The 56833-nt window shown below is 64.9% G+C and carries 56 protein-coding genes, 1 pseudogene and 1 riboswitch (1 of these 58 only partly in view); of the genes and pseudogenes, 36 read left to right on the forward strand and 21 right to left on the reverse strand.

Annotated elements, in window-relative coordinates; genetic code table 11:
• Nucleotides 1-114: 114 nt before the first annotated feature.
• On the forward strand, nt 115-1293 hold the full coding sequence (locus tag AADZ55_RS12315; protein ID WP_085327422.1) for an LLM class flavin-dependent oxidoreductase: 1179 nt from the start codon (nt 115-117) through the stop codon (nt 1291-1293).
• Between the two features lie 17 nt (nt 1294-1310).
• Here AADZ55_RS12315 and AADZ55_RS12320 read toward each other — a convergent pair whose 3' ends face one another.
• Together AADZ55_RS12320 and AADZ55_RS12325 are read right to left on the reverse strand one after the other, a co-directional pair.
• Nucleotides 1311-1778, reverse strand: a complete 468-nt coding sequence (locus tag AADZ55_RS12320) for an SRPBCC family protein (protein WP_085327423.1) — start codon at nt 1776-1778, stop codon at nt 1311-1313.
• An 82-nt stretch (nt 1779-1860) separates the two neighbouring features.
• The gene (locus AADZ55_RS12325) at nt 1861-3147 is read right to left on the reverse strand and encodes a haloacid dehalogenase-like hydrolase (RefSeq protein WP_085327424.1); all 1287 of its coding nucleotides are present in this window, start codon (nt 3145-3147) and stop codon (nt 1861-1863) included.
• A 305-nt stretch (nt 3148-3452) separates the two neighbouring features.
• On the opposite strand from AADZ55_RS12325, the gene AADZ55_RS12330 reads away from it, so the two are divergent.
• From AADZ55_RS12330 to AADZ55_RS12355, 6 genes are all read left to right on the forward strand, one after another.
• Complete coding sequence (locus AADZ55_RS12330) at nt 3453-4586, forward strand: serine hydrolase domain-containing protein (RefSeq protein ID WP_085327425.1); 1134 nt, start codon at nt 3453-3455, stop codon at nt 4584-4586.
• A 50-nt stretch (nt 4587-4636) separates the two neighbouring features.
• Nucleotides 4637-5914, forward strand: coding sequence for a lipase LipD (gene lipD / locus AADZ55_RS12335; RefSeq protein ID WP_207569172.1), 1278 nt, complete (start codon nt 4637-4639; stop codon nt 5912-5914).
• A 58-nt stretch (nt 5915-5972) separates the two neighbouring features.
• Nucleotides 5973-6150: riboswitch (cobalamin riboswitch) on the forward strand.
• 36 nt (nt 6151-6186) lie between these two features.
• On the forward strand, nt 6187-6327 hold the full coding sequence (locus tag AADZ55_RS12340) for a hypothetical protein (protein WP_165759465.1): 141 nt from the start codon (nt 6187-6189) through the stop codon (nt 6325-6327).
• Nucleotides 6324-8102 carry a PPE family protein gene (locus AADZ55_RS12345; protein WP_341286190.1) on the forward strand — a complete coding sequence of 593 codons (1779 nt, stop codon included), beginning with the start codon at nt 6324-6326 and terminating at the stop codon, nt 8100-8102. The genes AADZ55_RS12340 and AADZ55_RS12345 overlap by 4 nt, the downstream gene beginning before the upstream one ends.
• 138 nt (nt 8103-8240) lie before the next feature.
• Entirely contained in the window at nt 8241-9716 is a 1476-nt protein-coding gene (locus AADZ55_RS12350; protein ID WP_085326764.1) for a cobyric acid synthase, read from the forward strand.
• Between the two features lie 43 nt (nt 9717-9759).
• Nucleotides 9760-10284 carry a bifunctional adenosylcobinamide kinase/adenosylcobinamide-phosphate guanylyltransferase gene (locus tag AADZ55_RS12355; RefSeq protein WP_085326765.1) on the forward strand — a complete coding sequence of 175 codons (525 nt, stop codon included), beginning with the start codon at nt 9760-9762 and terminating at the stop codon, nt 10282-10284.
• Between the two features lie 10 nt (nt 10285-10294).
• Here the strand turns inward: AADZ55_RS12355 and AADZ55_RS12360 are convergent, their stop codons facing one another.
• A complete protein-coding gene (locus AADZ55_RS12360; RefSeq protein ID WP_085326766.1) occupies nt 10295-11029 on the reverse strand; it encodes a maleylpyruvate isomerase family mycothiol-dependent enzyme in 735 nt (244 codons plus the stop codon).
• Between the two features lie 3 nt (nt 11030-11032).
• Nucleotides 11033-11413 (reverse strand): hypothetical protein, encoded by a 381-nt coding sequence (locus AADZ55_RS12365; RefSeq protein WP_085326767.1) that lies wholly within the window; start codon nt 11411-11413, stop codon nt 11033-11035.
• Nucleotides 11414-11568: 155 nt separating this feature from the next.
• On the opposite strand from AADZ55_RS12365, the gene AADZ55_RS12370 reads away from it, so the two are divergent.
• Nucleotides 11569-13431 (forward strand): fatty acyl-AMP ligase, encoded by a 1863-nt coding sequence (locus AADZ55_RS12370; protein ID WP_085326768.1) that lies wholly within the window; start codon nt 11569-11571, stop codon nt 13429-13431.
• Between the two features lie 7 nt (nt 13432-13438).
• Here AADZ55_RS12370 and AADZ55_RS12375 read toward each other — a convergent pair whose 3' ends face one another.
• Nucleotides 13439-13918 (reverse strand): MPT63 family protein, encoded by a 480-nt coding sequence (locus AADZ55_RS12375; protein WP_085326769.1) that lies wholly within the window; start codon nt 13916-13918, stop codon nt 13439-13441.
• Nucleotides 13919-14090: 172 nt separating this feature from the next.
• Here AADZ55_RS12375 and AADZ55_RS12380 point away from each other — a divergent pair, with 172 nt between their 5' ends.
• Nucleotides 14091-14864, forward strand: a complete 774-nt coding sequence (locus AADZ55_RS12380) for a YqjF family protein (protein ID WP_085326808.1) — start codon at nt 14091-14093, stop codon at nt 14862-14864.
• A gap of 3 nt (nt 14865-14867) precedes the next feature.
• On the opposite strand, the gene AADZ55_RS12385 is transcribed toward AADZ55_RS12380, so the two are convergent.
• Nucleotides 14868-15638, reverse strand: a complete 771-nt coding sequence (locus AADZ55_RS12385) for an SDR family oxidoreductase (protein WP_085326770.1) — start codon at nt 15636-15638, stop codon at nt 14868-14870.
• 175 nt (nt 15639-15813) lie between these two features.
• Here AADZ55_RS12385 and AADZ55_RS12390 point away from each other — a divergent pair, with 175 nt between their 5' ends.
• Together AADZ55_RS12390 and AADZ55_RS12395 are read left to right on the forward strand one after the other, a co-directional pair.
• The gene (locus AADZ55_RS12390) at nt 15814-16683 is read left to right on the forward strand and encodes an alpha/beta fold hydrolase (RefSeq protein WP_085326771.1); all 870 of its coding nucleotides are present in this window, start codon (nt 15814-15816) and stop codon (nt 16681-16683) included.
• A 26-nt stretch (nt 16684-16709) separates the two neighbouring features.
• Entirely contained in the window at nt 16710-17537 is an 828-nt protein-coding gene (locus AADZ55_RS12395) for an isocitrate lyase/PEP mutase family protein (protein WP_207569140.1), read from the forward strand.
• Here AADZ55_RS12395 and AADZ55_RS12400 read toward each other — a convergent pair.
• Both AADZ55_RS12400 and AADZ55_RS12405 read right to left on the reverse strand, forming a co-directional pair.
• The gene (locus tag AADZ55_RS12400; RefSeq protein ID WP_085326772.1) at nt 17534-18268 is read right to left on the reverse strand and encodes a DJ-1/PfpI family protein; all 735 of its coding nucleotides are present in this window, start codon (nt 18266-18268) and stop codon (nt 17534-17536) included. The genes AADZ55_RS12395 and AADZ55_RS12400 overlap by 4 nt on opposite strands.
• Before the next feature lie 17 nt (nt 18269-18285).
• Nucleotides 18286-19236 carry a GlxA family transcriptional regulator gene (locus AADZ55_RS12405; protein ID WP_119185059.1) on the reverse strand — a complete coding sequence of 317 codons (951 nt, stop codon included), beginning with the start codon at nt 19234-19236 and terminating at the stop codon, nt 18286-18288.
• A 117-nt stretch (nt 19237-19353) separates the two neighbouring features.
• Here AADZ55_RS12405 and tpx point away from each other — a divergent pair, with 117 nt between their 5' ends.
• A complete protein-coding gene (gene tpx, locus AADZ55_RS12410) occupies nt 19354-19851 on the forward strand; it encodes a thiol peroxidase (protein ID WP_085326773.1) in 498 nt (165 codons plus the stop codon).
• A gap of 32 nt (nt 19852-19883) precedes the next feature.
• Here the strand turns inward: tpx and AADZ55_RS12415 are convergent, their stop codons facing one another.
• Genes AADZ55_RS12415 through AADZ55_RS12425 form a run of 3 tightly spaced genes read right to left on the reverse strand, consistent with a single transcriptional unit; the run spans nt 19884 to nt 23190 of the window.
• Entirely contained in the window at nt 19884-20981 is a 1098-nt protein-coding gene (locus tag AADZ55_RS12415) for an acyl-CoA dehydrogenase family protein (RefSeq protein WP_085326774.1), read from the reverse strand.
• Between the two features lie 19 nt (nt 20982-21000).
• Nucleotides 21001-22212 carry an acyl-CoA dehydrogenase gene (locus AADZ55_RS12420; protein WP_085326775.1) on the reverse strand — a complete coding sequence of 404 codons (1212 nt, stop codon included), beginning with the start codon at nt 22210-22212 and terminating at the stop codon, nt 21001-21003.
• A gap of 15 nt (nt 22213-22227) precedes the next feature.
• Complete coding sequence (locus AADZ55_RS12425) at nt 22228-23190, reverse strand: enoyl-CoA hydratase (RefSeq protein ID WP_085326776.1); 963 nt, start codon at nt 23188-23190, stop codon at nt 22228-22230.
• Between the two features lie 226 nt (nt 23191-23416).
• On the opposite strand from AADZ55_RS12425, the gene AADZ55_RS12430 reads away from it, so the two are divergent.
• The 7 genes and pseudogenes from AADZ55_RS12430 to AADZ55_RS12460 form a co-directional block, all read left to right on the forward strand.
• Nucleotides 23417-24535, forward strand: coding sequence for an LLM class flavin-dependent oxidoreductase (locus tag AADZ55_RS12430; protein WP_085326777.1), 1119 nt, complete (start codon nt 23417-23419; stop codon nt 24533-24535).
• A 33-nt stretch (nt 24536-24568) separates the two neighbouring features.
• Complete coding sequence (locus AADZ55_RS12435; protein WP_085326778.1) at nt 24569-27088, forward strand: FAD-binding oxidoreductase; 2520 nt, start codon at nt 24569-24571, stop codon at nt 27086-27088.
• 11 nt (nt 27089-27099) lie between these two features.
• Nucleotides 27100-28158: an alpha/beta fold hydrolase gene (locus AADZ55_RS12440; RefSeq protein WP_085326779.1), complete on the forward strand. Its 1059-nt coding sequence runs from the start codon at nt 27100-27102 to the stop codon at nt 28156-28158.
• Entirely contained in the window at nt 28155-28676 is a 522-nt protein-coding gene (locus AADZ55_RS12445) for a flavin reductase family protein (protein WP_085326780.1), read from the forward strand. The genes AADZ55_RS12440 and AADZ55_RS12445 overlap by 4 nt, the downstream gene beginning before the upstream one ends.
• Entirely contained in the window at nt 28673-29746 is a 1074-nt protein-coding gene (locus AADZ55_RS12450; RefSeq protein ID WP_085326810.1) for a 3,4-dihydroxy-2-butanone-4-phosphate synthase, read from the forward strand. Before AADZ55_RS12445 ends, AADZ55_RS12450 begins: the two co-directional genes overlap by 4 nt.
• Nucleotides 29747-29751: 5 nt before the next feature.
• On the forward strand, nt 29752-30522 hold the full coding sequence (locus tag AADZ55_RS12455) for an SDR family oxidoreductase (RefSeq protein WP_085326781.1): 771 nt from the start codon (nt 29752-29754) through the stop codon (nt 30520-30522).
• A gap of 213 nt (nt 30523-30735) precedes the next feature.
• Nucleotides 30736-30873: pseudogene (locus AADZ55_RS12460) on the forward strand (transposase); the annotation flags it as partial.
• Nucleotides 30874-30971: 98 nt separating this feature from the next.
• On the opposite strand, the gene AADZ55_RS12465 reads toward AADZ55_RS12460, so the two are convergent.
• Entirely contained in the window at nt 30972-31760 is a 789-nt protein-coding gene (locus AADZ55_RS12465; RefSeq protein WP_242670288.1) for an HNH endonuclease family protein, read from the reverse strand.
• A gap of 693 nt (nt 31761-32453) precedes the next feature.
• Here AADZ55_RS12465 and AADZ55_RS12470 point away from each other — a divergent pair.
• Complete coding sequence (locus tag AADZ55_RS12470; protein WP_423202397.1) at nt 32454-33602, forward strand: IS256 family transposase; 1149 nt, start codon at nt 32454-32456, stop codon at nt 33600-33602.
• Nucleotides 33603-33934: 332 nt separating this feature from the next.
• Here the strand turns inward: AADZ55_RS12470 and AADZ55_RS12475 are convergent, their stop codons facing one another.
• The 3 genes from AADZ55_RS12475 to AADZ55_RS12485 form a co-directional block, all read right to left on the reverse strand.
• Nucleotides 33935-35137, reverse strand: a complete 1203-nt coding sequence (locus AADZ55_RS12475; protein ID WP_085326784.1) for a TetR/AcrR family transcriptional regulator — start codon at nt 35135-35137, stop codon at nt 33935-33937.
• A 55-nt stretch (nt 35138-35192) separates the two neighbouring features.
• Nucleotides 35193-35585 carry a limonene-1,2-epoxide hydrolase family protein gene (locus AADZ55_RS12480; RefSeq protein WP_085326785.1) on the reverse strand — a complete coding sequence of 131 codons (393 nt, stop codon included), beginning with the start codon at nt 35583-35585 and terminating at the stop codon, nt 35193-35195.
• Nucleotides 35586-35805: 220 nt separating this feature from the next.
• Nucleotides 35806-36990, reverse strand: coding sequence for a LuxR C-terminal-related transcriptional regulator (locus AADZ55_RS12485; protein ID WP_085326811.1), 1185 nt, complete (start codon nt 36988-36990; stop codon nt 35806-35808).
• 128 nt (nt 36991-37118) lie between these two features.
• Between AADZ55_RS12485 and AADZ55_RS12490 the strand changes: the two genes are divergently transcribed.
• The 14 genes from AADZ55_RS12490 (at nt 37119) to AADZ55_RS12555 (ending at nt 50182) form a co-directional block, all read left to right on the forward strand.
• Nucleotides 37119-38366, forward strand: coding sequence for a cytochrome P450 (locus AADZ55_RS12490; protein ID WP_085326786.1), 1248 nt, complete (start codon nt 37119-37121; stop codon nt 38364-38366).
• Nucleotides 38363-38773: a nuclear transport factor 2 family protein gene (locus tag AADZ55_RS12495; protein ID WP_085326787.1), complete on the forward strand. Its 411-nt coding sequence runs from the start codon at nt 38363-38365 to the stop codon at nt 38771-38773. Before AADZ55_RS12490 ends, AADZ55_RS12495 begins: the two co-directional genes overlap by 4 nt.
• A gap of 19 nt (nt 38774-38792) precedes the next feature.
• Complete coding sequence (locus tag AADZ55_RS12500) at nt 38793-39005, forward strand: ferredoxin (RefSeq protein ID WP_085326788.1); 213 nt, start codon at nt 38793-38795, stop codon at nt 39003-39005.
• A 255-nt stretch (nt 39006-39260) separates the two neighbouring features.
• Nucleotides 39261-40046, forward strand: a complete 786-nt coding sequence (locus AADZ55_RS12505; protein WP_085326812.1) for an MlaE family ABC transporter permease — start codon at nt 39261-39263, stop codon at nt 40044-40046.
• A gap of 18 nt (nt 40047-40064) precedes the next feature.
• The gene (locus tag AADZ55_RS12510) at nt 40065-40874 is read left to right on the forward strand and encodes an ABC transporter permease (protein WP_085326813.1); all 810 of its coding nucleotides are present in this window, start codon (nt 40065-40067) and stop codon (nt 40872-40874) included.
• Between the two features lie 4 nt (nt 40875-40878).
• Entirely contained in the window at nt 40879-42225 is a 1347-nt protein-coding gene (locus AADZ55_RS12515; RefSeq protein ID WP_085326790.1) for an MCE family protein, read from the forward strand.
• Nucleotides 42226-42255: 30 nt separating this feature from the next.
• Complete coding sequence (locus AADZ55_RS12520) at nt 42256-43284, forward strand: virulence factor Mce family protein (RefSeq protein ID WP_085326791.1); 1029 nt, start codon at nt 42256-42258, stop codon at nt 43282-43284.
• A complete protein-coding gene (locus AADZ55_RS12525) occupies nt 43281-44513 on the forward strand; it encodes a virulence factor Mce family protein (RefSeq protein ID WP_085326792.1) in 1233 nt (410 codons plus the stop codon). The genes AADZ55_RS12520 and AADZ55_RS12525 overlap by 4 nt, the downstream gene beginning before the upstream one ends.
• Complete coding sequence (locus AADZ55_RS12530; RefSeq protein WP_085326793.1) at nt 44510-45793, forward strand: virulence factor Mce family protein; 1284 nt, start codon at nt 44510-44512, stop codon at nt 45791-45793. The genes AADZ55_RS12525 and AADZ55_RS12530 overlap by 4 nt, the downstream gene beginning before the upstream one ends.
• Nucleotides 45793-46968 (forward strand): virulence factor Mce family protein, encoded by a 1176-nt coding sequence (locus tag AADZ55_RS12535; RefSeq protein ID WP_423202309.1) that lies wholly within the window; start codon nt 45793-45795, stop codon nt 46966-46968. The genes AADZ55_RS12530 and AADZ55_RS12535 overlap by 1 nt, the downstream gene beginning before the upstream one ends.
• A complete protein-coding gene (locus tag AADZ55_RS12540) occupies nt 46969-48417 on the forward strand; it encodes an MCE family protein (protein WP_085326794.1) in 1449 nt (482 codons plus the stop codon).
• Nucleotides 48418-48463: 46 nt separating this feature from the next.
• Nucleotides 48464-49030 carry a mammalian cell entry protein gene (locus AADZ55_RS12545; RefSeq protein ID WP_085326795.1) on the forward strand — a complete coding sequence of 189 codons (567 nt, stop codon included), beginning with the start codon at nt 48464-48466 and terminating at the stop codon, nt 49028-49030.
• Nucleotides 49027-49512, forward strand: coding sequence for a hypothetical protein (locus AADZ55_RS12550; protein ID WP_085326796.1), 486 nt, complete (start codon nt 49027-49029; stop codon nt 49510-49512). Before AADZ55_RS12545 ends, AADZ55_RS12550 begins: the two co-directional genes overlap by 4 nt.
• Before the next feature lie 37 nt (nt 49513-49549).
• Complete coding sequence (locus tag AADZ55_RS12555) at nt 49550-50182, forward strand: CAP domain-containing protein (RefSeq protein WP_085326797.1); 633 nt, start codon at nt 49550-49552, stop codon at nt 50180-50182.
• A 35-nt stretch (nt 50183-50217) separates the two neighbouring features.
• On the opposite strand, the gene AADZ55_RS12560 is transcribed toward AADZ55_RS12555, so the two are convergent.
• From AADZ55_RS12560 to AADZ55_RS12575, 4 genes are all read right to left on the reverse strand, one after another.
• On the reverse strand, nt 50218-50583 hold the full coding sequence (locus AADZ55_RS12560; protein ID WP_085326798.1) for a DUF732 domain-containing protein: 366 nt from the start codon (nt 50581-50583) through the stop codon (nt 50218-50220).
• 83 nt (nt 50584-50666) lie between these two features.
• Nucleotides 50667-51071 (reverse strand): NYN domain-containing protein, encoded by a 405-nt coding sequence (locus AADZ55_RS12565; protein ID WP_085326799.1) that lies wholly within the window; start codon nt 51069-51071, stop codon nt 50667-50669.
• A 29-nt stretch (nt 51072-51100) separates the two neighbouring features.
• Nucleotides 51101-51379 carry a hypothetical protein gene (locus tag AADZ55_RS12570; protein WP_085326800.1) on the reverse strand — a complete coding sequence of 93 codons (279 nt, stop codon included), beginning with the start codon at nt 51377-51379 and terminating at the stop codon, nt 51101-51103.
• A gap of 130 nt (nt 51380-51509) precedes the next feature.
• Nucleotides 51510-52151 (reverse strand): PE family protein, encoded by a 642-nt coding sequence (locus tag AADZ55_RS12575; protein ID WP_085326801.1) that lies wholly within the window; start codon nt 52149-52151, stop codon nt 51510-51512.
• Nucleotides 52152-52712: 561 nt separating this feature from the next.
• Here AADZ55_RS12575 and AADZ55_RS12580 point away from each other — a divergent pair.
• Both AADZ55_RS12580 and AADZ55_RS12585 read left to right on the forward strand, forming a co-directional pair.
• Nucleotides 52713-53057 carry a PE family protein gene (locus AADZ55_RS12580; protein WP_085326802.1) on the forward strand — a complete coding sequence of 115 codons (345 nt, stop codon included), beginning with the start codon at nt 52713-52715 and terminating at the stop codon, nt 53055-53057.
• Between the two features lie 205 nt (nt 53058-53262).
• A complete protein-coding gene (locus AADZ55_RS12585; RefSeq protein WP_085326803.1) occupies nt 53263-54684 on the forward strand; it encodes a condensation domain-containing protein in 1422 nt (473 codons plus the stop codon).
• Between the two features lie 21 nt (nt 54685-54705).
• Here the strand turns inward: AADZ55_RS12585 and AADZ55_RS12590 are convergent, their stop codons facing one another.
• Nucleotides 54706-55392, reverse strand: coding sequence for a response regulator (locus tag AADZ55_RS12590; RefSeq protein WP_085326804.1), 687 nt, complete (start codon nt 55390-55392; stop codon nt 54706-54708).
• Nucleotides 55374-56833, reverse strand: partial view of a sensor histidine kinase gene (locus AADZ55_RS12595; RefSeq protein WP_207569141.1) — the 3' portion only. 253 nt of this gene lie beyond the right edge of the window; the window shows 1460 of its 1713 coding nt (coding positions 254-1713); the start codon falls outside the window, past its right edge; the stop codon is at nt 55374-55376. The genes AADZ55_RS12590 and AADZ55_RS12595 overlap by 19 nt, the downstream gene beginning before the upstream one ends.

The following is a 56833-nucleotide window of genomic DNA, read 5'->3' on the forward strand; positions in this document are numbered from 1 at the left end:
ACCCAACACCGCCCTGCCACAAGTGAACTCTTGCGCTTGAGCCGCCAAAGCTGCCTACCGGAGGCCGACCGCCGGGGTTATGGTTCGTTCACGCCGATCGCAAGGGAGCCCCCCATGGCCAAGCTGAGGTTCGGATACTTCATCGCCCCATTCCACCGCGCAGGCACCAATCCAACGCTCGCCTTACAGCGTGACCTGGAGTTCATCGAACATCTCGACGCGCTCGGTTTCGACGAAGCGTGGATCGGCGAGCACCACTCAGCGGGCAGCGAGATCATCAGCTCACCAGAGGTCTTCATCGCCGCCGCTGCGGAGCGGACCAAGCGGATACGGCTTGGTACCGGTGTCATCTCGCTCGCCTACCACAACCCGCTCTGGGTCGCCGACCGGTTGATGTTGCTGGATCACCTGACCCATGGTCGCGTAATCGGTGGGGTGGGACCGGGCTCACTACCCACCGACTCGGCGATGATCGGGCTGACTCCCACCGACACTCGCGAACTGCTGGAAACCAACCTCGACATTGTGGTTCGCCTGCTGGCGGGCGAGACCGTCACCGCCAAGACCGCCACGCACCAGCTGTTCGACGCCCGGTTGCAGCTGGCCCCGTACACCGACGCTGGGATCGGTTTGGCGGTCGCCGCGGTCGCCTCCCCGACCGGGGCGCGCCTTGCCGGCAAGCACGGCATCGGCCTGCTATCCATCGGGGCGACGCTGACGATTGAGGGCTTCGATGCCCTCGCCTATCACTGGGGCATCGTCGAAGAGCGCGCAGCGGCCTTCGGGACACGGGTCGACCGCACGAACTGGGCCCTGGTCGGGCCATTCCACATCGCCGAGACCGACGAGCAGGCCCGTGCCGACGTCAAATTCGGCATCGAGGGTTGGTTCCGGTACTTCCAGAAGGTGGCCGCATTCCCGCAGATGACCATGCCGGGGGATCAGCTCGACGAAATGATCGACATCATCAACGACAGCGGTGCCGGCGTGATCGGCACACCGGAGCGGGCCCGGGCGCAGGTGCAGCGGCTGTGGGACCAATCCGGCGGATTCGGCTGCATGCTGCAAATGGGCCACGAGTGGGCCAACCCGGCCGCCACCAGACGATCCGCCGAATTATTCGCCGCCGAAGTGATGCCGCATTTCCAGGGACAGGCGCAACCAACACTCGATGCCGCTGCGCGGGCCAGCGAGGTGCGGGAAGAACTCGCACAGACTCAGCTGCAGGCCATCGACCACATGACCAAGAAGTATCAGGACGAGGCCGGGCCGAAGGAGGGCCAAAGCCGTTGAGCCAAGCGAATGCAACGCTACCGAGCGCTGGCAGACTCGCGCTCGGCAGCCTTGACCAGCCGGCCGGCAAACAACTTGACCGCGCCGCCCAAGGCCGCCCGCATTACCGGGCCCGTCCCGGCGACTCCCTCGACGAACGAACCCGTCCACCGGATATCTGTGCCGCCCAACGCATTTGGCGTGAGAACCACCTCGCCGGTGTAATCCCGGGCGGGCGTCTTGGGGCCAACCAGCTTGTAGACGTGACGACGATCCTGTTCGTACTCAAGGGTCTCCTCCCGTACGAACACGGGCCATATCCCTAGCTTGCGGATCGCCCCGATACCGCCGGGTGCAGGATCACCTTGGCGCACCCAACCCGATTGAACGACGAGCGGCTTCGCCCAGTCCGACCACCGGCCACCGTCCGTCACCAGCCGGAACAACGTCGCGGCAGACGCGCTAGTGGTCTTGGTGACCTCGAACGAAAACCTCCGACCCGACATGCATGACTCCCGATACGACAGCTGAAATGGCCCGAACTAGTGCTGCCGCGTACCCTACCGGTAAGTCCGGACGCCTGATGGCTTAAAAGACCGTGTCGACTTGATCCGGGATTGGGTTGCCGTCGGCGCCCAGTACCGGTCCTTTCGACCCGTCGGGGCTGATGGATGCCTGCCCGCACCGGTATGGCGCGTGCTGGGGCAACGGATCCATGAACATCGGGTTGACCGCCCACTTACCGCCCTTGGTGAAGAGGCCGTCGTAGGCCCGACACATGAGCAAGTCCTTGTTGCGGTTGATCGCGAGCGACGCCGCCGTGGCGTCGCCGACGAACGTGGTGTCGCTGTTCGAGTCGCCCGCCGCGAGGATTTGCCGACGATTCTCCGCTAGCTGATTGAAGGCTTCCGGGCCGCTCACCCCGAAGATGACCTGATTGGCCCAGCATCGTTTGCCGTCGAGGTAGGTAATGACCGAATCTTCGCCGTCGCTTACCCCACCGCAGCCGATCAGGTGAGCGGTTAATTTCCCCGATTGGTCGGCGACGCTGCGGACTCCGACGACATGCCGATCGTCGATACCTACCTCGCCCGCCCACACCTTGACGATCGGCTCGGGTGACGCCGACACCACCCAGGTGTCGATACCGTGCGCCTGCAGCGTCCCGACGAGGTCCTTGATCTGCGGATAGACGCGGATGTAACCGGCTACCTCCTGAGTTCCGACCTGCTGGGTGGCCCCGATTTTGGCGGCAAGGTTCTGTTTCTTGGCATTTTCGGCGAAACCGGCGAGTTCCTCGGCGGTATAGCCTGCCGAGAGCGCGTTGCCCCACGCGTAGGGTCCCTCCATACGGCGCGCGTCATTTCCCGCGAAAGCCGGCTGTCCCGTAGTGGTTTGGCCGTCGAGAAGGGACAGGATCTCGTCCGCGCACAGCGCGTTGGTGCTGGTCGGCAGCGGCTTGCCGGCGGGCACATCCTTGCCGCACGCCGCGCTAAGCGCGTTCGCCGCCGCGTCGGTCAGGTATCGGCCGGCGGTGTGCCAGTCCTGGTCGGCCGGCTGCAGCACCAGATCGTGCGTCAGCATGTAGTAGTTGGTCGCGTACCCGATGTCGTTCTTGACAATGGTGTTGTCCCAGTCAAAGATCGCGACCTTGCGCGTAGCACCGTTCGCAGTGTGGTTGCACCTGCTGTTGGCCTCGATCGCGGCTTGCAAAAACTCACGGACACCGTCGTGCCACGCCAGAGACGCGTCGAGCTGGCGACAACCGGACCTACGATCACCCGACGCTGGGGTAGCGCGTTGGTCGGTCGAGCAGCCGATGACGCAACCAAGCACCGTTGCGGCTGCCAACAGCGAAGGTATGGGGCGCGCCATGTAAGCCCTTCGTCATGCCAACGTGTACCGGCTGAAGGTTGATTGGGAACTGAATGGTTCCGGGCCGAAGTAAACGCTGAGCAAACTCGAGGCCGCCGAAATCTTTCCGGTCCGTTTCTTCACGGAAACCCGCGATCGATTCGAATCTCAAGCGACGCCGCCAGGGCCCGCGCGGTGCTGCCCGGCGATCAGCGCTGGCAGCGTAGTCTGGCCCGCACCGTGGGTGCGACCGAGCCGGTGGCCGTCGACGACGGACGACAGGGCAGCTTGGACCGGACGACCATGCGAAAGATACTGTTGGACAGATGAATTCGACTACAACGGGCTCGAATCGAACTAGCCACAACCGGCAGATGCGGCTGGGACTTCTGGCCGCCGCGCTGCTGCTCGGCTCCTGCACCGGCCAGCACACGACAAGCACACCCGCGACCACCACAGACACCTCCAATATCAAGGCCAGCAGTCAGCGCGTGCTGGACGACGCCATCAATGCTGATGAGCCAGGCTGTTCGGCCGCGGTGGGTGTCGAGGGGAAAGTCGTTTGGACAGGCGTCCGCGGCATTGCGAACCTGGCAACCGGGGCAAAGATCACCACGGACACCGTGTTCGATATCGCCTCGGTGTCCAAGCAGTTCACCGCCACTGCGATCCTGCTGCTCGTCGAGTCGGGAAAGCTGACCCTGGCTGACCCGATATCCCAATACCTACCCGAGCTGCCGCAGTGGGCCCAAACGGTCACCGTCGAGCAGCTGATGCATCAAACCAGCGGCATCCCTGATTACGTCGGATTGCTAGAAGCCGAGGGGTATCAGGTCAGCGACCGCACGACCGAAGCCGAAGCCCTGCAGGCGTTGGCAGCCGCGCCGGAGCTGGGATTGGCCCCTGGCAGCAGGTTCGACTACTCCAACTCCAACTACCTGCTGCTCGGCGAGATTGTCCACCGCGCCTCGGGGCAACCGCTGCCCGAATTCCTGCGCGACGAGATCTTCCAACCGCTGGGTCTGGCCATGGTGGTGGATCCAGTCGGCAAGGTTCCCAACAAAGCCGTGTCGTACGAGAAGGGGGCTGCCGGGAACCGGCCCGAGTACCGGGTGGCCAATCCGGCCTGGGAGCAGATCGGCGACGGTGCCATCCAAACCACACCTAGCCAGCTGGCCCGGTGGGCGGACAACTACCGAACGGGCAAGGTCGGCGGCCCGAAGCTACTCGAGGCCCAACTCGCCGGAGCCGTGGAAACCGAACCTGGTGCCAGCGACCGCTATGGCGCCGGAATCTTCTCCCTGGCCGACGGCACGCTCGACCACGACGGGGCCTGGGCCGGATTCGTCACGGCGTTCCACATCAGCAGTGACCGACGGACGTCGGTGGCCATCAGCTGCAACACCGACAAGCTGGACCCCGAAGCCATGGCCGATGCGCTCGGGCACTTCTGGATGTAGCGGGGCTACCCGGATTGGTCGCCGGTACCCCGGCTGCAATCATTCACGGTATGGCGCGACCGTCTATCCTCACCGCCGACGATGGCCTACCCTCCGGCGTGCAGGGCGCCTGCGACTCACGTTTCGCCGGTGTCATCCGTGCATTCGCTGGGCTGTACCCCGGACGCAAGTTCGGTGGCGGCGCACTGTCGGTCTATGTAGACGGTCGGCAGGTCGTCGATGTCTGGACCGGGTGGTCCGATCGGCGTGGGAAGGTGCCGTGGACCGCCGATACCGGCGCCATGGTGTTCTCCGCGACCAAGGGGTTGGCGGCGACGGTAATTCACAAGTTGGTCGACCGCGGCCTACTGGACTACGACGCACCGGTCGCCGACTACTGGCCCGAGTTCGGAGTCAACGGCAAGTCCGAGATCACCGTCAGCGACGTATTGCGACACCGATCCGGCCTGTCGCATCTCAAAGGCGTGGGCAAGAAGGAAGTGCTCGACCATCTGCTGATGGAGGCGAAACTGGCCGCCGCGCCGCTGGACCGCACGCACGGAAAGATGGCCTATCACGCGGTGACCTACGGATGGCTGTTGTCCGGTCTGGCCCGGGCTGTGACCGGCAAAGATATGCGGGAACTATTCCGCGAAGAGCTCGCACGCCCGCTCGACACCGACGGCATACATCTCGGCCGCCCGCCCGCAGCCGCACCCACCAAGGTGGCACAGACACTGCTACCCCAAACGAACATCCCCACGCCGCTGCTCGACTTCTTGGCACCAAAAGTTGCCGGGTTGTCGTTCTCCGGGCTTCTGGGCTCGATTTACTTCCCTGGCATCCTTTCCATGCTGCAGGGCGATATGCCGTTTCTCGATGGCGAGATTCCCGCCGTCAACGGGGTCGTGACCGCGCGCGCCCTCGCCAAGATGTACGCGGCCATTGCCAACGACGGCGCTATCGACGGAACACGACTACTCTCCTCCGAGCTGGTGCGCGGACTACGGGGGAAATCCGATCTGACCCTGGATCTGAACCTCGGTATCCCCTTCAGTTACCACCATGGCTATCAATCGTCCCCCGTCCCAGGACTTTTGGAGGGATATGGCCACATCGGTCTCGGCGGAACGATCGGCTGGGCTGACCCGGAGACCGGCAGTTCATTCGGATACGTGCACAACCGCCTTCTGACGCTGCTGTTGTTCGACGTCGGCTCGTTCGCGGGGCTGGCTCCGCTGCTGAACAGCGCCGTCACAGCCGCACGTCGAGACGATCCGCTGGAAGTGCCGCATTTCGGTGCGCCTTATAGCGAACCTAGCGAACACGAGCCGGCCGCCGGCGAGTAAGTACGCCTGTTATCGCGCGTGCCTGTGCGATTGCGCTTCCGCTCGACATGCGGGCCGGCACTTTGCGTGCAAAGATTCTCCGCGTAAGGCGATGACGACGCAGGAAGCCGGTGAGAATCCGGCGCGGTCCCGCCACTGTCACCGGGTAGCGACCCTCAAATGCCACGGCCACGGGCTGGAAGGCGAGGCGAGCAACGACCCGGGAGCCAGGAGACTCGCGTCATCGCATCCTGCTCACCCGGGGCGGCGTACCCCGAGAAGGCTGACCTGTCATGACGCTGCGAACCGTATTGGGCGGCCGATCCGCCACCACCCTCATCGAAGCGCTCACCGCGCGGCTGGCGACCGCGCCCGCCGGCACGGCACCGCCACTCACCACGGTGGTGCCGGCAGCGGCGGGCGTCTGCCGATGAGCGCTCCGATCTGGATGGCGTCACCGCCGGAGGTGCACTCGGCGCTGCTGAGCAGCGGCGCGGGCCCGGATGGGTTGCTGGCCGCAGCGGCGGCATGGAGCCTGCTGAGCACCGCCTACACCGAGACTGCCGACGAGCTGGCCGCGCTGCTGGCGGCGGTGCAGGCCGGGACCTGGGACGGCCCTACCGCCCAGATATATGTGGCCGCTCATTTCCCGTATCTGGCGTGGCTGGCGCAGGCCGCCGCTGATAGCGCGGCCATGGCCACCCAACAGGAAACCGCGGCCACCGCCTATACCATCGCGCTGGCGGCCATGCCCACGCTGGCCGAGCTGGCCGACAACCACGCCACCCGCGTGGTGCTGGTGGCGACGAATTTCTTTGGCATCAACACCATCCCGATCGCGCTCAACGAGGCCGACTACGCCCGAATGTGGATTCAGGCGGCCACCGTGATGGGCACCTACCAAGCGGTCTCGACCGCGGCGGTGGCCGCCGCACCCCAGACCACTCCGGCGCCGCAGATCGTGAAAGCCAACACGCTGGCCGCCGATGCCGACGAGCCGGTACCGCCGCCCGGCCAGGAAGACCCGGTCCAGCAATGGTTGCAATGGTTGCAGAAGATCGGGTATACCGCCTTCTACAACAACGTCATCCAACCGTTCATTAACTGGCTGGCGAACATCCCCTTCATACATGCGATATTTTCCGGAATTGATCCGTACCTGCCGTTCCTCGGCAATCCACTTACCTTCCTTAGCCCGGCCAACATTGCGTTTGCCCTCGGCTACCCGATGGACATTGGTTCCTATGTCGCCTATCTGTCACAAACCTTCGCCTTTATCGCGGCGGATCTTGCCGCCGCGTTCGCGACGGGAAATCCTGCGACTATCGCTTTCACCCTGATGTTCACCACCGTCGAAGCCATTGGCACGATCATCACCGACACCATTGCGTTGGTTAAAACCCTGCTCGAGCAGACTCTGGTGCTGCTCCCGGCTGTTTTGCCGCTGCTGACCGTGCCGTTGGTGCCGTTGGCGGCCGCCCCCGCGGCAGCAGCCGGCTTCGCGGGCTTGGCGGGGCTGGCGGGCCTGGTCGGCCCGCCACCCGCGCCGCCCGTCCCGCCACCCGCCGTGGCGCTTGCTCCGACCATCCCGACCCCGCCCCCCACCCCAGGCCCGGCCCCGGCGCCGGTGCCGGCGGCCGCGACCCCGGCCGCCCCCGCCCCCGGGCCGCCACCCCCACCGACCACCGCACCACCGGCGGTGACCGGGGTGGGTATGGAAAGCCACGCCTACCTGGTGGGTGGCCTGGACTCGGCCGCCAGAGCTCGGAAGGCGGCGGGCAACAGCGCCCGAAAGAAGGCAACGGAACCCGACGACGCCCAGGCCCCGGCCGTCGCCGCGAGCCCCCAAGAACAGGCTCGATCGCGGCGGCGCCGGCCAGCGAAGGTCAACCGGCTCGGCCGCGGTTACGAGTACGTGGATTTGGCCCCCGAAGCCGAGCAAGACCCGAGCGGTTCGCCGAACGAGAAGGCCGCGACGACGGCCTCGGATCGGGGAGCGGGCACCCTGGGGTTCGCCGGCACCGCCCACCAGGCTGGTCCCGGACCAGCCGCAGGACTGATCACGCTACCCAACGACACGTTCGGCGGCAGCCCACGCACGCCAGTGATGCCGGGAACCTGGGGCACCGAGCCAGCCCCACCACCCGGCCCATCTTCCGAGGGAAACGACGGCACCGCAACGGGACAACTTGCGACACTAGCGAAATAGCGGGCCTTGCGGAGATGCGCGTCGTGGAACACGATCCGAACTCGGCGTAGCAATGAATTCGACGGTTTTCCGGACTGAGCGACTGGACCAAGGCGGAGGCGGGCGGGGTGTGAATCTCCTCGGGTTGAGGCACGGCTGATGTCGGGTCTGCTGATCGCCGGCACGACAAGTGACGCCGGTAAGAGCGTCGTGACAACGGGGCTGTGCCGCGCGTTGGCCCGACGCGGCGTGAACGTGGCGCCGTTCAAGGCGCAGAACATGTCCAACAACTCGATGGTCTGCAACGGCCCGGACGGCGCGGGTGTGGAGATCGGTCGAGCGCAATGGGTGCAGGCACTCGCGGCCAAGGCCACACCCGAGGCGGCCATGAATCCGGTGTTGCTCAAGCCCGGAAGCGACCACCGCAGCCACGTAGTGTTGATGGGCCGACCCTGGGGCGAGTTGGCGTCGTCGAACTGGCTTGACGGGCGGCGGGCCCTCGCCGAGGCGGCACACCGAGCCTTCGACGACCTCGCCACGCGCTACGACGTCATCGTCGCGGAGGGGGCCGGCAGCCCGGCCGAAATCAACCTGCGCGCGGGTGACTACGTCAACATGGGGCTTGCCCGGCACGCGGCGCTGCCGACCATTGTCGTCGGTGACATCGACCGCGGCGGGGTGTTCGCTGCGTTCCTGGGCACCGTCGCGCTGCTGTCTCCCGAGGACCAGGCGCTGGTCGCGGGGTTTGTGGTGAATAAGTTCCGCGGCGACTCCGACCTGCTGGCGCCAGGTCTGCGCGACCTGGAACGGGTCACCGGGCGAAGGGTGTACGGCACCCTGCCGTGGCACCCCGACCTCTGGCTGGACTCAGAGGACGCCCTCGATGTTCAGGGCCGGCGCGCGGCACGGACCGGGGCCCGCCGGGTGGCCATCGTGCGACTTCCGCGGATCAGCAACTTCACCGACGTCGACGCGCTGGGCCTGGAACCCGACTTGGATGTCGTGTTCGCCTCCGACGCCCGCGCGCTGGGCGACGCCGACCTGATCGTGTTGCCAGGTACCCGGGCAACGATCAGCGATCTGGCCTGGCTGAGGGCGCGAGGCCTAGACCGTGCGGTGCTGGCGCATGTGGCGGCCGGCAAGCCGCTGCTCGGCATTTGCGGCGGGTTTCAAATGCTGGGCCGGGTGATTCGGGACCCGAACGGCATCGAAGGGCCGGTGGCCGAGGTCGACGGCTTGGGTTTGCTTGACGTGGAGACCACCTTCGCCGCCCAGAAGGTGCTGCGGCTACCGCGCGGCGAGGGATTGGGGGTGGCTGCGTCGGGGTACGAGATTCACCACGGCCGGATTGCCCGCGGTGACGCGGCCGAGGAGTTCCTCGGCGGCGCGCGCAGCGGACCGGTATTCGGCACGATGTGGCACGGCTCGTTGGAAGGTGACGCATTTCGCGAGACTTTCCTGCGCGAGACGCTCGGACTCACCGCGTCGGGCGCCTGCTTCCCGTCCGCTCGCGAGCGCCGCCTCGACCTGCTCGGCGATCTCGTCGAACGGCACCTTGATGTCGATGCCGTGCTCAACCTGGCCCGGCACGGTTGCCTGCCGGCCTTGCCCTTTCTCGTGCCGGGAGCGCCATGATGGAGCTGCGGCGGGACCAGAGCGCTCTGCTTACGATGACGCGGTGCGGATACTGGTCACCGGCGGCGTCCGCTCGGGAAAATCCACGCACGCCGAGGCGCTGCTGAGCGATGCCGCTGACGTCGTCTACGTTGCCCCCGGCCGCCCCGCCGATGGCAGCGATCCCGAGTGGGATTCCCGGGTCGCGCGGCACCGCGCTCGCCGCCCACCGACCTGGCTGACGGTGGAAACCGACGACGTGTCAACGGCGTTGTCCAAGATTCGGTGTCGCGTCCTCGTGGACTGCCTGGGCACTTGGCTGACGGCCCTCATGGACCGCGAGGCATTGTGGGACGTTGCCACCGCTGACGTATACGTTGCGGTCGAAGCACGACTCGACCGGCTGTGTGGCGCGCTGACCGGACTGCCCGATGCGATTGTGGTGACAAACGAGGTCGGCCTCGGGGTGGTGCCTGCCCATCGTTCGGGCGTGCTATTTCGGGATCTGCTGGGCACGATCAACCAACGCGTGGCAGCCGTCTGCGACGAGGTACATCTGGTCATCGCGGGACGCGTGCTCAAACTGTGAGCGCCGCGCGCTAGAAGGTTGCCCGCGCCAGAAATCGCTTGAGTGCCTCGATGTCGCCGTCCACCTGCACCTGATCCGTCTGGCGACGACCCCATAGCAGCAGAACAAGATCCGACGCCGTGGCGCTCACCGTGGCGTCGACCGTGGCGCCGTTGGACATCGCGTGGCACGCCCCGCGTCCGGCGCGGACCGTCCATTGCGCGTCAACATCGTTGGCGCGCAAGCAAACGGTCTGGGTCTGACCGTCGAGATCGTCGGACATTCCCGGTAGCACATCGCTCAGGAACTCCGCGACACCGTCGACAGCCAGCTCTCGTTCGATGGGCTCGTCGACCCCGGCCGCACTGACGGCATCCCAGCAGTGGACCGCGGTTTCGTGAGCGACCCGTCGTTGGATGAAGCCAACGTCCTTGCGACGCCCCCATGTCCACGCCGGGGTGGCAGGTTCGATTCGCCCGAGCGTGTCCGCAGTCTCCGCCACACCGCTGCGAAACCAATCCACAATGACCTGATTCGCCGGCCGGGCTGGCTCCCGGTAGGTATCCGGCCCGGCGATAGCTCCAGCAGCGACCAGCCTCCAGAAGGTATGAACGTTGCCGACATGCCAGACGAGATCGGCGATGGTCCACCCGGGGCAACTCGGCACCGGGCTGTCGAGCTCGGCCGCAGCGACGGCAACAATTCGATTACCGTCGCGCCGCAGTGCGCGAATGTAGGTGAGGGGTCCAGGCGATGACGGTGCCACGGATCAAATCTCGTAGACGAGCAGCCACACAAGAGCGACGGCCGCCACGAACAGACCGATCAGGATTGCGGCGCGGGTAGCCGGTGCCTGGCGATGAAACCAGTCGCGCAGCTGCGCGAAGCGCCAATCGGTCCAGGCAAAGGCGCGCGCGGCCCATTCAGCTTCGATGGCGAGGAGGCGAAGGGCGACCAGCACGGCCGGGATACCGGCCTCGGGGAGCACCACGATCAACGGGATGGATGCGACGAGCAGCCCGCCACCGACAACGGCGAGCGTCCCCCGAATCAGGATCGGCCTGGCCCGGCCCCGCTCTCGGTACGCGAGCACTCGGGCCAGCGCGGCGCCGCGACTGGTTGTCGGAACGGTGACGTCGGCTGGGTCCACGAAAGCTCCTACTAGCCAGTTTCCGGTGGGTGTTTCGCTACCCGCCGCAACGGCGATGTTGGGGGTGGTGTGGCTCGGACTCTAGTCGACCCGGTCGCCAGCTGCTGCGGGCCAGCCTTTCCGTTCATGATGCGCGCGGTGCCTAGACTGCGGTTATGAATCGCGGCTCCCGGCAGGAATCCAAGGTTCGCAGTGGCCTGTTACAGATCGAGGACTGCTTGGATGTTGACGGCGGTATCGCATTGCCGCCGGGCACCACGCTGATCTCGCTCATCGACCGCAACATCAGGTATGTCGGCGACCTGGTGGCGTATCGCTACCTGGACCACACCCGCTCGGCTGACGGATGCGCCCTGGAAGTGACCTGGGCCCAATTCGGTGTCCGATTGCAGGCCATCGGTGCGCGCGTGCAACAGTTCGCGGGTGCCGGCGACCGCGTTGCGATCCTCGCACCACAGGGCATCGACTACGTTTGCGGGTTCTACGCCGCGATCAAAGCTGGCACGATTGCGGTGCCGTTGTTCGCTCCGGAACTGCCGGGCCACGCCGAACGTCTCGATACGGCACTTCGCGATTCAGAGCCCGCGGTCGTGCTCACGACGGCGGCGGCGAAAACCGCCGTTGAGAGCTTTCTGGACAGCCTCCCGCGCCTACGAAAGCCGCAGGTCATCGTCCTCGACGAGATACCCGATTCGGCGGGGGAGCTGTTCGCCCCGGTCGAGCTGGACATCGACGCCGTATCCCACCTGCAGTACACGTCGGGCTCGACGCGACCCCCGGTCGGTGTGGAAATCACCCACCGCGCGGTCGGTACCAACCTGGTTCAGATGATCTTGTCGATCGACCTGCTGAACCGGAACACCCACGGTGTCAGCTGGTTACCCCTCTACCACGATATGGGCCTGTCCATGATCGGCTTTCCGGCGGTGTATGGCGGGCACTCCACGCTGATGTCGCCAACGGCATTTGTCCGGCGGCCGCAGCGGTGGATTCACGCGTTGGCGGCTGGATCTCGGACCGGGCGTGTAGTCACCGCCGCACCAAACTTCGCCTACGAATGGACCGCGCAGCGCGGGCTACCCGCGCAGGGCGACGATGTCGATCTAAGCAATGTCGTGCTGATCATCGGCTCGGAACCAGTCAGCATCGATGCGGTGCGGACGTTCAACAAGGCATTCGCGCCCTACGGTTTACCACCTACGGCGTTCAAGCCTTCGTACGGCATAGCAGAGGCGACGCTGCTTGTCGCGACCATCGACCACGCCGCTGAGCCGACGGTTGTCTATCTTGACCGGGAGCAGTTGGGCGCCGGACACGCAACACGCGTCACGGCGGATGCCCCCAACGCCGTCGTGCAGGTGTCGTGCGGGCATGTGGCCCGCAGCCTGTGGGCCGTAATCGTCGACCCGGATACCGGTCCCGAAGCAGGCGCCGAACTGCCCGACGGTGTGATCGGCGAAGTCTGGTTGCAGGGCGACAACGTCGGTCGCGGGTATTGGGGACGGCCGCGCGAAACCCAGCAGACATTCGGGGCCAAGCTGCAATCGCAGCTCGCCGAAGGCAGCCACGCCGACGGATCGGCGATCGGCGGCGCCTGGCTGCGGACCGGGGATCTAGGCGTATACCTCGACGGTGAGCTCTACATCACCGGCCGAATCGCGGATCTGGTGACCATCGATGACCGCAACCACTATCCGCAGGACATCGAGGCCACCGCCGCGGAGGCCTCGCCGATGGTGCGGCGGGGATACGTCGCGGCCTTCGCCGTTCCGGCCACCGAAGGGGACGTCAGCAGCCAACGATTGGTGATCATCGCCGAACGTGCGGCAGGCACCAGTCGCGCCGACCCACAGCCGGCAATCGAGGCGATTCGCACCGCGGTGTCGAACCGTCACGGGTTATCCGTTGCTGACCTGCGCTTCCTGCCGGCCGGCGCCATTCCGCGCACCACCAGCGGCAAGCTGGCTCGCCGGGCCTGCCGTGCCCAATACCTCAGCGGTCCATTGGGCGTGGACTAGATGCGGCCTACGGCCCCCAAATCAGCAGATCCTCCATGCCGTTGTTCATCGCAACCAGGGTCGGCGATGGGCCGGTGACGTCGAAGTAAATTTTTCCGGTGGATTGTTCGCCTTGGGGGATGGTGGCTCCGCTGATGGTGTTGGGACCTGAGGCTTGCCACAGAACCCGGTAGTTAACGCCATCGGTGGTGCGGGCATTGAACTGCGAGATGGCGGGGGTGACGGGGCCACGGATCGCATTGACAGTGGCGGTGGCCTCCCAAACCTGGCCGGCCACCGGATAGCCCGGGATGATGTCGGTGCTGGATTTGAGATCACTGACTTTCCAGCCCAGGACCACTTGGCCAACCGTGTCGGTCATCGTCAACTCGCTGCCAAGTTTGCCAATGACGGGATAGGCAGGCAACGCCAGCGGTGCCGTGATCATAGCGGTCGTTGCCACGGCCACGACCGCGGCCGCCGTCTTTATCATCGTGGTGAACTTCATTGGTCCTTACCTCCACTACTCGTTGGGGCGATTACCTCGTTCGAACCTCTCCGACGCAATTACTTTAAGCCGCAAATGACCCGTTGCTTCCCCCAATTCGATATGTAATTGCACTCGGCGGGCCACGAGGGCAACCAGCGCAATGGGCCAAATCGCATGTCACGATGGTCTGATGCCCCCCATACCCGGCCCGTCGGGCGCCGAACCCGGCGAGCGCCCTGCCCTATCGGGGTACCCGGTCACGCCGCCAAGACTGCCCCGTCCGACCACCTTCGACCAGCGCTGGAGTGACCTGACCTTTATCCATTGGCCGGTGCTGCCGGAGACCGTTGAAAGGATGTACCCGCCCGGGACCCGCCCCGATGTCTTTGCCGATGGGATGACCTACGCCGGGCTGGTTCCGTTTCGCATGAGCAGCACCAAACTCGGCGCCGCACTGCCGATCCCGTACTTCGGCACCTTCCCGGAGACCAATGTCCGGTTGTATTCGATTGATAATGCCGGCCGGCACGGGGTACTTTTCCGGTCGCTGGAAACGGCTCGACTAGCCGTCGTGCCGCTCACCCGGATGGGGCTCGGCATCCCCTACTGCTGGGCGAAGATGGCTATGATGCGCTCTGACGAGGGCATTACATATCACAGTGTGCGGCGCTGGCCACGGCGCGGACTGCGCAGCCTGTTGACGATCACCATTGGTGACGTGGTTGACCCGACTCCGCTGGAAGTGTGGCTTACCGCCCGGTGGGGCGCGCATGCGCGCAAGGCCGGCCGGACCTGGTGGGTGCCGAACGAGCATGAACCATGGCCGTTACGGGCCGCGGAGATCGTCGAGCTAAACGACGAGCTTATCGACGCGGGTGGCGTGCAACCCAGTGGCGATCGGTTGCGCGCGCTGTTTTCGCCTGGCGTGCGCACCCGATTCGGCCGTCCCTGTGTCGTGCGGTGACGGTTAGGGGCAGGTGTATCCACCGTCGATCACCAGGTCGGAACCGGTCATGTAGCTGGCCGCCTCGCTGGCTAGATAGAGGTAGAGGCCAGCGAGTTCTTCGGGCCGGCCCAGCCGTCCGAGCGGAATCTTGGGCTCCCACAGCGAGTGGTAATCCGTGTAGGGCTCGACGAGTTCGGTGAGGATATAGCCCGGACTGACGCTGTTGACCCGAATCTTGTGCGGCGCCAACTCCACGGCCATGGCTTTGGTGAGGTGAATGACCGCGGCCTTGGAGGCACAGTAGTGACTTACCTGTTGTGGGACGTTGATGATGTGGCCCGACATCGAAGCGGTGTTGATGATGACCCCACCTTGGCCTTGCCGAACCATTGCCTTGGCCGCCGCCTGGGCAGTAAGGAAAACGCCCGTCACATTGGTGCTTTGGATGCGCTGAAACTCCTCCGGCGGCATGTCCAGCATTGGGGTGACCGTGATGATTCCGGCGTTGCAGACCGCGATGTCGATCCCACCCAACTCCGCGGTCACCTGGTCCAGCATTCTGGTCACCTGCCCCGGTTGGGTCACGTCGCAATTGATGGGCACGGCCGTCTCGCCACCGGCCGCGGAGATCTCTTCGGCGACCTGTTCCAGAACTTCGGAATGCCTTGCCGCGATAGCCACTTGAGCTCCGGCTTGAGCGTATGCTAGCGCCACGCTCTTGCCGATGCCGCTGGATCCACCGGTCACCAGGGCCCTCTTGCCGTGCAAGTCAAACAGGTCCAACACGCTCATCTTCACTCCATATCTCTCCGGGGCTGCCCGCTAGCCTGGTTGAGCCTAATTGCGCATCGGCCTACCCGCGACGGCCCGCTATTGCGCGATCTAGAGTGCGGACGAAAGTCCCTGTGTAGCAAGACGTTGAGACGGCAGCGGCGAGCGCACGACACCTTGGTAGGTTCGAAAGGAAATGCGGCACGTTCATTGGACACCGTCCGGGGTACGACTGCGCCGACGCGTCAGTCGCGCCGGGGCTCTCAATTGGCTGTTTCTTCCCGGCGGCCCGGGAATCGGTTCGGAGAGCCTGCATGAATTGGTGGATGCGCTGGATGTGCCCGGCAGCTCGTGGCTGGTCGATCTGCCCGGTGATGGTTCGAACGTCGATGCGCCAAGTGCACCCACCGACCCCTACAGTGTCTGGCCCGATGTCCTGCTTGAAGCGGCCCACGCAGTGCCCAATCCCGTATTCGTCGGGCACTCCACGGGTGGCGAATACTTACTTTCCATGCCGGCGTTGGCCGCGTGCCTCGAGGGACTGGTATTGATCAGCAGCGCCCCGGACGCTTCGTGGCTGCCGATATTCGAGGAGATGGCGCGCAATCATCCGTTGCCCCACGTCGAGCAGGCGATGACCCGCTACCAATCCGATCCCACCGACGAGAATCTTCGTGTCGTTTCCACAGCGTCGGCACCGTGGAGCTTCGGGGACCAAAGCGTTGCGAAGGGTACCGAGCTTCTTGCGCGACTGCCCTACAACTCTCGGGCCGTGGAATGGTCGGACGCGAATTTCGACCACCGCTACCAATCAGCTTGGTGGCCAACGACATTACCGACGCTCATCGTGAGCGGCTCGGCTGACCGCGTTGTTACACAGTCGCTGTGGCAGGCCGAGCGCTTCCACACCCAGAACGTGATCTGGCGAATCGTCCCCGAGGCCGGTCACTTCCCCTGGATCGAACAGCCTGCCGCCGTGGCCGATGCTTTTGCGGAATTCTCACGCCGGATCGCAACCCAACGCGAGCAACGCGATGTTGGCGCGGGCGGGACTCCACCCGGATAGTCGCGGCGTACAGCTACGATCGGCTGGTGCCGAAGCTGAGTGATCTCCTATCGGGCGACGAGTTGCTGATCGCGCCGGGCGCCCATGATGCGTTGGGGGCGAGGATATTTGAGCAGGCTGGGTTCCGCGCCGTCTACATGACTGGCAATGGGTTGTCGGCGTCGCTGCTGGCCGCACCGGACGTGGGGCTGTTGACGATGACCGAGATGGTGCAGCGCGGCAGGGCCTTCGCCGCTGCGGTTGAGGTGCCGGTCATCGCCGATGCCGATACCGGCTATGGCGGCCCACACAACGTCGCGCGCACGGTTAGGGAGTACCAAGCCTGCGGAGTGGCGGCGATCCATCTCGAGGATCAGATTTTCCCGAAGCGCTGCGGCGCGATGCCAGGAATCGAGCTGGTCTCGGCCGAGGAACATGCCGCACGGATTGGTGCCGCGATCGAGGCGCGCACCGATGCGGAGTTTCTGCTGATCGGCCGCACCGATGCCCGGTTGACCAGCGGCTTCGACGAGGCTTTGCGCCGCGCCAAGTGCTATGCGGATGCCGGCGCTGATCTGATCCTGGTCGAGATGCTGCAAACACCGAAAGAGATCGAGGACGTCGCCAGGGCGGTGGACGTGCCGGTGATGTTCAACGTTGTCGAGGGCAAGACCCCGGACCTCACGCCGGCGGAGTTTGCTGAACTCGGCGTCAAAGTATTGGTGTACCCGCTGGCATCCACCCTGATTTATGCCGCAACGATGCAGACCTTCGCCCGGCACCTAGCCGACGGGAAGACACCGGCAACATTGCAGCCGCCCGGCTTGGAGCTCACCAAATACCAACGGCTGCTGCAAGGTAGCCGACACGGCTAACCGACGGGCTGCCGCCTCCGGCGCCGGGACCGGACCGCCTGAAGCGCCTGCTCCCACGCCAGCATTGCCGCGGCAGCCAGGTTGGCCGGCTTGGCGCTGTCCTTGGACAGCAGCGCGGTCGCGGCGGCTTTCGTGGTTGCCGAAGCCTTCGACATGTGCCCGGAGTCGAACGGTGGTTGCGGGTCGTATTCGATCGCCAGCTGGATGGCCTTGGCGCGGCCTTTCCCGCCGATCTGGCCGGCGAGCCAAAGCGCCAGGTCGAGTCCCGCCGATACGCCGGCACTAGTGACGATGTCATCCTGCGCGACGATCCGCTCGTCGACGACGGGCTCAGCGCCGAATGCCTTGAGCAACGGGATGGCCAGCCAATGCGAGGTAGCGCGGCGGTCCCTCAGTAGGCCGGCGGCAGCCAGGATCACCGATCCCGAACACACCGACGTCGTCCAGCTGGCCGTCCGGTGGGCCTGACGCAGCCAGTCCAGCAGCTTCTCGTCGCGCGCGTGCACCGGAGTCGACGGGCCACCCGGCACGAGAATCACGTCGGGCGAAGGTGTTTCGGCCAGCGAGTGCGTGGCGCCGATCACGAGTACGCCTGAGTCGGCGGTGATCGGTCCGGTTTCGTGCCAGACGAACCGCAGCTCGGCGCCCGGCAGGTTTCGCAACACCTCATACGGGCCGATCATGTCCAGCGCGGTAACGCCCGGGTAGGTCACGAACGCAACTTGGGTCATCGGTGGTCTCCCTACTTCTAGGCGAACGCCTTCCGGTATTGGTCGGGCGAGATGCCGACCCGGCGAACGAAGTTGCGCCGCATGGTTTCGGCAGTACCGAAACCGCAGCGGGCGGCGATGGCCACGACGGTGTCGTCGGTCTCCTCCAATTGACGGCGCGCGGCTTCGGTGCGGATGCGTTCGACGTAGTGGCCGGGCGCCTCGCCGACCTCGTCGGTAAACACGCGAGTGAAATGGCGTGGGCTCATCGCCGCCCGGCGAGCCAGGTCGTCGATGCTGTGCGGGCCGCCCGGCTCGGCCTCGATGGCCTCCTGCACCCTGCGGATAGGGGCCCGTTTGGCCCGCGGCAGCCACACCGGCGCCGCGAACTGGGTCTGCCCGCCGGGTCGGCGCAAATAGAGCACGAGCCAGCGGGCGACCGTTTGCGCGACCTCGGTGCCGTGGTCGTCCTCGACCAGCGACAACGCCAGGTCGATCCCGGCGGTGACACCCGCGGCCGTCCACACCGTCTCATTGCTACGGACGAAGATCGGGTCGGGATCCACGTCGACGGCTGGGAACTGGCGGGCCAACCGTTCGGCAAAGGCCCAATGCGTGGTGGCGCGATGGCCATCCAGCAGTCCCGCTTCAGCCGCGAGAAATGCGCCCGTACAGACGGTGACCATGCGGCGCGCATTGCCGGACACCGCTTTGATCCAGGCCATCAGGTCGACGTCGGCTCGCGCGGCGTCGACGCCGGCGCCGCCGGGCAGCACGACGGTGTCGAGCGGGTCATTCGGGTCCGGCAGCGGCATCGACACGAATCCCAGGCCGGTTGCGGTGGTGACGGGTTGGCCGCCGATTGAGGCCACCACGACGTCGTAGCCGCCGCTGGTCAGCAATGATGCGCCGGTAAACACTTCGTAGGGCCCCACCACGTCAAGCGGTTGCACGCCGGGGAAGCCGACAAGCACCACCTTTCGAGCCATGGACCCAGTGTTGACCCGGCGACGGCATGTCGTCTACGTCATGTACCCCACAAATTAGGACATCCACACTTCGGACCTCACCCAAGGCCGCCGCGCCGGCCTTGGCAGACTGTGCGCATGGCACAGATAACTCTGCGAGGAAACGCGATCAATACGGTCGGCGAGCTACCCACTGTCGGGGCTCCGGCTCCAGGCTTCACATTGACCGGCGGCGATCTCGGGGCGGTCACCAGCGAGCAGTTCCGCGGTAAGCCCGTGTTGTTGAACATCTTTCCCTCGGTCGACACACCGGTGTGTGCGACGAGCGTGCGGACCTTCGACCAGCGCGCCGCGGCCAGCGGTGCCACCGTGCTGTGCGTGTCAAAGGATTTGCCATTCGCCCAGAAGCGATTCTGCGGCGCGGAGGACACCGCGAACGTCACGACCGCGTCGGCGTTCCGGGACAGCTTTGGGGAGGACTACGGCGTCACCATCGCCGATGGCCCCATGGCCGGGCTGCTTGCCCGGGCCATCGTGGTGATCGGCCCCGACGGCAATGTGGCATACACCGAACTGGTGCCGGAAATCGCGCAAGAGCCCAATTACGACGCCGCGCTCGCCGCACTGGGCGCATAAGTCGGCAACCCTCCTGCGGCCAGGCCCGGTTGCTACAGGCCAGCGCGGTCGGCCAGCAGTGCCCGATTGCGGGCACTACTACCGAAGAGCGCCGCGGTGGTCTTGGCTCGGCGGAAGTACAAGTGCAGGTTGTGCTCCCAAGTAAAGGCGACACCTCCGTGGATCTGGATGGCGGAGCCGGCGCACAGCACGAAGGTGTCTGCGGCCTGCGCCTTGGCCAACGGCGCGGCGATTTGCAGCTCCTGCGGGTTGGCGGCGCTCATCGCGGCGAACATCGCCGCCGCGCGCGTCGCATCGATCTCGATCATCATGTCGGCACAGGTGTGTTTGATGGCCTGGAACGAGCCGATCGGGCGATCGAATTGCCGCCGACGCCGGGCATGCTCAACCGCCAACTCAAGGCACGCCTCGGCGCCGCCGAGCATCTCGGCGGCCAGCAGCATCCGCGCCACGTCCAGCGCGCGCCCGATGTCATCGGGGGAGCCTGAGGTCAAGGCTGCTGCCGGAGCCTGCGCCAGTTGTAGCTTGGCGACTGGGCGGGTGATGTCGAACGAGGGCAGGCGGACCACGGTAACCCCTGCAGCGTCAGCGGCCACCACGTGCAGGACCACGGTGTCGTCGGCACGGGCCGGCACCACGAACAGGTCAGCAATGTGACCGTGCAACACGGGCGAGCACTCGCCGGTGAGCACGGTGGCACCGCCATGGCGGTCCGCTCGCACGGTTGCCGCGGACGGGTCGGCGTGATCGGAACCGCTTGCCGCCAGCGCTCCGATCTGTTCGCCGGCGAGCAGGCCGGACAGCAAGCTCTTGCGCTGCTCGTCGTCGCCCATACGCAGGATCGCTTCGATCGCAAACGTTGTGGCCGCGTACGGGACTGGGGTGAGCGCCCGGCCGAGTTCGCAGAACGCGATCGCGGTTTCGACGAGCGTGGCGCCCGCGCCGCCGTACTCCGGTGGCGCATGCAATGCCGGCAGCTCCAATTCGGCACACAGCCGCTGCCAGAGCCTGCTGTCATGGCCGCCGCCGGCAGCCACCGCACGCACCTGCCCCGGCGGGGCGTGGTCACGAAGGAAGCCGCGCAACGATGCGCGAAAGGCGTCCTGTTCGGAGCTGTACCGGAAATCCATGTCAACGCGGCGCTTTCTGTCATGGTTCCTTGGGCAGCCCGAGCAGTCGCTCGCCAATCACGTTGCGCTGAATCTGCGAACTGCCCGCGTAGATCGTCGCAGCGCGCGCGTAAAGCAGCTCGTCCATCCAGCAGGCGGGGGAGTTCGGCGTGCCGGCCTCCGGGACCACCCGTGCCCCGCCGTTACCCGCACCCTGCGGGCCAAGCGCGTCGAGCCCGAGGATTTCCACGGCGAGGTCGGTATAGCGCCGGAAGTATTCGCTCCAGATCATCTTGGTGATCGCGGCCTCGGCGCCCGGTAGTCGTCCGGTTAGCGACAGGGTAAGGCCGCTGTAGCCGCGGTAACGCATGATCTGAACCCGCGAAAAGCACCATGCCAGCCGGTTGCGGATGTACGGGTCGGTGTGCAAGCCGCGCTGCCGGGCCAGCTCGCACAGCCGCTTCAGGTCACGGCCGAAATCGATGGCCGCGGTGGTGATTTGCGATCCGCGTTCAAAACCCAGCAGGGTCATCGCGGTCGACCATCCCTTGCCCACCCCGCCGGCGACGTTGTCGGGGGCGGTGCACGCATCGGTCAGGAATACTTCGCTGAAGGAAGAATGTCCGGCCGCGTTGGCGATTGGCCGTACCACGACGCCGGGCTGGTCCATGGGCACCAGCAAGAACGACAGGCCGTCATGTTTGGGAGCGTGGGGATCCGTGCGCGCCAGGAGGAAGATCCAGTTGGCGGTGGGCCCGGCCGAGGTCCAGGTTTTCTGCCCGTTGATAACCCACTGGTCACCGTCAAGCACCGCCCGGGTTCGCACGGCCGCCAGATCCGAGCCGGCCTCGGGCTCGGAGAATCCTTGGCACCAACGATCTTCGCCGGTGAGAATCCGCGGCAGAAACCGCTCCTTCTGCGACTGTGTTCCCAGCGCGATGAGCGTGTTGCCGAGCAGATCGATGCCGAGCAGGTCGTTCTCTGCCCGCTCGGGGGCGCCGGCGCGGGCGAACTCCTCGGCGAGCACCACCTGGTCGATGGGGGAGAGACCACCACCGCCGTACCGCTTCGGCCAGGACACGGCCACCAGGCCGCAGGCGGCCACCGACCGCCGCCACTGCCGGGCGAACGCGTCTCGCTCGTCCGGCGGCAGCGCCCCCGGGCCTGACCAGCCGGACGGCAGGTGCCCGGCCAGAAAAGCGCGTATCCGCTGACGGAACGCTTCCGCTTCGGGCGGGTAGCTGACATCCACGACAGGCACAACCGCTCAGGGGCGCTGCTTGGTTGCGGGCAGGATCTCTGGCGCGGCGCGCCAGTCCTCAAGCCCGTAGTCGACGGTTCCGTAGGACAACCTTCCGCCGGTGACTTCGGCCCAATGCGCATGATTGAGCTGATGGATCTTGAAGCAACCGTCGAGTGCGGTGGAGAAACCCATGGCATCGACGGTTTGGTTCACCGACTCCTTGATTAGCAGCGCCGGCATCGTCGGCACCTTGGCGATGCGGCGGGCGAATTCGATTGTGCGATCTATTAATTCGTCTCTGGGAAACACCTTGCTGACCATCCCGAGCGCATGAGCTTCGTCCGCACCGATCGAGTCGCCGGTGAGCAGGAGTTCTTTCGCCCTGCGTGGCCCGAACTCCCAGGGATGACCGAAGTACTCCACCCCGCACATACCGAGCCGAGTGGCGACGACGTCGGCGAACACCGTGTCGTGGCTGGCCACGATCAGATCGCAACACCACGCCAGCATCAAACCTGCGGACAGGACCGTCCCATGCACCTGGGCGATGGTGATCTTGCGCAGATTGCGCCACCGCCTCGTGTTCTCGAAGTAGTAGTGCCACTCCTGGCGGTTGCGGGACTCCACCCCACCGAACGTTGCCCCGTTGCACCGATAGGTCTGGTGCTGATCCGGACCCGGCGCGCGTTCACGGACATCGTCGGCGGAGCCGAGGTCATGGCCCGCGGAGAAGGCGGGACCCGCGGCCCGCAGGATCACCACGCGGACCGTGTCGTCGGCCTCGGCGACTTCGAACGCGGTACCCAATTCGACCAACATTCCGCGGGTCTGCGCGTTGCGCTGATTTGGGCGATCGAGGGTGATCGCGGCAATACGGCCGTCGTCGATCGTTTCGTACCGGATGTATTCGAAATCCTCAAGGCGATGCTGCGCACAGTGCTCCCCGTCCGACTGGCGATCGACCGGACTGACCCCGGTGCCCTTCATGACCGCTCCTTACTGCCCGTGCAGGGGTGACCTGTGCGAGGTTACGCGGCAGTCCGCCCGGATGTCCATAGCCAATACGCACACTCCGTACCATTTTTTGCATAAATTCCCTAGCAAAATGGTACTTGCTCACAGTAAAGTATCTTGCTAGTACTGTGATATGCCTACATGGTGAGACCGCGGTAGCCGCAGACCCGCCCCCGATGAGGACCAAGAAGGGTTGAACATGGAGATCGGAATCTTCCTCATGCCGGCCCATCCACCAGAGCGCAACCTCTACGACGCCACGCAGTGGGACCTCGACATCATCGAGCTGGTCGATGAGCTCGGCTACGTGGAAGCCTGGGTCGGCGAACACTTCACCGTGCCTTGGGAACCGATCTGCGCGCCAGATCTGCTGTTGGCGCAGGCGCTGCTGCGCACCACCTCGATCAAACTCGCGCCCGGCGCGCATCTGCTGCCCTACCACCATCCGATCGAACTTGCCCACCGGGTGGCCTACTTCGATCACCTCGCCCGGGGCCGGTTCATGCTGGGCGTCGGCGCCAGCGGGATTCCGGGCGACTGGGCGTTGTACGACGTCGATGGGAAGAACGGCGAACATCGCGAGATGACCCGTGAGGCATTGGAGATCATGCTGCGCATCTGGACCGAAGACGAGCCCTGGGAACACCGCGGGAAATACTGGAACGCCAACGGTATCGCCCCGATGTTCGAGGGTCTGATGAAGCGCCATATCAAGCCCTACCAGAAGCCCCACCCGCCCATCGGCGTCACCGGGTTCAGCGCCGGCTCCGAAACGCTGAAGCTGGCCGGCGAGCGGGGCTACATTCCCATGAGCCTGGACCTCAACACCGAGTATGTCGCCACCCACTGGGACGCGGTGCTCGAAGGCGCCGAGCGCAGTGGCCGGATCCCCGATCGCCGGGATTGGCGGCTGGTGCGTGAGGTGATGGTCGCAGAGACCGACGAACAGGCGTTCCGGTATGCAGTTGACGGCACCATGGGCCGTGCCATGCGTGAGTACGTGCTGCCGACGTTCCGCATGTTTGGCATGACCAAGTTCTACAAGCACAACCCCTCGGTACCCGACGACGACGTGACTCCGGAGTACCTGGCCGAGAACACCTTCGTCGTCGGCTCGGTGGAGACGGTGGTCGATAAACTCGAAGCCACATACGACCAGGTCGGCGGATTCGGCCACCTACTGGTTCTCGGATTCGACTACATCGAGAACCCAGGCCCCTGGAAGGAGTCGCTGCGGCTGCTGGCCACCGAAGTCATGCCCAGACTCAACGCCCGTCTCGCCACGAAGCCCAAGACGACCGCAGCCGCGATCGTCTAGGGTCCGGCCGGAAAGGGCTAGAAAGGACACGCAATGGCGGTTTGCCAGGTCACCGTCGGGTATGCGGACGGAACGCGCAAGGCAATGCCGGTGCGGCCGGACCAGTCGATCTTGGAGGCCGCCGAGGAACACGGTGTCGCGATCGTCAACGAATGCCAAAGCGGGATCTGCGGGACATGCGTTGCCACCTGCACCGCGGGCCGCTACGAGATGGGACGCACCGAGGGCCTGTCCGACGTGGAGCGGGCGGCGCGCAAGATCCTCACCTGCCAGACGTTCGCGGAGTCCGATTGCCGGATCGAACTGCAGTATCCGGCCGACGACAACGCGGCACTGCTGGTCACCGGCGAAGGTCTGGTGGCCGGGGTCGACCTGGTCTCGCCCAGCACCGCCGTCCTGCGGGTCGACCTCTCGGCGGATCTCACGCCCACCCCAGGAGCTCTGAACTACCAGGCCGGCCAATACGCCCAGTTGCGGGTGCCCGGAACCAACGCTTGGCGCAACTATTCCTACGCGCATCCAGCCGACGGCAGTGGCGAGCTGGAGTTCATCATCCGGCTGCTGCCCGACGGCGTGATGTCGGACTATCTTCGCGACCGTGCCAAGCCTGGTGACCGAATTGCGTTGCGATGCAGCAAAGGAAGCTTCTATCTGCGTCCGATCGTGCGACCGGTGATCCTGGTCGCCGGCGGCACCGGTCTCTCGGCGATCCTAGCGATTGCCGAGAGCCTGGATGCCGATGTCGGGCAACCGGTTTACCTGCTCTACGGGGTGACCTCTGTGGAAGACCTGTGCAAGCTCGACCAACTCAAGGCGCTGCGGCGCCGTGTTGCCGGCTTGGAGCTGCACGTCACGGTCGCGCATCCGGACGCCGAATGGGATGGGCGGGCGGGGCTCGTCACCGATCTGCTGGAGGAGCGCATGCTGGCCGGCGGCGACGCCGACGTCTATCTGTGCGGTCCAGCCGCGATGGTCGAAGCCACCCGAACCTGGTTGGACAACAACGGCTTCCATCGCGTCGGGCTGTACTTCGAGAAATTCGTGCCCAGTGGGGTGGCGCGCCGGGCTACGTCAACTCGCCTCGATCACACGGGTCTGGACGTCCCCGAAGTGCGCCGCCGCGGCCGCGGCACCGCGGTGATCATTGGCGGCAGCATCGCAGGCATCGCCGCGGCCAAGGTGTGTAGCGAAACCTTCGAGCGCGTCATCGTGCTCGAGAAGGACGACCCGCACCGCCGCCGCGAAGGCAGGCCGGGCGCGGCACAGGGGTGGCACCTCCACCATCTGCTCACCGCTGGACAGATCGAGCTGGAGCGCTTCTTCCCCGGCATCGTCAACGATATGGTGCGTGAGGGCGCATTCAAGGTCGACATGGCGGCCCAGTACCGGATTCGCCTGGGCGGGACGTGGAAGAAGCCCGCGACGAGCGACATCGAGATCGTCTGCGCCGGGCGGCCGCTACTGGAATGGTGCGTGCGGCGTCGGCTGGACGACGAACCACGGATCGACTTCCGCTACGAGTCCGAGGTCAGCGACCTCGTGTTCGATCGCGACACCAACGCCGTCGTCGGTGTCGCTGTCCAGCGTGACGGCGGTGAACCCGAGGTGATCCCCGCCGAGTTCGTCGTGGACGCCTCGGGCAAGAACACGCGCGTGCCGGAGTTCTTGGAGCGCATCGGCATTGGAGCTCCCGAGGTCGAGCAGGACATCATCAACTGCTTCTATTCGACGATGCAGCACCGAGTACCGCCCGAGCGGCAGTGGCAGGACAAGGTGATGGTGATCTGCTATGCGTACCGCCCCTTTGAGGACACCTATGCCGCGCAGTACTACACCGACAGATCGCGCACCATCCTGTCCACTTCGCTGGTCGCCTACAACTGCTACTCGCCGCCACGTACCGCGCGAGAATTCCGGGAATTCGCCAATCTGATGCCCTCACCGGTCATCGGGGAGAACATCGATGGGCTGGAACCGGCCTCGCCGATCTACAACTTCCGCTACCCCAACATGTTGCGGCTGCGCTATGAGAGGAAGGGCAACCTGCCGCGTGCACTGCTGGCCGTGGGCGATGCCTACACCAGCGCCGACCCGGTGTCCGGCTTGGGTATGAGCCTGGCGCTCAAGGAAGTTCGGCAAATGCAGGTGCTAATGGCCAAGTATGGTCCCCGACACCGGGATCTGCCGCGCCGCTACTACCGATCCATCGCCAAGATGGCCGACACGGCCTGGTTTGTGATCCGCGAGCAGAATCTGCGCTTCGACTGGATGAAGGATGTGGACAAGAAGCGCCCATTCTATTTCGGGATACTCACCTGGTACATGGACCGTCTGCTGGAGTTGGTCCACGACGATCTCGACGCCTACCGCGAGTTCTTGGCGGTGGTCCACCTGGTCAAGCCACCGTTGGCACTGATGAAGCCAGGGATTGCCAGCCGGGTCATCGGCAAGTGGGCGCGGACCAGATTGTCGGGCCAGAAGACATTGATAGCCCGCAACTACGAAAACCGTTCGGTACCAGCAGCACCCGCGGATCAACTTGTAGACGCTTAGGAGAAATCAAGATGTCGCAGGTTCATCGAACCTTGAACTGCCGGGGTACCCGCATCCATGCCGTGGAGGCCGGCGAGGGACCGTTGGTGATCCTGCTCCACGGGTTTCCGGAATCCTGGTACTCGTGGCGCCATCAGCTTCCCGTGCTGGCTGCCGCGAGCTACCACACGGTAGCCATCGACCAGCGTGGATACGGGCGCTCATCGAAGTACCGGGCGCAAAGGGCCTACCGCATCAAGGAACTGGTCGGCGACGTCCTCGGCGTCATCGAGTCATATGGCGAACAGCAGGCCGTCGTCGTCGGTCACGACTGGGGTGCACCGGTCGCCTGGACGTTCGCCTGGCTGCACCCAGACCGATGCGCCGGCGTAGTGGGAATCAGCGTTCCGTTCGCCGGCCGCGGCGTAATTGGCCTGCCGGGCAGTCCTTTTGGCGAGCACCGTCCCAACGACTACCACATTGAGCTCGCCGGCGAAGGCCGGGTTTGGTACCAGGACTACTTTTCCGCGCAGGACGGCATCATCGCCGAGATCGAAGAGGACCTGCGCGGCTGGCTGCTGGGGCTGACGTACACGGTCTCCGGTGAGGGGATGATCGCGGCTACCAAGGCGGCCGTCGATGCGGGTGTCGACCTGGCATCGATGAACCCGATCGACGTGATCCGGGCGGGCCCGCTTTGCATGGCCGAAGGCGCACGGCTCAAGGACGCGTTCATCTATCCGGAGACGATGCCGGCCTGGTTCACCGACGCCGACGTGGATTTCTACACCGGCGAGTTCGAGCGCTCGGGCTTCGGCGGCCCGTTGAGCTTTTACCACAACATCGACAACGACTGGCACGACCTGGCCGATCAGGCAGGCAAACCGCTGACCCCGCCGGCGCTGTTCATCGGCGGCCAGTACGACGTCGGCACCGCTTGGGGCGCCGAGGCCCTCGAGCGCGCACACGAGGTCATGTCCGACTATCGCGGCACCCACCTGATCGCCGACGTCGGGCACTGGATCCAGCAGGAAGCGCCCGCCGAGACCAATCGGCTGCTGCTCGATTTCCTTGGCGGGCTGCGGCAGTGAGTTGCGCCTTCGACATGGTCCCGGAGACCGTCGATCACCTCGACGGTGCCGAGTTGCGCCGGGCCTTCGGCTGCTTCCCCTCCGGCGTGATCGCGGTCTGCGCGATGGTCGACGGCGTTCCGGTCGGTATGGCCGCCAGCTCATTCGCGTCCGTTTCAATTGACCCACCGCTGGTCTCAATCTGTGTGCAGAACACCTCGACGACCTGGCCCAGGTTGCGCGGGCGTCCGCAGGTCGGGGTGAGCGTGCTTGCCGAGGGTCACGACGAAGCCTGTAGGAGCTTGTCGCGCAAGGAAGGTGATCGGTTTGCCGCGGTGTGCTGGAGCGAGCTGCCAACTGGGAGCGTAGTCATCCACGGGGCCAGTGCCTGGTTGGACTGCCGCCTGCGCGCAGAGATTCCGGCGGGGGATCACCTGATCGCCTTGCTCAAGATCTGCGCGCTGAGAGCCGACCCCGACACACCACCGCTCATATTTCATGACAGCCGGTTCCGCCGTCTTTTGGTGGAGTGCCGATGAGAACAACCGATGTGCGGGTGCGTCGTGCGATCACCGCGATCGCCGCCGGGCATCCCGTCGTCCTCACCGACGATGGCGATAGCGACGGCTACCTGGTCTTCGCGGCCGACGCCGCAACTGCGAAGCTGGTCGCATTCACGATCCGGCACACCTCGGGCTATCTCCGAATCGCGTTGCCGGGCGGCGAGTGCGAGCGACTGAACCTGCCGCCGATGTGCCACCGCGACACCACACACTGCGTGTCGGTCGACTTCCGCGGGACCGGCACCGGAATCTCGGCGAGCGATCGCGCTCGGACCATCGCTGCACTCGCGTCGGCCAAGTCGGACGCGTCGGACTTCCTTCGTCCGGGTCACGTGGTGCCGGTACGGTCCGGGCCGAACGGGGTGCTTGGTCGGCACGCACCCGCCGACGCGGCCGTCGACCTGGCTGGCCTTGCCGGACGCCGGCAAGCCGCGGCGCTCTGCGAAATCGTCTCCCGCCGCACCCCGGCTCAAATGGCCCGCGGCGCAGAGTTGGTCGAGTTCGCCGTCGAACACGGGTTGGCCGTGGCCTCCATCGCCGAACTTGCGGCGTATCGGCGACGGACCGAGCCGCAAGTGGTCCGGCTGACCGAGGCGACGCTGCCCACCTGGGCCGGTGACTCACGCGTCATCGGCTTTCGTGACGTGCACGACCTGGGCGAGCACTTGGCGGTGATCATCGGATCGGCCGGTGCCGGCGTGCCGGTGCCGCTGCACGTCCACATCGAGTGCCTAACCGGCGACGTCTTCGGCTCGACACTGTGCCGATGCGGCAGCGCACTCAACGGCGCACTGACCGCGATGTCGGCCCAACGCAGCGGCGTGGTCCTGTATCTGCGTCCGCCCGGACCAGCGCGTGCCTGCGGCCTGTTCGCCCGAGGCGATGCGGCGACCGATGAAATGTCGGAGACCGTGACATGGATCCTGCGCGATCTCGGGGTGTATGCGATCCGGCTTTCCGATGACATGCCAGGATTTGGCCTTGTGATGTTCGGAGCCATTCGCGAACACGGTCCGGGAGCCCGCCAATTGGCGGCCGCGGGCTGAAGACCGTGACTCATCCAGACCTGGCCGGCAAAGCCGCGATCGTCACCGGCGCCGGGGCCGGGATCGGCCTCGCGGTGGCCGAGCGCCTCGCTGCCGAGGGCTGCAAGGTGCTTTGCGCGGATATCGACGGTGCCGCGGCCAATGCCGCCGCAACCAAAATCGGTTCCGGCGCCATCGGTCACCGCGCCGATGTCAGCCACGAGGACCAAGTCATCGCCATGGTCGAGGCTTGTGTTGCCGCGTTCGGTGGGGTCGACAAGCTCGTCGCCAACGCCGGTGTCGTTCATATCGCTTCGCTCGTCGAGACCAGTGTCGAGGACTTCGATCGGGTCATCGCGATCAACCTGCGTGGCCCATGGCTGTGTACCAAGCATGCCGCGCCGAGGATGATCGAGCGGGGCGGGGGAGCCATCGTCAACTTGTCGTCGTTGGCGGGCCATGTCGCGGTCGGCGGCACCGGCGCGTACGGCATGTCCAAAGCCGGCATTAGCCACCTGAGTCGAATCACCGCCGCGGAGCTGCGCTCGTCCAACATCCGCGCCAACGCGCTGCTGCCCGCATTCGTCGACACCCCGATGCAGCAGACCGCGATCGCGATGTTTGACGAGGCGCTCGGTGCGGGCGAAGCACACGCCATGATCACCCGTTTGCAGGGCCGGATGGCGGCACCCGAGGAGATGGCGAGCATCGTCGCGTTCCTGTTGTCCGATGAGGCATCGATGATCACCGGTACCACGCAGATCGCCGACGGCGGAACCATTGCGGCGCTGTGGTGATCCGTTGCCTGGTCGGGTTACGCCTGGTGACAAGTCAGCGCGGATATGACACACGCTACCTTCGGCGCATCGGCTATCACTTCCGGCGGGCACGACGAAAGTGGTTCGTTTACGTGGGCTGTGCCCGCGGCGCAGCGCGGCCCACGGAAGCCGGAACCCATGACAGGGGGGATGGACGTTGTCCCGATCGTCGTGGAATTTGGGGTGGCGGGCGCCTACCTGGGTCTGGTCCCCACGGAGTATTCCTCGGGCACCTCACGCTCGCAGGGGTCGATCACCAAGACCGGCAACGGGCATGCCCGCCGTCTGTTGATCGAAGCGGCCTGGCATCACCGGCAACCCGTATCGCCCCGGCGTGGATCTGCGGCGCCGCTGGGGTGCCGCCAGCCCGGCAGCACGGGCTCGGGGCAGCTGGACTAGAATCCACTCCGTTGCAAATGGCCTAGTTTTCAACCGCCCGTCAACACGGCGTGCGGCATGCCCGCGAACTCTGAGGCGATTGTCGCTCCGGCCGGACATTGCGACTGGGCGACGTCGCGATCAGAGATGGTGATCGCCAAGTCATAGACCACCGCCACTGCCAAGTAACGAGCGATATACGCACACCTGTAGCCCTGATTGGGAGGAAGCCAGTCTAGCCCGGCGTCGCCCTTGGATAGGTTGGCCCTCGCGCTGACCGCCAGCAGGTTGACCGGGTCGTTAGCAAAGGCCGCGCGACGCGACTGATCCCAATGCCATGCTCCGGCATTCCACGCACGGTGGACGGCGAACAGGTGGTCAATATGGACAGCGGTTCCACCGGACGCGCTGTAGTGCACCACATCGCCGGTATAGAGGTCGTGCAAGGTGCCCGACTCGATGCGACACTCGTGCAGGTCCGCGGCGAATACCACATCAGTGAGTTGGACACGCAGGATGCGATCGCGGGTGCTGCACGCACTATGATCGCTCGGGTCACTCCAGGCTGGGCCAAACGAGCAGGCCTGGGACCGGGAACATCCACGCTCATAACCGGTCACGTTAGGCAACGAGTCCACCACCGTGAGCTGTGCCAGCAGCGCGCCGATGTTCTCATCAACCGCCGTCGACTTACGGGATTGCCACAAATCGCCAAGCTTGCCCGGCAGTGAAGACAGAGCTGACAGCTCCCTGGGAAGCCCGCCTAGCACGCCGCCGAGATCGATAGGCCAAACGCCGGTGCCAGCCCCTACGCTGATCACGATCAATAACGGCCACACCAAACGACGAAACGATCGTCGCCGCAACCTTTTCATCTCCCACCCCTCCATGAATCTGATGCGGACCAATACTTGGCCTACTCCTCGGGCAGAAATTCCGAGGATTCCCGTGGCGGCACACCCCGCTGCTGGTATTCCTGCTCCCCGCCCGGCGGCGAGAAGCGCTTTGGCGGCGTTGAAGTCGCAATAGTAGACCGCGTCGCACGCTGGGCAGGTCCAGGTGCAGAACTGTGCCGGGACCTCGTCGAGCACATGCTTGCACCTAACGGCCGAGCAGCTTTTGCCCGACGGCAGTGCATCGTTGAACACCGCCCGGCGACACCCCCGAACCCCTGCTCAGGTTCCTGACCTGAGCAGGTGTTGGTTCGATTTGGCATCGGTCACGCACTTGCACGCCAACACCATAAGCGCAAGCACCGACAATGCCGACCTTTCGGCGTTCCCGCCACAGCATGTTGGGCTTGTCCCCGGTTTGGTGGACACACCCGGCTTGTCTTCACAAAGCGCTGCATTGACGTTGTCCCGATCGTCGTGGAATTTGGGGTCGCGGTCCCTCACCTGAGTCCTGCCGGTTGGTAGGTCTTCGGGTGAACATCCAAGAACACCTCGAAAAGGGAGTAAGGGACCGCCGTGAAGAAGACCGTACCTACTGTTGGCCTTGCTGACGCGTCTGATGCTGTGGCGTTGTTGGATTTGCCGGAGGAGATCGCGTTGGCGATGGGTGGACCCAAGGGCAAGCATGACGCGGGCCGGGCCGCGGTGCGCCATGGCACCGGGAAGGGATCGGTGACTCTGGGTGGGCGCCGAATACCGGTCCAGCGGCCGCGGGCACGCACCCTCGACGGACACGAGGTGCCGCTGACCTCCTATGAGCATTTCGCCGCCGACGATGTGCTCACCGAGGTGGTGATGGAGAAGATGGTGGCCGGGGTGGCCACCCGCCGGCACGCGCGCACCGCCGAGCCGGTCGGTGACACCGTCAGCGCGACCCAGAAATCCGCGTCGAAGTCGGCGATCTCGCGCCGGTTCATCAAGCTGACCAAGACCGCGCTGGCCGAGTTGATGGCCCGTGACCTGAGCGACCACGACATCGCAGTGCTCATGGTTGATGGTGAGCAGCTGGCCGAACGCACTGTGGTGGTGGCCTTGGCGATCACCGCCGACGGGACGAAGGTGCCGGTCGGGCTGCGCGACGGCTCCACGGACAACAAGACCGTGGTGGGGGCACTGCTGGCTGACCTGGTGCAGCGCGGCTTGAACGTCGATGACGGGCTGCTGGTGGTTATTGACGGCGCCAAGGCCCTGGCCGCCGCGGTGCGCGACGTGTTCGGCGAGCAGGCCCTGGTCCAAAGGTGCACTCTGCATAAGCGCAGAAATGCCGCTGACCACCTGCCCGACAAGGATAAGGACTGGGTGGACGCCAAGCTGGTCAAGGCGTTGCACCACCCCGATCCTGCGCAGGGGCTGCGCAACGCTCAACACCTGGCTACCCAACTGGACAAGACCTATCCGAGCGCGGCTGGCTCACTGTGTGAGGGGCTCGACGAGATGTTCACCGTGGCCCGCCTGGGCATCGATGGTCTGCTGGCCAAGACCCTGACCAGCAGCAATCCGATCGAGTCGATGATCTCGATAGCCCGAACCACCAACCGCAACGTCACCCGCTGGCGTGACGGGCAGATGGTGCTGCGCTGGACCGCCGCGGGCATGCTCACCGCCGAACGATCCTTCCGCCGCGTCAAGGGCTACAAACAGATGCCCCAACTTGTCGCCGCCCTTCACCGCCACGCCCACCCCAAAGAAAAGACCGACACCGAACCTGCGGGATCCGCCGCCGCATAGAATGACCGTGGATCGCCAGTCAAAAATCCACGCGATTCGGGACATGCCCGCCTCCGGGCCCTGTTGGCGTCGGGGAGCTTGGGCCAGCACCACCCTGAGGGATCTCCGAAGCCGAGCGGCTGGCTTCCCGGCACACCGAATCATGCTGTACGCCAAGGACCGCGGCCACACCCGACCCACCCGGGGTGCATCCCAACGCGGCAATGCGAAGCAACTGCACCTACGAACTTGGGGACACCGCCGGCCCACCTCGATCGCGGACAACCACGAACAAACCCCCACCACGACCCGGAGCGATTCCTCTCCGATGTCGACGACGAACCCGTCTGACGTCAGGACCGGCTGGTCAGGATTGACAGCGCGATGGCGGTGATCTCGTCCGCCACCCCGACATAGCGTGTCAGATGCCAAGTGCGAGCGACATCTTCGATGAAGCTGATCGCCGCAGCGACGAGCAGTCGCGCGTGGGTAACACTAGTCGCGGGCACCAGCTTCTCGATCAGGTCGATCCACAGGCCCTCACGGTCGGTTTGATTTCTCAGATAGCCGTCACGCACCTCACTGGAGGCGTGGGACAGTTCAGTCACGCACACGGCAACGAGGTCCGGAGCGTCCAGGCTGATCCGGACGTGGCCTTCAACAAGTCCACGCAGACGCTGTGCCGCTTGCTGATTCGCGCGCAACACGCGAATGCACTCCAGGCTCCGCCACTCATCGAGGCGGCGGACGAGCGCGTCCAGGATAGCCTGCTTGGAGGAGAACGAGCGGTACAGCCCGGGGCCCGCGATTCCGGCGCCCTTCCCGATTTCGCTGGTACTGACCGCCGGATAGCCCTGCGCACGGAACAGACGCGCGCCCGCGGCAAGCAGCGTTTCGTAGCGGGAAAACAGGGCATCTTGTTCGCCGTTTGCGGCAGCGGCGGCCGGGAGCGGCTTCAGCTCGCAAACAGGAGGCGTCCGCGCCGCGGCCATACACGCTTGGTATAGGCGCTCTTTGAGCTCTTCAGGCGGCAGGGTCAGATTGTGCCGTCCCAGGCTGGTCAGCGTGCTGGATACCGCCCACGCCCGCAGCTCCGAGTGCTGCGGGCTCAGAGACGGCACCTCCAAGAGGACGCTATCGCGCATGCCGGCGACGATCGCGTTGATGCGGCGCCGGACCTCTGCGCGGTCGCCGTCGTTGAGGTAACGGGCCTCGCGCTGCCACAACACCGTCAAGGCCCGAGATGCCACGGCCGCCGAGATTAGATCGGGGAGATCAACGTTCAGCGGCCGAGGCGTCGGCTCCGCCTCGCCGTCGGTGAGCCGACGCGCGCTCTGATATTGATCCTGGCCGGTTCGGATCGTCTCGGCGAGCAACGCCTGCTTGTTGTCGTAGTGGCGGTATAACGCACGCGCGGTGACTCCGGCCGCCTCGGCGATGTCCTCCAATTTGACCGAATGAAAGCCACGGTCGATGAAGAGCCCGACGGCCTGCTCCAGAATCTGCTTCTTTCGGTCCTTTGGCCTGCGCCTAATGGGTTGGACGACGGACTCCATCGACTCGAACCCCCTTCTTCCGCACCGGAGCCACAACCCCTGCCAACAGCATCGCCTACAGCTTCATCCCGCTCTGCCGCTCGAAGTCGGCAAGGTCAAAGTAATCGCTGAAGCGCGTGATCTTGCCATTCTTGACCTCAAACACGCCGGTCACCGGCAGCTCGACCGTCCGGCCGTCGTACATGGTGAAGTAATCGACGCGCTCGACCAGCACCAGGCCGGGCTCGGTGGCCAGTGCGAGGATATCGAGCTTGGCGTCGGAGAACGCGTCCAAAAACGCTTGGAAAATCGCCCGGATACCGGCAATGCCCTTGATCGGCGTAACCGGCACGTTGTGGTAGACCGCGTCATCGGCAAAGGCGCTGCAGATGGTTTCGAGGCAGCGATCCTGCCAGGACCCGAGAAAGTCGCGAACAAGCTTCTCGCTGGCTTCCTTGGTATCGGTCATGCGAATAGCTCCTTAGGCGTCGCGCCGATGACCCCCAACCGCGATCCACCATCGCAGTACTGATAAAATACATCATCTAGCCATGATGCGCTATCACATGCTGTTTAGCGGATGGCCTACCCTCTTCTGCGCGTATCAGCTATAGACATATAGATCAGGTTCGTTGGGGGAGCGGCGCTTGCATGGCATTTCGATCCCGGCTACGAACTCACGGTCGCGCTCAACCAATTTCCGGCACACTCGCCAGGCGCACATACGCCGAGGCCGCCTCCGCGCGATTCGTCGCGTGCAGCTTCCGTAGCACCCTCTTGACATGGGACTTCACCGTGCCCGCCGAGATCACCAGCTCGTCGGCGATCTGTTGATTGGTGCGTCCGCCCGCCATTAGCCGCAGCACCTCAATCTCACGCCGGGTCAGCATGGTCATCACCCGCGTCTGCACTTCGGCCAATGACCTTGCGGCAGGGCCACGTTCGACCGGCTCGATCTTGCGCAGATCCAGATCGGCGTCCTGCAGGCCGCGGGCGGCTTCGTCTGCGGACGCCAAGGCGTGGCGAACCTCCGCGTTAAGTCGGCGCATTCGCTCCAGCAGAACCGTGCGCTCGTAGGCATATCCGAATCCCTCAGCGAATGCCCATACCGTGTCGCGATCGATCTCGTCCACCGTGCGGCCCGAATACAGCCGGTCGGCATGCAGGAACCCGATCACCTTACCCGTTGGCATCACCGGTGCGGCGACGTAGGAATGCGTCAACGAGAAATCGACGATTGGTCGGTTGACCCGCGGGTCGTTGCGCGCATCGCGCACAATTGCGGGCGCGTGCCGGCGGATCATCTGCGTTTCGATCAGCATGTGGTCTAGCAGCGGCGCCACCGATTGGGCGAAGGCGACCATCTTCTCCGCACCCTCGCGGTCGTCGCCAAAATACGCCGATTCCATGACCATCCGGCCCTCGTGCACCCGAAAGAGCACCGCACGATCGAATCCGCACGACTCCACCAGTTCACGCGGCGCCCGGTCGACGATCATCGCGACATCATCGACAGCACGCAATTTGCTCAAGCCTTCCTGCACAGCCAACAGTGCAAGGGTGCGCCGCGCCGCACCGTCTTCGATCAGTTCCCGCTCGAGCGAGGACAGATCCGACAGCGCGTCAAACGCGTTGAGTGCGTGGGCGTCGCCGAATGCCTCCAGGGCGTTGCGCACGATGGTGGCCTTCGCGTCCACCGCCTCGGCCACGACGGCGATGGGGTCATCGGTGGGATCGATCCCGCGATCGCCGAATGCGTCCCGATAGTGGCGCGCGGCGTCGGTTTCGGAGACCGGGCGTGACGCCCAGCCGGGGTGGTCACCGTCAGCCAGGGTGTCGAACGAACTGGGATCGGGCAGACCGCTAGCAGCCATCACTGTGCTCACTGTCCTCTCGCCACCGCGACATTGTGGTCGAAATCAGAAATTCCCCTCGTACGGGGGCAAGAGTCCTCCCCAACGGGGGATCGCTTTGCTACCACAGCTAAAAGAGGCTGGTTGACATGTCAACAGAGACCGTTTCGGGGACCGAATCCGCCGTAAAACTTCTCACCGAACCACTTGGTGTGGCCAATCCGTACCCGCTCTATGACCGACTGAGAGAGGTCTCGCCCGTGGCGGGATACCGGGACTGGCCACCCGGAACCGTTCCCGGTGCCGACGAGCCGGTCACCGCCTGGGCGCTGTTCGGATACGACCAGGTTTTCGCGGCTGTCCGAGACGCCGCGACCTTCTCGTCGCGAGACCCTCTACAAGAGGCGTCCTCGGCGCCGAGCCTCATGCTGGTCAATACCGATCCGCCGAAGCATGAAGTCGAACGAAAACTGGTCAGCCAGGCTTTCTCGCCGCGGCGGGTGAAGCGGCTGGAGGAGTGGTTGAACGAGCTGGTACCACGGCTGCTCGACGACCTCGGCTCCGGCGACGTGGAGGTGATGGGTTTTGCCGCCGAGGTTCCCACCCGGGCCATGGTGCGGATGCTGGGATTGCCCGACGGAGACCACGTTCGCTTCCGGCGATGGGCCAACGCGTTCATGCTGTCATCGTCACTCACGCCGGACGAGCGCATCGCGAGCAACCAGGAGATGGTGGCGACGTTCGCCACCCGACTCGCCGACCACACCGCCCGGCTAGCGGAGCGCGAGACCAGCGACGACGTCGAGGATGCCGAAGACCTCATATCCGCGCTATTGCGCGCCGAGGTTGACGGGCAGCGGCTCACGCCCGAAGAGATCGTCCGGTTCTGCGTGACGTTGGTGGTCGCCGGCAGCGAGACCACGACGTTCCTGATCGGCAATCTGTTGCATGCGCTGGCGCGAGAACCCGAAATCACGGCGCGGATTCGTGCCGACCGAACGCTGCTGAACATCTTTGTGGAGGAGACGATGCGAGTGGACGGGCCGCCCCAGCGGCTGTTTCGCATCACTACCCGCGATGTCGAGGTCGGCGGCAAGCTGATCCGCAAGGGGGAGTGGGTGGCATTGTTCTTCGGCTCGGCCAATCGCGACCCCATGGTCTTCCCCGACCCCGGGCGGCTCGACATCGACCGGCCAAACATCCGCCAGCAGCTCTCGATGGGACATGGCCTGCACTTCTGCCTCGGTGCCGCGCTGGCCCGGCTGGAGGTCATGGCGGTGCTCAACGCGGTGCTCGATCGCCATCAGGGGATCGCGCTGACCGACGACCCCGGCACCAAGCAGACCGCTAGTCTGCTGACCCATGCCTTTGTCCGTCTGCCCCTGCACCTGTCATGACCACCACCATCGAGTTCCGCAATATCGAAGCGACGCAGGCGATTTACGCTGCGGTGCCGGCCGGTGACCTGGCCACCGCGCTCGAGCACCTCGATCCAGACGTGCGCATCACCTACTACGGAACCGAACAGATCCCCTACGCGGGCGATTACCGGGGCATCGAGGAAGCGATTACCTTCTTCGCCAGGGTCGGTCAGACGATCGAGATCGTCGAGATGCAGGCGTGGAAGTTCATTGCTCACGGTGACGACCTCGCCACCTGGGGCCACCAGCGGTTCCGGCGGCTTGCCACCGGACACGAGTGGGAATCGGAGTTCGCGCACATCATCACGCTGCGCGACGGTCGCTGGTTGCACTTCCGGGATTTCATGAACTCCGCGCTCACCTTGCAGGCGTTCAGCCAATGAAAAGTCCCATGGGTGTCCGATGAAGGTCAGGGCCGACCGCGAGATCTGCATGGCCGCCGGTGTGTGCGTGATGACGGCCGATGCGTTCTTCGACCAGGATGCCGCCGGCATTGTGCTGCTGGCCACCGACGAGGTGCCGGCCCGCGAGGAGGGCAGGGTGCGTAACGCGGTGCGGTTGTGCCCGTCGGGGGCGCTGGAACTAGTGCCGGACTGCGGTGCCCGGCCACCGTGACTCGAGTGGCCAAGCATCATTCCGGAGTGCGACTTAGGACACAGTACTGCTAATTTACATCATGACAGATATATGGCGATTAGCATCGCTTTTTACCGAACAAGTGCCCACTAGGCCGCGTATTGGTTATGGACATCTGGCCCGTGGGCCGCGTACGCTCACAAATGTCACTGATTTGTACCTACCGGTCCGGGGGGCCAGCGTGAGCAACTCCGCCCGACGACACAGCATCGAATCCCGGTGGTGCGCGGCGCCATGGTGACGTTGCTCGATCAAGCCCCGCATCCGGTCACCAGGCCGGTCCGCGCGATGGGCGACTTCTTCGCGATGTCACTGGACACCTTCGTATGCATGTTCAAGCCACCTTTTGCGTGGCGTGAATACCTCCTTCAGTGCTGGTTCGTGGCGCGGGTGTCGACGTTGCCGGGGGTGTTGATGACGATCCCGTGGGCGGTGATCTCGGGGTTCCTCTTCAATGTCCTGCTGACCGATATCGGTGCCGCGGATTTTTCCGGCACCGGCTGCGCGATCTTCACTGTGAACCAGAGCGCCCCCATCGTCACGGTCTTGGTGGTCGCGGGCGCGGGCGCCACTGCCATGTGTGCCGATCTGGGTGCCCGAACAATCCGCGAGGAACTCGACGCGCTGCGGGTCATGGGCATCAACCCGATCCAAGCGCTGGCGGTTCCTCGGGTGCTGGCCGCCACCACCGTGTCGCTGGCGCTGAGCTCGGTGGTGATGGCGACGGGCCTTATCGGGGCGTTCTTTTGCTCCGTATTTCTCATGCACGTCTCGGCGGGTGCCTGGGTGACGGGTCTGACCACGCTTACCCATTCGGTCGACGTCGTGATCTCGTTGATCAAGGCGACGTTATTCGGGCTGATGGCGGGACTGATCGCTTGTTACAAGGGCATGTCGGTCGGCGGTGGCCCGGCCGGCGTCGGCCGGGCGGTGAACGAAACCGTGGTGTTTGCCTTCATCGTCTTGTTCGTGATCAACATCATCGTCACCGCCGTCGGTATCCCGTTCATGGTGCCATGAGGTGAGCCCATGCCGCGCATGACAAAAACCCTTGTGGGCGAATGGAATCGGATGGGATCGCAAATGCGGTTCTACATCAGCACCCTGGCCGGGATTCCCGACGCCGTCATGCACTACCGCGGCGAGCTGTTACGGGTGATCGCACAAATGGGGTTAGGAGCCGGAACCCTTGCGGTGATCGGCGGAACGGTGGTCATCGTCGGGTTCTTGGCGATGACCACCGGCGCAATCGTGGCGGTGCAGGGCTACAACCAGTTTGCTTCGGTGGGTGTGGAGGCCTTAACCGGTTTCGCGTCGGCCTTTTTCAATACCCGGGAAATTCAGCCGGGCACCGTGATGGTCGCGCTGGCGGCCACCGTCGGCGCCGGCGCCACCGCTCAGCTGGGCGCGATGCGGATCAACGAAGAGATCGACGCGCTCGAGGTAATCGGTATCCATAGCGTCAGCTACCTGGCCAGCACCCGAGTTCTGGCCGGAGTGGTCGTGGCCGTCCCGCTCTTCTGCGTGGGCCTCATGACGGCCTTTTTGGCCGCACGCGTCGGCACCACCGCCATCTATGGACAGGGATCCGGTGTGTACGACCACTACTTCAACACGTTCCTGCGCCCGACCGACGTGCTTTGGTCGTCGTTTGAAGTCGTCGTGGTCGCGCTCATGATCATGCTGGTATGCACCTATTACGGGTACACGGCGCACGGCGGGCCGGCCGGGGTTGGCGAGGCCGTCGGCCGGGCCGTGCGGGCCTCGATGGTCGTCGCGTCGATCGCGATAGTCATCATGACGCTCGCCATCTATGGCCAGTCCCCCAACTTTCACCTGGCGAGTTAGCACCATGGGTCGCGGGCCGGGTCGACACCGTCTGCACGACGCGTGGTGGACGCTGATCCTGTTCGCCGCGATCGGCGTGGTTGTCCTGGTGACGGCGGTGGCCTTCACTGGCACCTTCCGCTCCTATGTGCCGGTAACGCTGACGGCCGACCGCTCCGGGCTGGTCATGGACGACGGCGCCAAGGTCATGATGCGCGGCGTGCAGGTCGGTCGGGTCGGCCAAATCGGCGGCGAAAAGAAAGGGGCCAGCCTCAAGCTGGAGATCGACCCCGATCAGATCCGGTATATCCCGGCCAATGTGGAAGCACAGATCAGCGCCACCACCGCATTCGGCGCAAAGTTCGTCGACCTGGTGATGCCGCAGCACCCCAGTCATGCTCGGCTTGCCGCGGGGGCGGTATTGCATTCGAAGAACGTCAGCACGGAGATCAACACGGTCTTCGAAAACGTCGTCGACCTGCTGAACATGATCGATCCGCTCAAGCTGAACGCGGTGCTGACCGCCGTGGCCGACGCCGTGCGGGGACAGGGCGAACGGATAGGCCAGGCCACCACCGACCTCAACCAGGTGTTGGTGGCACTCAACGCGCGCAGCGACACCATCGGCCAGAACTGGCGTTCACTCAAAAACTTCACCGACACCTATCACTCGGCCGCCCAGGACATCCTGACCATCCTGAACGCAGCCAGCACCACCGCCACCACCGTCGTGAATCATTCCGCACAGCTGGATGCGTTGCTGCTCAACGTCATTGGCCTGTCAAATACCGGAACCAACCTGCTGGGTTACAGCAGGGACAATCTCGTCGCATCGGTCAACGTGCTTGAGCCGACCACAAACCTGCTACTGCGGTACAGCCCCGAGTACACCTGCTTCCTGCAGGGGGCCCAGTGGTACCTCGACAACGGGGGCTATTCGGCGTGGGGCGGTGCCGATGGCCGGACACTGCAACTGGATGTGGCACTGCTGTTGGGCAACGACCCCTATGTCTATCCCGACAACCTGCCGCTCGTCGCGGCCAGCGGCGGTCCCGGCGGAAAGCCGGGGTGTGGGTCACTGCCGGATGCCACCAAGAACTTCCCGGTGCGCCAGCTCGTCACCAACACCGGATGGGGAACCGGACTCGACATCCGGCCCAACCCCGGCATCGGGCATCCATGCTGGGCCAACTACCTACCGGTGACCCGCGCGGTGCCCGAGCCGCCGTCGGTGCGTCCGTGCATCCCCGGGCCGGCGATCGGGCCGAACCCCGCGGGCCCGCCGCACGGGGCGGCGCTGTACGGGCCGGGCGGCGTGCCGCTGTGGCCGGGGGTGCCTCCGGCGGAACCGGGCCCGCCACCACCACCGTGACCGCCGATCCGTAGCAGTAGGAGACCAGCCATGCGGGAGAACCTGAAGGGCGTCGTGGTACGCCTCGGCATCTTCCTGACGGTTTGCCTGCTGACCGCGTTCGTGCTGATTGCCGTCTTCGGGGAGTTCCGATTCGGCGAAGGCAAGACCTACTACGCCGAGTTCACCAACGTGTCCAATCTGCGAGAGGGCAAGCTGGTCCGCATCGCGGGGGTTGAGGTCGGCAAGGTCAAGAAGATTTCCATCAACCCGGACGCGACGGTGCGGGTTGAGTTCACCGCCGACGACTCGGTCATCCTCACGCAGGGATCCCAGGCGGTGATCCGGTACGACAACCTATTCGGCGACCGCTATCTGGCGCTGGTAGAGGGGGCCGGCGGGCTCAACATACTTGGTCCCGGCCAAACGATTCCCCTGGCCCGCACCAAACCGGCGCTGGATCTGGATGCCCTGATCGGCGGCTTCAAGCCGCTGTTTCGGGCGCTGAACCCCGACCAGGTCAACGCGCTGAGCCAACAGTTGCTGCAGGCGTTTCAGGGACAGGGCCCCACGATCGAGTCATTTCTGGGCCAGGCCGCGGCCGTGACCAACACCTTGGCGGACCGGGACCAGCTGATCGGGCAGGTGGTCATCAACCTCAACGTGGTGCTGGGCTCGCTGGGCGGTCAGAGCGAGCGGTTGGACAAGGCGGTGATGTCGCTATCGCAGTTGATTCACGGGCTCGCGGAACGCAAGACCGACATCTCCAACGCGGTGGCCTACACCAACGCCGCCGCTGGCTCGGTCGCCGACCTACTGGCGCAAGCCCGCGCGCCGTTCACCGACGTGGTTCGCGAGACCGACCGGGTCGCGAGCATCGGGCTGGCCGACCACGACTATCTCGACAATCTGCTCAACACGCTGCCGGACAAGTACCAGGCGCTGGTCCGCCAGGGCATGTACGGCGACTTCTTCGCCTTCTACCTATGCGATGTCGTGCTCAAGGTCAATGGCAAGGGCGGCCAGCCCGTGTACATCAAACTGGCCGGTCAGGCCACCGGACGGTGCGCGCCCAAATGAAATCATTCGCCGAGCGCAACCTGCTGGTCACCGGCGCCGTCGGTATCGTCGCCGTGGCCGGAGTTGTGCTGGTCGCCCTGGAGTACCAGCGGCTGCCCTTCTTCAACCGGGGCAATAGCGTCTCCGCCTATTTCGCCGACGTAGGCGGGCTGCGGACCGGAAACACCGTCGAGGTCTCCGGCTATCCGGTGGGCAAGGTGTCCAGCATCTCACTCGACGGGCCCGGCGCGCTGGTCGAGTTCAAGGTCGACAAGCACATTCGGCTCGGAGACCGCACCGAGGCCGCGATCAAAACCAAGGGCCTGCTGGGTAGCAAGTTCCTCGAAGTCACACCCCGTGGCGAGGGCCACCTCGACGGTCCCATTCCGACCGAGCGGACCATGTCGCCCTACCAGCTGCCCGACGCGCTCGGCGACTTGGCAGCCACGATTAGCGGATTGAACACCGGCCTGCTGTCGGAATCGCTGGCCACCCTGTCGCAAGCCTTTGCCGATACACCGGCAGATTTCCGGAACGCGATCAACGGGGTGGCCCGACTCGCGCAGACCCTCGATGAGCGCGACGCGCAACTGCGCAGCCTGCTCGACAACGCGGCCAAAGCAACGGGGGTGCTGGCCAATCGCACCGACCAGATCGTCAGCCTGGTGCGCGACACGAGCGCGTTGTTGGCGCAGCTACGAACCCAAAGCGCCGCCCTGGATCAGATCTGGGCGAACATCTCCGCGGCCGCAAGACAATTGCGCGGTTTCATCGCCGAGAATCGACAGCAGCTGCGGCCGGCGCTCGACAAGCTCAACGGGGTGCTGGCGATCGTGGAAAACCGCAAGGAACGCGTGCAGCAGGCCATCCCGCTGATCAATACCTATGTCATGTCGCTAGGCGAGTCGCTGTCATCCGGCCCGTTCTTCAAGGCATATGTGGTGAATCTGCTTCCCGGCCAGTTCGTGCAACCATTCGTCAGCGCCGCCTTCTCCGACCTGGGGCTCGACCCGGCCACGTTGCTGCCGTCGCAGCTGACGGACCCGCCGACCGGCCAACCCGGTACTCCGCCGTTGCCGATGCCGTACCCCCGGACGGGCCAGGGTGGCGAGCCGCGGTTGACCCTGCCCGACGCAATCACCGGCAATCCCGGCGACCCGCGCTATCCGTACCGGCCGGAGCCGCCGGCCCCGCCGCCGGGCGGTCCACCGCCCGGGCCGCCCGCGCAGCAGCCGGGAGGTCAACCGTGACAACAGGATTGCGGCGTGCCCGCTCCGGGTTGGCGACCGCCCTCGCTTTGGTGCTGGTCGCGGGCGTGATCGTCGCAATGCGCACCCGCAGCGACGCCGCCCGAACAATCGTGGTCGCCTATTTCGACAACAGCAACGGCGTGTTCGCCGGTGACGACGTGCTCATCCGGGGCGTGCCGGTGGGAAAGATCGCCAAAATCGAACCGCAACCGCTGCGATCCAAGATCTCGTTCTGGTTCGATCGCAAGTACAAAGTCCCCGCCGATGCCAAGGCGGCGATCCTGTCGCCGCAGCTGGTGACGGGCCGGGCTATCCAGCTGACGCCGCCCTACACTGGCGGGCCGACCATGGCCGACGGCGCGATCATCGGCCAGGGCCGCACCATGGTGCCGGTCGAGTGGGATGACTTGCGAGCACAACTCCAGCGGCTAACCGAGTTGCTGAAGCCCACCGAGGCCGGCGGCGTCAGCACGCTCGGCGCGCTGATCAACTCCGCCGCCGACAACCTGCGCGGGCAAGGGCCCAGCATCCGCGACACCATTGTCAAACTGTCCCAGGCGGTATCCGCACTCAGCGACCACAGCACAGACATCTTCGCCACGGTGAAAAACCTCTCGACGCTGGTGACGGCGCTGCACGACAGCGCGGATCTGCTCGAGCAGCTCAACCGCAACCTGGCCGCGGTCTCGTCGCTGCTGGCCGACGACCCGACCCAGATCGGTCAAGCGGCCGAGGACCTCAACGCGGTCGTTGCCGACGTGCAGGGCTTCGCCGCGGAGAACCGCGAGGCGATCGGCACGGCATCGGACAGACTCGCGTCGATCAGCAAGGTGTTGGTCGACAGCCTCGACGACATCAAACAGACGCTACATATCGCCCCGACCGTATTGCAGAACTTCAGCAACATCTTTGAACCGGCCAACGGTGCGCTGACCGGCGCGCTGGCGGCCAACAACTTCGCCAATCCGATCGCCTTCCTGTGCGGAGCAATCCAGGCCGCCTCCCGGTTGGGGGGCGACCAAGCCGCGAAACTCTGCGTGCAGTACCTGGCGCCGATTATCAAAAACCGTCAGTACAACTTTCCCCCGCTAGGGGAAAACTTGTTTGTCGGCGCGCAGGCCAGGCCCAACGAGGTCACCTACAGCGAGGAGTGGATGCGGCCCGACTTCGTAGGGCCGGCTCCAGCTACCCAGCCTGAGCCGGTTACCAACTCCGAGACCGTGGCTACTGACCCCACGGCCGGTCTGCCGGGCATGATGCTGCCTCCGGGAGTGGGCTGATGAGACAAGGTTTCTCGCGCTCGTTGCGCTCCTTGCGTAGTGGGGTCGTCAGTTTGGTGATGATCGCCGCCGTCGCCGCGCCATCCGGCTGCGGCTGGCGCGGACTGAATTCGCTGCCGCTGCCCGGCACGCGCGGCAGCGGTCCGGGGTCCTACGCGATCCAGGCACAGATGCCCGATGTCAACAACATTCAGCCGAACTCACGAGTGCGAGTTGCCGACGTGACGGTCGGTCATGTGACGAAAATCGAGCGTCAGGGCTGGCATGCGTTGGTGACCATGCGCCTGGATGGCGACACAAACCTGCCCGCCAACGCAACGGCCAAGATCGGCACGACCAGCTTGCTGGGTTCATACCACATCGAACTCGGGTTGCCGAAAGGCGAAGCGCCGCAAGGAAAGCTGCGCGACAGCTCGCTCATTCCGCTGTCGCGCGGCGGTGCCTACCCGAGTACCGAGCAAACGTTGGCGGCGCTGTCGCTGGTGCTCAATGGCGGCGGACTGGGCCAAGTGCAGGACATCACCGAGGCGTTAGGCACCGCGTTTGCCGGTCGTGAGCGGGATCTGCGCAGCCTGATCGGCCAGCTGGACAGATTCACCGCATACCTCAACGAGCAGTCGGACGACATCATCGCGGCCGCCGACAGCCTGAACCGCCTGGTTGGCAAGTTCGCCGAGCAGCAACCCGTCTTAGATCGGGCCCTGGCGACCATCCCCGATGCGCTCGCGGTGCTGCGCGACGAGCGCGACAAGCTCGTCCAGGCAGCCGATCAGTTGAGCAACTTCAGCGCCCTGACCGTCGACTCGGTCAATAAGACCAAGGCGAACCTGGTCCGGGAATTGACGCAGCTCGGACCGGTATTGGAGTCGCTGGCCAACGCCGGCCCCAGCCTGACCCGATCGCTGTCGCTGCTGGCCACCTTCCCGTTCCCGAACGAGACGTTCCAGAATTTCCAGCGCGGCGACTATGCCAACCTGACCGCGATCGTCGACCTCACACTCAGCCGTATCGACCAGGGACTGCTTACCGGCACCCGGTGGGAGTGTCATCTGACCCAGCTCGAGCTGCAGTGGGGTCGCACCATCGGCCAGTTCCCCAGCCCGTGCACCGCGGGCTACCGGGGTACCCCCGGCAATCCGCTGACCGTTGCCTACCACTGGGACCAAGGGCCCTAGATGCAGCACCTACCGCGCCGAGTCGTTATTCAGCTGGCCATCTTCACGGTGGTCGCGCTGGGCGTGCTAGCCGTCACGTTCCTGCACTTCGTGGGGCTGCCGGCGATGCTGTTCGGCGTCGGCCGCTACACGGTGACCATGGAGCTACCGGAAAGCGGCGGGCTGTACAGCACCAGCAACGTCACCTATCGCGGCTTCGCAGTCGGCCGGGTGGAGTCGGTGCGGCTGACCGACATCGGCTCCAGAACCGGCGTCTTGGCGGTGTTGTCACTGAAATCGGGCATCGATATCCCGTCCGATCTCAAAGCCGAGGTGCACAGTCGAACCGCGATCGGCGAAACGTACGTCGAGTTGTTGCCGCGCAACGGCACCTCACCGCCGCTGCGGGACGGCGACGTCATTGCACTGGCCGACACCTCGGTGCCACCCGACATCAACACCCTGCTCAGCGCAACCAACACGGCCTTGGGGGCGATACCGCACCAGAACCTGCAGACCGTCATCGACGAGTCCTATACCGCGGTGGCCGGGCTAGGCCCGGAACTTTCCCGCCTGATCATGGGATCGTCGGGCCTGGCGATCGATGCTCGCAAGAATCTCGACCCACTGCTGGCGCTGATCGACCGTGCCCAGCCGGTTCTCGATTCCCAGACTCACACATCGGACGCGATCGCGGCCTGGGCAGCACATCTGGCCGCCCTCACCACGGAATTGCAGACCCACGACGAGGCCGTCGCCAGCCTCATCGACACGGGCGGCCCGGCGTTGGGGGAGGTAGCCACGCTGCTGGAGCGGCTGCAACCTACCTTGCCCATCCTGCTGGCCAACCTCGTCAGCGTTGGGCAGGTCGCGCTCAGCTACCACAACGACATCGAACAGCTATTGGTGGTGTTCCCCATGGCCGTCGCCGCCGATCAGGCCGGCATCGTCGCCAACGCGAACACCAAACAGGCGTACCGGGGTCAGTATCTGAGCTTCAACCTCAACCTCAACTTGCCGCCGCCGTGCACCACCGGGTTCCTGCCGGCCCAGCAGCAGCGGATCCCTTCGCTGGAGGACTACCCGCACCGCCCGGCCGGCGATCTGTACTGCAGAGTGCCGCAGGACTCTCCGCTCAACGTGCGCGGCGCCCGCAATATCCCATGTGAAACGGTGCCGGGCAAGCGCGCACCCACCGTGACGTTGTGCGAAAGCAACGAGCAGTACGTCCCGCTGGGCGACGGCAACAACTGGAAAGGCGACCCCAACGCCACGCTGTCCGGTCAGGACATCCCGCAGTTGCCGCCCGGGCTCCCACCGCCACCGCCCATTGCCGCCGCCGAGTATGACCCGGCCACCGGCACCTATATCGGACCCGACGGTCGCCAGTACACCCGATCCGACCTGGCTCAAGCCACGCCGAAGGAACAGACATGGCAATCGCTGCTGCTGCCGCCGCCGGGGTCTTGATGGCGCTGGCGCACAGGGTCACCAAACACGAAGGACGGAGGATGGTATGAGCGTTGTAGCCGATCCCGAACTGCCCGTAGGCGACCGCACCGACGTCGAGGGCAGTCCGGAGCCGAGCGGCCAAGAGGCTGTGTCCGCACCGCGGCGAATAACAATGTTCGGTCTGGCCGTGGTCGTTGCGTTGGCGACGCTGGTGGGCTGGTTGGGATTTCGCGTCCACCAGTCGCACCAGGCGCAGGCCCAGCGAAGTCAATATTTGCAGGTGGCCAGGCAGGCGGCGGTAAACTTGACAACCATCGACTACCAGCACGCCGATGCGGACGTGCGCCGCATTCTGGACGGAGCGACAGGCGAGTTCTACAACGACTTCGCCCGGCGCTCAGGCCCATTCATCGAGGTGCTTAAGCAAGCGAAGGCCGACACGGTCGGCACGATCACCGAGGCCGGGCTTCAGACGCAGACCGCCGACACGGCCCAGGTTTTGGTAGCGGTATCCGTGCGGACCTTCAATGCCGGTGAAGCGGACCCAGTTCCGCGGTCATGGCGCATGCGGATCACCGTCCAGAAGGTCGGCGATCAGGTCAAGGTATCCAACGTCGGATTCGTCCCATGAGCACGGTCAAGCGGGTGATCGCCTACCGGCTGCTGCCCGGACTGGCGCTGCTGCTGGTATGTGCCGCAGGCTTTCTGAAATGGCAGGACACCTCCGTCCGCGCCGCTGCGGTCGCCCGCGCGGAATCCGTCCACGCCGCCACCGAAGGCACCATCGCGCTGCTGTCCTACCGGCCCGACACCGTGCAGCAGGACCTTGACGCCGCGCGGGGCAGGCTGACCGGCGAGTTTCTGAACGCCTACACGTCGCTGACTCACGACGTGGTGATCCCGGGCGCCAGACAGAAGCAAATCTCTGCCGCTGCAACGGTACCGGCCGCCACCTCGGTATCGGCGACTGCCAACCACGCCGTCGTCCTGCTCTTCGTGAACCAGACCATCATCGTCGGTCAGGGCATGCCGACCAGCACCGCATCCAGCGTTCGAGTCACCCTGGACAAGATCGACGGGCGTTGGCTGGTCTCACAATTCGACCCCGTCTGAACCCGGTGCCGGCCCCGGACGGAAAGGAGAACCTGACATGCACTATCGACAGCCGATCCTGTCTGCTTTGTTCGTCCTGGCTTCCAGCGCCATACTGGGTGCCCCCACGGCGCGCGCTGACAACAAGCGACTCAATGATGGCGTGGTCGCGAACGTCTATACCGTTCAACATCAGGCCGGCTGCGCCAACGACGTCAAGATCAACCCGCAATTGCAACTAGCCGCCCAGTGGCACACACTCGATGTGCTGAACAACCGAAATCTCAACGGCGACATTGGTTCTGACGGGTCCACACCGCAAGACCGCGCGAATGCCGCCGGTTACCACGGCAAGGCCTCCGAAACCGTTGCGATCAATCCCGCGGTGGCGATCAGTGGCATCGAGTTACTCAACCAGTGGTATTACGAACCAGCGTATTTCGCGATCATGTCCGATTGCGCCAACACCCAGATCGGGGTGTGGTCGGAAAACAGCCCGGATCGCACCGTTGTGGTTGCGGTGTATGGCCAGCCTCAAACGGGACCTCCGCCGCCGATGGCCATGCCGGAGAACGTTCCGATCGACCCCAGCCCCGACTACGACGCCAGCGACGAGATCGAATACGGTATCAGTTGGCTTCCCTGGATCCTGCGCGGCGTCTACCCGCCGCCCGGCATGCCACCCCAATAGCCAAGGAGCAGAACGTTGTTTGGCAATAGAAGCGGCTACTCCGCCGGTGGTTGGTAGCGCGCTGCCGAGTTCCTCAGCTGCCAGATCTGGGCAGGGCAGAGTAGCCGTACCGCGTACGAGACCAGGTAATTGGCCGCGAACTCATCGTTGGGCGTCACGTCAGTCTTAACATCACCTAGCACGTCGGCGTAGCTTGCGCCCGCGGTGACCTTGTCGCAGATCCCGTGACCGTAGCCAAGCGCGTCATTGTCCGGAAAGTTGTAGTGCCGCCGCACCGCAACGTTATACAGATACTCCACCTCGGGAGCCGGCGCGGCATCCGAACGCGGTGCTATCACAAGTGGCACCACGCCGACAGCGGCGGCAACAATCAAAGCGGCCGGCGACGGCCAACGCTTCATAGCTGACATGATACGTAGTTGCACCGGGGGATGAGCCGGTAATGAAGAAGGTGCTCGGCCGGTGCGCCACGCAGGTCAGTCGATCATTCCCCGGGGCGCGCCGGTGCTATCCGCGGGTCGATAAGGTCACGGAACCTTTCCGCCGGATAGACGGACGCACCCAAGCCTTCGACCCGGTCGACCAACGCCCTGTCCGATGTCACCACTCGTATCTCATGTGGTCGGGGGTCCGCGTGCACCAACCGGACGATCTCGTCGTCGGCCGAGTTGGCGGCCGCCTTGGGCGCATGCGCCACCTCAACTACCGATGAACGCATGACGGTTGATGGTGGCCGCTCGAACACCACCGTCACGTTGTCGTCCCGGGCCTTAGCAGCTGCCCAATGATCAAGCCTTTCCACGAGCACCGCCATCGCGCGATTGCGATCCCGCCACCACCCGTCCGGACGACTCCCGATCACGTTCATGCCATCGATGATCCACCGCACACCTCACGGTACGACGATGTCCCGCCGCGCTACCACCATCTGCGCTTTCGAGACTTCTTCAGTTCCTGTTGGAACTTCTGGTAATGCTCCAGAGCGAATCGCTCTTCCAACGCCCCCAGGGCGTTCACGACCTCTAGGTGCGAAAGGAGCAGCAGCCCGTTCAACTGAAGGACTTGTTCGCGACCAGTGGGAACCTCCTGCCCGTCCTCGGTGTTGGCGAGCAAGAAGTCGCGGAGCGCCTGGCTGCTGGTCATGCGCTCGGGGATCTTCATTTGCCGCAAGACTGTGGCCATGTCGGGGTTGGTCACAACACTCTCCTTCGCTAGTCCTTCGCTATCGAGCAGTAGCGCAAGCGTAGGAGATCCACCCACGGCCTGCGGATGGGCTTAGGGCTAGAGCTGTGACGGCAGAGTGTAACGAGTCGAAAGTCGCGGGCTGCTACGCCAAGCGCTCACCATCGGGCTCATCGCCCGGGTCTTCCGGGGTCTTTTCGTCCTCCTCGGCCGGCCCGGTAGCCGATGCTAGCCCTGCCTTGGAGCTGCCGGCGGCCGGTGCGCCCGCCCCCATTCCGCTGCCTAGCGGTGCAGCTCCACTCATCGCCGACGAGCCGGCGTTGGCGGCGGCCGACGCCATCGGCGAGGAGGACCCCTCGAGCAACTGGGCCATCAGCGGCGTGCGTGCGGCCGATCCAGCTTCGCCGGGCAGCAATCCCGCGCGCATCAGTCCCGCACCTGCGCCTACACCCGAACCACCAGGCCCGCGGGACATCAGGCCGGCCCCGAACGTCAACGCACCCGCGGCATTGTCGTCGGTATCCCCATACATCCGGGCGATGTCCGTCAGCGCCGTCCCCGCACGCATCAGCTCCTCTTGAGCCGCGGCGTTCGCACCAATCATCTGGGTAGCCTCCGTCGCGAACGCCATCGCAGCCAGTGCGGATACCTCTTCGCCCCCTGCGGGTATCACTCCGGTCACCGTCGACATCGTCGCCGCACTACCGGCCGATAGGCCACGGCTTCCGATTTCGATCAGTTGTGATCCGATGTCGCCAGCGGCCGGATCGTGTGACATGGAATCCATCTGCGTTTGCTCCTGTGTATTTGTACGCGGACTCAAACGGCCGCAAAATCCGGTCCAGCTACGCCGGACGATGAGACAATTCTAAACCCGCTGCGGGTTCGCTGACCCGCTAAGCCGCAGAAATCGGTTTGCGGACCGACTGGCCTAGCTCCGGACCACCGCTGAGCCGAGGCAACGACAAGACCCAGCTTCGCGTATGCGCAGGTGGATACCACGCGCCAGCGCTAGTCGAATGTGACGGACCCAGCCGCGGCAGCTGGGCTATTGCGCAGGTCACATCACGGTTCTGGCCTACCACCCCCGCCGGTCGGCCCGGCTCCCCGGCGCGACGTGAGCACAATGAGCAAAACCGCGAAATCGTTGCTTATTCCAGCTATCGCCTACAAGCGCGACACAGGTACAGCGGCACCGTAAGTTCAGTCCCAACAAATACCGAAGCAATCGGGCGGTATGCGACGCCGGGTAATTGCGCAGCCGAGAGATGAATCGCGAATAGACATTTCCGTGTCTCTTGCATGCGCAGTCGGCGACAGACAAGCGAGGAGTGCATAAGTGCAATCCATGTCATTTCATCCAGTCGTTGCAGACATCGGAGGACAAGTGTTCGACATCGGTAGCCAGGCCGTAGAAGCCGCTTCGAAAGCGTCGAAGTCGGTGACCGGGCTAGCTCCCGCCGGAGCCGACGAGGTCTCGGCACAGGCGGTCATCGCGTTCGAGGCAGAAGCCGCCTCGATCCTTTCCCTGAACAAAGCCGCACAGGAGGAGTTAATGCGGGCGGGTGAGGCGTTCACGCAGATCGCGCAGACCTATACCGAGGCAGACCAGGCCGCCGCCGACGCCTTGGTGTTCGACGCCCTGCTGTGGCCGGCCCCTGGCTTCTCGCCCGGCGCCTGGTTTCCCGCGTGAACGAAGCGCGCAAAATCGCGGAATAGGCACATATTCCGACAATCTCCCAAAAGAGCAACACGGCGCAGAGGCTCCCCAAGTTCGGTAACCGAATACATCGCATGATCACAACACGCGAGCCCGCCATGCCCGTGCCAAAGCTATTCACAATGGCGTTCCCACGCGCGCATAATGCGTCGGCGCAACACAGACAAGGAATCAGAAAATGGTCGCTTTGGGCACCATCAACGATTGGCTACCGCCGCATGGCCTGGTTACTACGTGGATGGCCTCACCTGCGGCACGTGCAGCTGCTCGGTCTGCGCGGCGCAGCCAACTGGCTCCGAGCTATCAGAGGGCTCGACACCTCTCGAGCAGCTACCAAAGCCAGGTGCTGAACAGGGAGCAACCCCGCCTGATGGTCGTGGCCTGGGACCTGCCCGGCGTGTGTGACATTCCGGCGATGACCGCAGCGATCAATCTGCATGTTCGACGTCACGACGCCTACCACGATTGGTTCGAACTCGACAACGAGGTCTTTGTGCGCCGCACCATCGACGACCCAGCAGACATCGACCTCATCCCCGCAAGTTTCGGATACATGAGCGCCCAACAGTTGCGCGCACACGCCTTGACCACGCCGGCAACGCTTAACTGGGATTGCTTCACCTTCGGCATCATCCAGCACCCTAGCTACTTCACGTGCTACGCCAGCGTCGATCAGCTGCACGTCGACGACATCTCCGCCAGCTTGATCTTCTTGGACATCTGCGGGATGTACCGGGGTCAGCCGCAGGTCGCGGCCCTGTCCCGGACTGCCAGCTATCGCGACTACGCCGCCCGGCAGCGCGACAAGGTGGCGAGCCTGACCCTGTCGTCCCCCGAGATCAAAGACTGGATCGAGTTCGCGCGCGCCACCAACGGCGACTGGCCGGGCTTCCCGCTGCCACTCGGCGACACCTCGGCGAGCAACAGAGGCGACTTTCTGACGGTCGAGTTGCTAGACGCCGCCGAGACGCAGGCATTCGACACGGCCTGTCGTGCGGCTGGTGCCCGCTTCAGCGGGGGAGTTCTCGCGTGCGCGGCACTGGTCGAGCGGGAGTTGACCGGAACCCAGACCTATCACGGATTCACCCCCCGCGACACGCGGACGCCGGCCATCGACACAACGACGGTGGGTTGCTTTGCCAACTTGGTTCCGATCACCGTGCCGATCGGCGGCGGCTCGTTTCCCGAGACGGCTCGCGCAGCGCAGCATAGCTACGATACCGCCAAGCATCTCGCTAACGTGCCGTTCGAACGGGTACTGGAATTGGCCACTCCGGAACAGCTGGGCATCACGGTGCGAAGGCCTCCGGCAATGCGGGTCTCGTTCCTCGATCTGCGCAAGATCCCTGACGCCGCGGGGTGGGACAAGACGAATTTCGGTGTCTACAGCGACAATCTGTCAAACGGCGGGATCAACCTGTGGATCAACCGGCACGCCGAAAAGACCACGATGACGATCTCGTTTCCGAACAACCCCGACGCGCGGATGTCGGTGTGCCGCTACACCGTGACACTGATTGAGACGTTCGCGCGCGTGGTCAAGGACACCTCAGCGCAGGTGACAGCCCAAGCAGATTCGTCCGAGCTCTCGGCCAGCTGAGCGATTTCTCCGCCCACCGCTTCACCGGGATGGCCGGTTGTCGCTCGCCGCGAATTCTTGTTCGGGCCTTCCCGTGGTGCCGTAACGCAAGCCGACGGTGACGTTCCCGGTGGACGCCAACGCCGCCAGATACCGTTGAGCGGTCGCCCGCGATATCCCGATCGCCGCAGAGACCTCCGCCGCTGACATCGGCGCCTCCGATGCTCGCAAGGCCTGCAGCACAAGCTGTTTGGTCGGGGAGACCGTGGTCGTGGCGGACTGCGCCGGGGCGGCTCTGGGGCGCAGCGCATCCAGAGCCGCGTCCACGTCGGCGGCGCTGAGATTGGGGCTGGCCAGGATTTTGCGGTAGCGGGCATATCCCGCCAGTCGTGCGGCGAGTTCGGTGGTCGCGAACGGCTTGACGAGGTAGCTCACCGCGCCGGCGGCCATCGCAGCGCGGATCGTGTCCGCCTCGGTTGCCGCTGTTAGCACCATGCTGTCTCCGCGCAGTTCGCGCACGAAATCGATTCCCGAACCGTCCGGCAGGTAGACGTCGACCAAGGCAAGGTCGACGCCGGGGCCCTGTTGGGCGGCCTCGCGCGCAGCGGCCAGGGTGTTCGCAGTGGCGGTGACCGTGAAACCCGGCATCGCGGTGACGATTCCGGCATGCATGTTGGCCACGCGGAAGTCGTCGTCGACCACCAGCACGGTCAGGTCTGTGCCACCCATTGCGCCTCCTCTGCCATCACGCCCGGCAGCCGGGCGATGAACTCCGCGCCGCGCAGCCCCGCCCCCGCTTCTGGTTTGGCGGCGGGATTGCCGGGACTCGACAGCCAGAGGTCGCCACCGAGGGCACGACTGATCTGGCGGGACAACGCAAGCCCGATACCTCGCCCCCCGGGTATGCCGGAGTCTGGTTTAGTCGTCGTGCCCTCGGTGAACAGCTGCTCGACGAAATCGGGCGCGACGCCATCGCCGCTGTCGGCCACCGTGACATGCAGCGTTGAATTCTCTTGCAGCAGCTCGACTTCCACCTCTTTGGGAGTATCCGCACTAGCACCGCTCACTCGGGCAGCATCGATCGCATTGTCCAGCAGGTTACCCACCACGGTGGTCACGTCGACGGGCAGCTCCAGCCGGCCAGATACCCAAGTGTTCTCGCCAATCTTCAGCGTTACCCCGGCTTCCCGGGCAGCCGCGGCCTTGGCCGCCAAGAACGCCTGTAGGTGGGTATCGCGAATGGAGTCGATACCGGGCACCGCCGAACCCAGCGGGCCCGCACCGAGGAGCTCTTCCAAATACCGCATCCCCTCCTCGAGATGACCGGTGTGCAACAGTCCGTTCAGCAAGTGCAAACGGTTCGCGAACTCGTGGCGCTGGGCGCGCAGCGCGGTGCTCATCACCCGCACCGCGTCCAGTTGCCGGGTCAGTGACTCGACATCGGTTCGGTCCCGGACCACCAGTACGGTTCCCAGCTCACGGCCCTCGCGCGACACTCTTCGCGCCGAGACCACCACGATCCGTTGGCCGACCGTGGCCAGCGTGGGTGTGGCATCGGCCGCCGTGAACACCTCGAGGACACGCGGGGTCAACCCGATCGCATCGATGCGCCGACCCAGTTCATTGCCGATCTCAAGCAGTCGGCATGCCTCGTCGTTGACGAAGGTGACTTTCCCTGCCTTGTCGGTGGCTAACATGCCCTCGCCGATGCCGTGTAGCACCGCCGCCTGAGTGCGCACCAGCTCGGCCATCTCGGCCGGCCGTAGGCCCAGTGTCAGCCCTCGCCACCGCCGGGCCAGCGCCACCGAGCCGGCGACACCGATCAGCAGGGCCGCACCTCCCAACGGGGCCAGCACGCGCAGATTTCTGGAGAACTGCTCATCGAACGCCTTCGTGGAGATGCCAACGCTGACCATACCCAGCACTTTTTCCGAACCCGGTTCCAGCACTGGGACTTTGCCGACGATCGACCGTCCTAGGGTGCCGGATTGATGGAGCACTTCCTCGTGTCCGGCCAGCACTTTTGTCGGATCCGTGCTGACCCGCAGCCCCAACTGGTCACGAACGGGATGCGCCAACCTGATGCCATGCGAGTTGGCGATGACCACGAACAGCACATGGGTGCGCTGCCCAACCCGTGATGACACGGCTTGCAGCGGACCGGCCGCTA

Origin of the sequence: Mycobacterium decipiens (assembly GCF_963853665.1) — a bacterium.
Classification (GTDB): domain Bacteria; phylum Actinomycetota; class Actinomycetes; order Mycobacteriales; family Mycobacteriaceae; genus Mycobacterium; species Mycobacterium decipiens.

Coding starts and splice junctions, on each gene's coding strand:
- AADZ55_RS12340 (WP_165759465.1), top strand. CDS start 6,187: ATGACGCTGCGAACCGTATTGGGCGGCCGATCCGCCACCACCCTCATC.
- AADZ55_RS12390 (WP_085326771.1), top strand. CDS start 15,814: ATGCGGCACGTTCATTGGACACCGTCCGGGGTACGACTGCGCCGACGC.
- AADZ55_RS12315 (WP_085327422.1), top strand. CDS start 115: ATGGCCAAGCTGAGGTTCGGATACTTCATCGCCCCATTCCACCGCGCA.
- AADZ55_RS12525 (WP_085326792.1), top strand. CDS start 43,281: ATGAAATCATTCGCCGAGCGCAACCTGCTGGTCACCGGCGCCGTCGGT.
- AADZ55_RS12405 (WP_119185059.1), bottom strand. CDS start 19,236: ATGGCTCGAAAGGTGGTGCTTGTCGGCTTCCCCGGCGTGCAACCGCTT.
- AADZ55_RS12330 (WP_085327425.1), top strand. CDS start 3,453: ATGAATTCGACTACAACGGGCTCGAATCGAACTAGCCACAACCGGCAG.
- AADZ55_RS12380 (WP_085326808.1), top strand. CDS start 14,091: ATGCCCCCCATACCCGGCCCGTCGGGCGCCGAACCCGGCGAGCGCCCT.
- AADZ55_RS12480 (WP_085326785.1), bottom strand. CDS start 35,585: ATGACCGATACCAAGGAAGCCAGCGAGAAGCTTGTTCGCGACTTTCTC.
- AADZ55_RS12375 (WP_085326769.1), bottom strand. CDS start 13,918: ATGAAGTTCACCACGATGATAAAGACGGCGGCCGCGGTCGTGGCCGTG.
- AADZ55_RS12485 (WP_085326811.1), bottom strand. CDS start 36,990: ATGGCTGCTAGCGGTCTGCCCGATCCCAGTTCGTTCGACACCCTGGCT.
- AADZ55_RS12450 (WP_085326810.1), top strand. CDS start 28,673: ATGAGAACAACCGATGTGCGGGTGCGTCGTGCGATCACCGCGATCGCC.
- AADZ55_RS12425 (WP_085326776.1), bottom strand. CDS start 23,190: ATGAAGGGCACCGGGGTCAGTCCGGTCGATCGCCAGTCGGACGGGGAG.
- AADZ55_RS12385 (WP_085326770.1), bottom strand. CDS start 15,638: ATGAGCGTGTTGGACCTGTTTGACTTGCACGGCAAGAGGGCCCTGGTG.
- lipD (WP_207569172.1), top strand. CDS start 4,637: ATGGCGCGACCGTCTATCCTCACCGCCGACGATGGCCTACCCTCCGGC.
- AADZ55_RS12435 (WP_085326778.1), top strand. CDS start 24,569: ATGGCGGTTTGCCAGGTCACCGTCGGGTATGCGGACGGAACGCGCAAG.
- AADZ55_RS12350 (WP_085326764.1), top strand. CDS start 8,241: ATGTCGGGTCTGCTGATCGCCGGCACGACAAGTGACGCCGGTAAGAGC.
- AADZ55_RS12495 (WP_085326787.1), top strand. CDS start 38,363: ATGACCACCACCATCGAGTTCCGCAATATCGAAGCGACGCAGGCGATT.
- AADZ55_RS12430 (WP_085326777.1), top strand. CDS start 23,417: ATGGAGATCGGAATCTTCCTCATGCCGGCCCATCCACCAGAGCGCAAC.
- AADZ55_RS12550 (WP_085326796.1), top strand. CDS start 49,027: ATGAGCACGGTCAAGCGGGTGATCGCCTACCGGCTGCTGCCCGGACTG.
- AADZ55_RS12520 (WP_085326791.1), top strand. CDS start 42,256: ATGCGGGAGAACCTGAAGGGCGTCGTGGTACGCCTCGGCATCTTCCTG.
- AADZ55_RS12475 (WP_085326784.1), bottom strand. CDS start 35,137: ATGGAGTCCGTCGTCCAACCCATTAGGCGCAGGCCAAAGGACCGAAAG.
- AADZ55_RS12540 (WP_085326794.1), top strand. CDS start 46,969: ATGCAGCACCTACCGCGCCGAGTCGTTATTCAGCTGGCCATCTTCACG.
- AADZ55_RS12415 (WP_085326774.1), bottom strand. CDS start 20,981: ATGGATTTCCGGTACAGCTCCGAACAGGACGCCTTTCGCGCATCGTTG.
- AADZ55_RS12590 (WP_085326804.1), bottom strand. CDS start 55,392: ATGGGTGGCACAGACCTGACCGTGCTGGTGGTCGACGACGACTTCCGC.
- AADZ55_RS12440 (WP_085326779.1), top strand. CDS start 27,100: ATGTCGCAGGTTCATCGAACCTTGAACTGCCGGGGTACCCGCATCCAT.
- AADZ55_RS12575 (WP_085326801.1), bottom strand. CDS start 52,151: ATGGATTCCATGTCACACGATCCGGCCGCTGGCGACATCGGATCACAA.
- AADZ55_RS12400 (WP_085326772.1), bottom strand. CDS start 18,268: ATGACCCAAGTTGCGTTCGTGACCTACCCGGGCGTTACCGCGCTGGAC.
- AADZ55_RS12580 (WP_085326802.1), top strand. CDS start 52,713: ATGTCATTTCATCCAGTCGTTGCAGACATCGGAGGACAAGTGTTCGAC.
- AADZ55_RS12585 (WP_085326803.1), top strand. CDS start 53,263: ATGGTCGCTTTGGGCACCATCAACGATTGGCTACCGCCGCATGGCCTG.
- AADZ55_RS12490 (WP_085326786.1), top strand. CDS start 37,119: ATGTCAACAGAGACCGTTTCGGGGACCGAATCCGCCGTAAAACTTCTC.
- AADZ55_RS12320 (WP_085327423.1), bottom strand. CDS start 1,778: ATGTCGGGTCGGAGGTTTTCGTTCGAGGTCACCAAGACCACTAGCGCG.
- AADZ55_RS12500 (WP_085326788.1), top strand. CDS start 38,793: ATGAAGGTCAGGGCCGACCGCGAGATCTGCATGGCCGCCGGTGTGTGC.
- AADZ55_RS12505 (WP_085326812.1), top strand. CDS start 39,261: ATGGTGACGTTGCTCGATCAAGCCCCGCATCCGGTCACCAGGCCGGTC.
- AADZ55_RS12510 (WP_085326813.1), top strand. CDS start 40,065: ATGACAAAAACCCTTGTGGGCGAATGGAATCGGATGGGATCGCAAATG.
- tpx (WP_085326773.1), top strand. CDS start 19,354: ATGGCACAGATAACTCTGCGAGGAAACGCGATCAATACGGTCGGCGAG.
- AADZ55_RS12535 (WP_423202309.1), top strand. CDS start 45,793: ATGAGACAAGGTTTCTCGCGCTCGTTGCGCTCCTTGCGTAGTGGGGTC.
- AADZ55_RS12345 (WP_341286190.1), top strand. CDS start 6,324: ATGAGCGCTCCGATCTGGATGGCGTCACCGCCGGAGGTGCACTCGGCG.
- AADZ55_RS12555 (WP_085326797.1), top strand. CDS start 49,550: ATGCACTATCGACAGCCGATCCTGTCTGCTTTGTTCGTCCTGGCTTCC.
- AADZ55_RS12325 (WP_085327424.1), bottom strand. CDS start 3,147: ATGGCGCGCCCCATACCTTCGCTGTTGGCAGCCGCAACGGTGCTTGGT.
- AADZ55_RS12545 (WP_085326795.1), top strand. CDS start 48,464: ATGAGCGTTGTAGCCGATCCCGAACTGCCCGTAGGCGACCGCACCGAC.
- AADZ55_RS12370 (WP_085326768.1), top strand. CDS start 11,569: ATGAATCGCGGCTCCCGGCAGGAATCCAAGGTTCGCAGTGGCCTGTTA.
- AADZ55_RS12515 (WP_085326790.1), top strand. CDS start 40,879: ATGGGTCGCGGGCCGGGTCGACACCGTCTGCACGACGCGTGGTGGACG.
- AADZ55_RS12560 (WP_085326798.1), bottom strand. CDS start 50,583: ATGAAGCGTTGGCCGTCGCCGGCCGCTTTGATTGTTGCCGCCGCTGTC.